Origin of the sequence: Streptomyces sp. NPDC059247, assembly GCF_042754005.1 — a bacterium.
Taxonomy (GTDB): Bacteria; Actinomycetota; Actinomycetes; order Streptomycetales; family Streptomycetaceae; genus Streptomyces.
Genome location: NZ_JBHYZW010000014.1, coordinates 74317 through 131216, shown reverse-complemented (window position 1 = coordinate 131216; position 56900 = coordinate 74317). Strand labels below are relative to the sequence as shown.

General features: G+C 72.7%; 49 protein-coding genes (1 of these 49 running past the window's edge). 30 read left to right on the top strand and 19 right to left on the bottom strand.

Annotation, left to right across the window (positions count from 1 at the left end; all coding sequences use genetic code 11):
• A protein-coding gene (gene mptB, locus ACFXGN_RS23765; RefSeq protein WP_384862600.1) for a polyprenol phosphomannose-dependent alpha 1,6 mannosyltransferase MptB crosses the window boundary here: on the top strand, nucleotides 1-1314 show its 3' portion. Its footprint begins 207 nt before the window's first position; the window shows 1314 of its 1521 coding nt (coding positions 208-1521); the start codon falls outside the window, past its left edge; it ends in the stop codon at nucleotides 1312-1314.
• Nucleotides 1315-1438: 124 nt separating this feature from the next.
• Here the strand turns inward: mptB and ACFXGN_RS23760 are convergent, their stop codons facing one another.
• The gene (locus ACFXGN_RS23760; protein ID WP_384862598.1) at nucleotides 1439-3037 is read right to left on the bottom strand and encodes an amidohydrolase family protein; all 1599 of its coding nucleotides are present in this window, start codon (nucleotides 3035-3037) and stop codon (nucleotides 1439-1441) included.
• 43 nt (nucleotides 3038-3080) lie between these two features.
• Entirely contained in the window at nucleotides 3081-4346 is a 1266-nt protein-coding gene (locus tag ACFXGN_RS23755; RefSeq protein ID WP_384862595.1) for an alanine racemase, read from the bottom strand.
• 1115 nt (nucleotides 4347-5461) lie between these two features.
• Between ACFXGN_RS23755 and ACFXGN_RS23750 the strand changes: the two genes are divergently transcribed.
• From ACFXGN_RS23750 to ACFXGN_RS23740, 3 genes are read left to right on the top strand one after another with little or no spacing between them, the layout of a single operon-like run.
• Nucleotides 5462-6454, top strand: coding sequence for a sugar kinase (locus ACFXGN_RS23750; RefSeq protein WP_384862728.1), 993 nt, complete (start codon nucleotides 5462-5464; stop codon nucleotides 6452-6454).
• Nucleotides 6451-7245 (top strand): IclR family transcriptional regulator, encoded by a 795-nt coding sequence (locus ACFXGN_RS23745; protein ID WP_384862592.1) that lies wholly within the window; start codon nucleotides 6451-6453, stop codon nucleotides 7243-7245. The genes ACFXGN_RS23750 and ACFXGN_RS23745 overlap by 4 nt, the downstream gene beginning before the upstream one ends.
• The gene (locus ACFXGN_RS23740; RefSeq protein WP_188270661.1) at nucleotides 7242-7652 is read left to right on the top strand and encodes a RidA family protein; all 411 of its coding nucleotides are present in this window, start codon (nucleotides 7242-7244) and stop codon (nucleotides 7650-7652) included. Before ACFXGN_RS23745 ends, ACFXGN_RS23740 begins: the two co-directional genes overlap by 4 nt.
• Before the next feature lie 69 nt (nucleotides 7653-7721).
• Here ACFXGN_RS23740 and ACFXGN_RS23735 read toward each other — a convergent pair whose 3' ends face one another.
• Nucleotides 7722-9080: a M14 family metallopeptidase gene (locus ACFXGN_RS23735; protein WP_384862589.1), complete on the bottom strand. Its 1359-nt coding sequence runs from the start codon at nucleotides 9078-9080 to the stop codon at nucleotides 7722-7724.
• Between the two features lie 440 nt (nucleotides 9081-9520).
• Nucleotides 9521-11239: a chitinase gene (locus tag ACFXGN_RS23730; RefSeq protein ID WP_384862586.1), complete on the bottom strand. Its 1719-nt coding sequence runs from the start codon at nucleotides 11237-11239 to the stop codon at nucleotides 9521-9523.
• A gap of 607 nt (nucleotides 11240-11846) precedes the next feature.
• On the opposite strand from ACFXGN_RS23730, the gene ACFXGN_RS23725 reads away from it, so the two are divergent.
• The 14 genes from ACFXGN_RS23725 (at nucleotide 11847) to ACFXGN_RS23660 (ending at nucleotide 23647) form a co-directional block, all read left to right on the top strand.
• A complete protein-coding gene (locus ACFXGN_RS23725; RefSeq protein WP_384862584.1) occupies nucleotides 11847-12707 on the top strand; it encodes a hypothetical protein in 861 nt (286 codons plus the stop codon).
• A 54-nt stretch (nucleotides 12708-12761) separates the two neighbouring features.
• On the top strand, nucleotides 12762-13469 hold the full coding sequence (locus ACFXGN_RS23720) for an RcpC/CpaB family pilus assembly protein (protein ID WP_384862582.1): 708 nt from the start codon (nucleotides 12762-12764) through the stop codon (nucleotides 13467-13469).
• Between the two features lie 7 nt (nucleotides 13470-13476).
• On the top strand, nucleotides 13477-14742 hold the full coding sequence (locus ACFXGN_RS23715; protein WP_384862579.1) for a CpaE family protein: 1266 nt from the start codon (nucleotides 13477-13479) through the stop codon (nucleotides 14740-14742).
• A 3-nt stretch (nucleotides 14743-14745) separates the two neighbouring features.
• Nucleotides 14746-15114 carry a TadE/TadG family type IV pilus assembly protein gene (locus ACFXGN_RS23710; protein ID WP_384862577.1) on the top strand — a complete coding sequence of 123 codons (369 nt, stop codon included), beginning with the start codon at nucleotides 14746-14748 and terminating at the stop codon, nucleotides 15112-15114.
• Between the two features lie 929 nt (nucleotides 15115-16043).
• Nucleotides 16044-16361, top strand: a complete 318-nt coding sequence (locus tag ACFXGN_RS23705; RefSeq protein ID WP_384862725.1) for a TadE/TadG family type IV pilus assembly protein — start codon at nucleotides 16044-16046, stop codon at nucleotides 16359-16361.
• Nucleotides 16358-17704: a CpaF family protein gene (locus tag ACFXGN_RS23700; protein ID WP_366440000.1), complete on the top strand. Its 1347-nt coding sequence runs from the start codon at nucleotides 16358-16360 to the stop codon at nucleotides 17702-17704. Before ACFXGN_RS23705 ends, ACFXGN_RS23700 begins: the two co-directional genes overlap by 4 nt.
• The gene (locus ACFXGN_RS23695; protein ID WP_384862574.1) at nucleotides 17701-18642 is read left to right on the top strand and encodes a type II secretion system F family protein; all 942 of its coding nucleotides are present in this window, start codon (nucleotides 17701-17703) and stop codon (nucleotides 18640-18642) included. The genes ACFXGN_RS23700 and ACFXGN_RS23695 overlap by 4 nt, the downstream gene beginning before the upstream one ends.
• Nucleotides 18643-18652: 10 nt before the next feature.
• On the top strand, nucleotides 18653-19540 hold the full coding sequence (locus ACFXGN_RS23690) for a DUF5936 domain-containing protein (protein WP_384862571.1): 888 nt from the start codon (nucleotides 18653-18655) through the stop codon (nucleotides 19538-19540).
• 263 nt (nucleotides 19541-19803) lie between these two features.
• A complete protein-coding gene (locus tag ACFXGN_RS23685) occupies nucleotides 19804-20004 on the top strand; it encodes a Flp family type IVb pilin (RefSeq protein ID WP_384862722.1) in 201 nt (66 codons plus the stop codon).
• Nucleotides 20001-20663, top strand: coding sequence for a pilus assembly protein TadG-related protein (locus tag ACFXGN_RS23680; protein WP_384862720.1), 663 nt, complete (start codon nucleotides 20001-20003; stop codon nucleotides 20661-20663). Before ACFXGN_RS23685 ends, ACFXGN_RS23680 begins: the two co-directional genes overlap by 4 nt.
• Before the next feature lie 227 nt (nucleotides 20664-20890).
• Entirely contained in the window at nucleotides 20891-21271 is a 381-nt protein-coding gene (locus ACFXGN_RS23675) for a hypothetical protein (protein ID WP_384862569.1), read from the top strand.
• Between the two features lie 9 nt (nucleotides 21272-21280).
• On the top strand, nucleotides 21281-21910 hold the full coding sequence (locus ACFXGN_RS23670) for an OmpA family protein (protein ID WP_384862567.1): 630 nt from the start codon (nucleotides 21281-21283) through the stop codon (nucleotides 21908-21910).
• 198 nt (nucleotides 21911-22108) lie between these two features.
• The gene (locus tag ACFXGN_RS23665) at nucleotides 22109-22483 is read left to right on the top strand and encodes a hypothetical protein (protein WP_384862565.1); all 375 of its coding nucleotides are present in this window, start codon (nucleotides 22109-22111) and stop codon (nucleotides 22481-22483) included.
• A 27-nt stretch (nucleotides 22484-22510) separates the two neighbouring features.
• Nucleotides 22511-23647 (top strand): hypothetical protein, encoded by a 1137-nt coding sequence (locus ACFXGN_RS23660; RefSeq protein ID WP_384862563.1) that lies wholly within the window; start codon nucleotides 22511-22513, stop codon nucleotides 23645-23647.
• A 335-nt stretch (nucleotides 23648-23982) separates the two neighbouring features.
• Here the strand turns inward: ACFXGN_RS23660 and ACFXGN_RS23655 are convergent, their stop codons facing one another.
• Nucleotides 23983-24357, bottom strand: coding sequence for a DUF192 domain-containing protein (locus tag ACFXGN_RS23655; RefSeq protein ID WP_384862561.1), 375 nt, complete (start codon nucleotides 24355-24357; stop codon nucleotides 23983-23985).
• A 278-nt stretch (nucleotides 24358-24635) separates the two neighbouring features.
• Here ACFXGN_RS23655 and ACFXGN_RS23650 point away from each other — a divergent pair, with 278 nt between their 5' ends.
• Nucleotides 24636-25373, top strand: a complete 738-nt coding sequence (locus ACFXGN_RS23650; protein WP_384862558.1) for a prepilin peptidase — start codon at nucleotides 24636-24638, stop codon at nucleotides 25371-25373.
• 354 nt (nucleotides 25374-25727) lie between these two features.
• Here ACFXGN_RS23650 and mgrA read toward each other — a convergent pair whose 3' ends face one another.
• On the bottom strand, nucleotides 25728-26765 hold the full coding sequence (mgrA, locus tag ACFXGN_RS23645) for an L-glyceraldehyde 3-phosphate reductase (protein WP_384862555.1): 1038 nt from the start codon (nucleotides 26763-26765) through the stop codon (nucleotides 25728-25730).
• 128 nt (nucleotides 26766-26893) lie between these two features.
• On the opposite strand from mgrA, the gene ACFXGN_RS23640 reads away from it, so the two are divergent.
• The 5 genes from ACFXGN_RS23640 (at nucleotide 26894) to ACFXGN_RS23620 (ending at nucleotide 32571) form a co-directional block, all read left to right on the top strand.
• A complete protein-coding gene (locus ACFXGN_RS23640; protein ID WP_384862552.1) occupies nucleotides 26894-27655 on the top strand; it encodes an isoprenyl transferase in 762 nt (253 codons plus the stop codon).
• 293 nt (nucleotides 27656-27948) lie between these two features.
• Nucleotides 27949-29274 carry a PhoH family protein gene (locus ACFXGN_RS23635; RefSeq protein WP_384862550.1) on the top strand — a complete coding sequence of 442 codons (1326 nt, stop codon included), beginning with the start codon at nucleotides 27949-27951 and terminating at the stop codon, nucleotides 29272-29274.
• A 379-nt stretch (nucleotides 29275-29653) separates the two neighbouring features.
• Entirely contained in the window at nucleotides 29654-30355 is a 702-nt protein-coding gene (locus tag ACFXGN_RS23630) for a transglycosylase SLT domain-containing protein (protein ID WP_384862548.1), read from the top strand.
• Between the two features lie 129 nt (nucleotides 30356-30484).
• Nucleotides 30485-31897: an AI-2E family transporter gene (locus tag ACFXGN_RS23625; protein ID WP_384862545.1), complete on the top strand. Its 1413-nt coding sequence runs from the start codon at nucleotides 30485-30487 to the stop codon at nucleotides 31895-31897.
• Complete coding sequence (locus ACFXGN_RS23620; protein WP_384862542.1) at nucleotides 31894-32571, top strand: hypothetical protein; 678 nt, start codon at nucleotides 31894-31896, stop codon at nucleotides 32569-32571. Before ACFXGN_RS23625 ends, ACFXGN_RS23620 begins: the two co-directional genes overlap by 4 nt.
• A 114-nt stretch (nucleotides 32572-32685) precedes the next feature.
• Here ACFXGN_RS23620 and ACFXGN_RS23615 read toward each other — a convergent pair whose 3' ends face one another.
• Nucleotides 32686-33222, bottom strand: coding sequence for an alkyl hydroperoxide reductase (locus tag ACFXGN_RS23615; RefSeq protein WP_384862539.1), 537 nt, complete (start codon nucleotides 33220-33222; stop codon nucleotides 32686-32688).
• 6 nt (nucleotides 33223-33228) lie between these two features.
• The gene (locus tag ACFXGN_RS23610; RefSeq protein ID WP_351791181.1) at nucleotides 33229-33783 is read right to left on the bottom strand and encodes a peroxiredoxin; all 555 of its coding nucleotides are present in this window, start codon (nucleotides 33781-33783) and stop codon (nucleotides 33229-33231) included.
• 132 nt (nucleotides 33784-33915) lie between these two features.
• Between ACFXGN_RS23610 and ACFXGN_RS23605 the strand changes: the two genes are divergently transcribed.
• Nucleotides 33916-34890 (top strand): hydrogen peroxide-inducible genes activator, encoded by a 975-nt coding sequence (locus tag ACFXGN_RS23605; RefSeq protein WP_384862536.1) that lies wholly within the window; start codon nucleotides 33916-33918, stop codon nucleotides 34888-34890.
• A gap of 296 nt (nucleotides 34891-35186) precedes the next feature.
• Here ACFXGN_RS23605 and ACFXGN_RS23600 read toward each other — a convergent pair whose 3' ends face one another.
• From ACFXGN_RS23600 to ACFXGN_RS23590, 3 genes are read right to left on the bottom strand one after another with little or no spacing between them, the layout of a single operon-like run.
• The gene (locus ACFXGN_RS23600) at nucleotides 35187-37559 is read right to left on the bottom strand and encodes an FtsX-like permease family protein (protein WP_384862533.1); all 2373 of its coding nucleotides are present in this window, start codon (nucleotides 37557-37559) and stop codon (nucleotides 35187-35189) included.
• Nucleotides 37556-38239 carry an ABC transporter ATP-binding protein gene (locus ACFXGN_RS23595; RefSeq protein ID WP_384862531.1) on the bottom strand — a complete coding sequence of 228 codons (684 nt, stop codon included), beginning with the start codon at nucleotides 38237-38239 and terminating at the stop codon, nucleotides 37556-37558. Before ACFXGN_RS23595 ends, ACFXGN_RS23600 begins: the two co-directional genes overlap by 4 nt.
• Nucleotides 38236-38760 (bottom strand): PadR family transcriptional regulator, encoded by a 525-nt coding sequence (locus ACFXGN_RS23590; RefSeq protein ID WP_384862528.1) that lies wholly within the window; start codon nucleotides 38758-38760, stop codon nucleotides 38236-38238. The genes ACFXGN_RS23595 and ACFXGN_RS23590 overlap by 4 nt, the downstream gene beginning before the upstream one ends.
• Nucleotides 38761-39018: 258 nt before the next feature.
• On the opposite strand from ACFXGN_RS23590, the gene ACFXGN_RS23585 reads away from it, so the two are divergent.
• Nucleotides 39019-41229 (top strand): transglycosylase domain-containing protein, encoded by a 2211-nt coding sequence (locus tag ACFXGN_RS23585; RefSeq protein ID WP_384862526.1) that lies wholly within the window; start codon nucleotides 39019-39021, stop codon nucleotides 41227-41229.
• Nucleotides 41230-41294: 65 nt separating this feature from the next.
• Here the strand turns inward: ACFXGN_RS23585 and ACFXGN_RS23580 are convergent, their stop codons facing one another.
• The 4 genes from ACFXGN_RS23580 to ACFXGN_RS23565 form a co-directional block, all read right to left on the bottom strand.
• The gene (locus ACFXGN_RS23580; RefSeq protein ID WP_384862523.1) at nucleotides 41295-42737 is read right to left on the bottom strand and encodes a catalase; all 1443 of its coding nucleotides are present in this window, start codon (nucleotides 42735-42737) and stop codon (nucleotides 41295-41297) included.
• A gap of 245 nt (nucleotides 42738-42982) precedes the next feature.
• Nucleotides 42983-44911, bottom strand: a complete 1929-nt coding sequence (locus ACFXGN_RS23575; protein WP_384862520.1) for a SpoIIE family protein phosphatase — start codon at nucleotides 44909-44911, stop codon at nucleotides 42983-42985.
• Between the two features lie 332 nt (nucleotides 44912-45243).
• Complete coding sequence (locus ACFXGN_RS23570) at nucleotides 45244-45909, bottom strand: DUF402 domain-containing protein (RefSeq protein WP_384862517.1); 666 nt, start codon at nucleotides 45907-45909, stop codon at nucleotides 45244-45246.
• Between the two features lie 122 nt (nucleotides 45910-46031).
• Nucleotides 46032-47441, bottom strand: a complete 1410-nt coding sequence (locus ACFXGN_RS23565) for a class II fumarate hydratase (protein ID WP_384862515.1) — start codon at nucleotides 47439-47441, stop codon at nucleotides 46032-46034.
• Nucleotides 47442-47547: 106 nt separating this feature from the next.
• Here ACFXGN_RS23565 and ACFXGN_RS23560 point away from each other — a divergent pair, with 106 nt between their 5' ends.
• Nucleotides 47548-49074 carry a ricin-type beta-trefoil lectin domain protein gene (locus ACFXGN_RS23560; protein ID WP_384862512.1) on the top strand — a complete coding sequence of 509 codons (1527 nt, stop codon included), beginning with the start codon at nucleotides 47548-47550 and terminating at the stop codon, nucleotides 49072-49074.
• A 120-nt stretch (nucleotides 49075-49194) separates the two neighbouring features.
• On the opposite strand, the gene ACFXGN_RS23555 is transcribed toward ACFXGN_RS23560, so the two are convergent.
• Nucleotides 49195-49845, bottom strand: a complete 651-nt coding sequence (locus tag ACFXGN_RS23555) for a lipoprotein (RefSeq protein ID WP_384862509.1) — start codon at nucleotides 49843-49845, stop codon at nucleotides 49195-49197.
• Nucleotides 49846-50214: 369 nt separating this feature from the next.
• Nucleotides 50215-51885, bottom strand: coding sequence for a fumarate hydratase (locus ACFXGN_RS23550; RefSeq protein ID WP_384862508.1), 1671 nt, complete (start codon nucleotides 51883-51885; stop codon nucleotides 50215-50217).
• A gap of 432 nt (nucleotides 51886-52317) precedes the next feature.
• Here ACFXGN_RS23550 and ACFXGN_RS23545 point away from each other — a divergent pair, with 432 nt between their 5' ends.
• Nucleotides 52318-53034, top strand: a complete 717-nt coding sequence (locus ACFXGN_RS23545) for a DUF1707 domain-containing protein (RefSeq protein WP_384862506.1) — start codon at nucleotides 52318-52320, stop codon at nucleotides 53032-53034.
• A gap of 148 nt (nucleotides 53035-53182) precedes the next feature.
• A complete protein-coding gene (locus ACFXGN_RS23540; RefSeq protein ID WP_384862504.1) occupies nucleotides 53183-53554 on the top strand; it encodes a WhiB family transcriptional regulator in 372 nt (123 codons plus the stop codon).
• 145 nt (nucleotides 53555-53699) lie between these two features.
• Here ACFXGN_RS23540 and glpX read toward each other — a convergent pair whose 3' ends face one another.
• The gene (glpX, locus tag ACFXGN_RS23535; RefSeq protein WP_384862501.1) at nucleotides 53700-54734 is read right to left on the bottom strand and encodes a class II fructose-bisphosphatase; all 1035 of its coding nucleotides are present in this window, start codon (nucleotides 54732-54734) and stop codon (nucleotides 53700-53702) included.
• Between the two features lie 128 nt (nucleotides 54735-54862).
• Here glpX and ACFXGN_RS23530 point away from each other — a divergent pair, with 128 nt between their 5' ends.
• A complete protein-coding gene (locus ACFXGN_RS23530; protein ID WP_384862498.1) occupies nucleotides 54863-55387 on the top strand; it encodes a DUF4245 domain-containing protein in 525 nt (174 codons plus the stop codon).
• A gap of 99 nt (nucleotides 55388-55486) precedes the next feature.
• Here the strand turns inward: ACFXGN_RS23530 and ACFXGN_RS23525 are convergent, their stop codons facing one another.
• Nucleotides 55487-56077 carry a malonic semialdehyde reductase gene (locus ACFXGN_RS23525; protein ID WP_384862496.1) on the bottom strand — a complete coding sequence of 197 codons (591 nt, stop codon included), beginning with the start codon at nucleotides 56075-56077 and terminating at the stop codon, nucleotides 55487-55489.
• Nucleotides 56078-56900: the final 823 nt, after the last annotated feature.

Here is a 56900-nt window from a genome sequence, read left to right as displayed (position 1 = left end):
GTCCTGCTCGCCAGGGGGCCGCGCCACGGCGTCCTCGGCACCCTCGTCGGCTGGACCGTGCCGCTGCTGTTCGCCCCGCCGCTGCACAGCGCCGACGTCTACAGCTACATCGCGCAGGGCGCCATGGTCGTCGAGGGGTACGACGTGTACGGCGGCGGGCCCGCCGTCCTCGGCCCCGGCGAGCTGGGCGCCGACGCCGCCGCGTCCGTCGGCGGCCACTGGACCGACACCCCGGCACCGTACGGGCCCGCCTTCCTCGTCCTGGCCCGGCTGGTCGTCGAACTGACCGGCGGCTCGGTCGTCCCCGCCGTGCTCGGCATGAGGCTCCTCGCGGTCGGCGCGCTCGCGCTGATCGTCTGGGCCGTCCGGGCGCTCGGCGGCGGACCCGGCGGACGGGACGGCGCGGTGTGGCTCGCCGCGCTCAACCCGCTGCTGCTGGTCCATGTCGTCGGCGGCGCCCACAACGACGGCCTGACGGCCGGTCTGATGCTGGCGGGCGTGGTGCTCGCGGTGCGCGGGCGCTGGGTGCTCGGCTGCGTCCTCGTCGGACTCGCCATGATGGTCAAGTCGCCCGCGGCGGTGGCGCTGCTGTTCATCGGCGTGACGGTCGCCCGGCGCGACGGCGGCGTCCGGGGCGTCCTCAAGGGGCTCGTCCTGCCGGGGCTCGTCGCCGCGACGGTGGCCGCCGCCGCGACGGTCGCCGCCGGGACCGGCTTCGGCTGGCTGCGGACGCAGAGCGTCGCCGGGACCATCCACACCGCGCTCTCGGTCACCAGCGACCTCGGGCTCGGCCTCGGGCTGCTCCTCGGCGACGACCCCGACCCCGTGAAGAACGTCGTGCAGAAGCTCGGGCTGCTGCTCGCGGCCGTGATCGTCCTGGAGCTGGCCCGGCGGGCCTGGCGGGGCCGGATCGACCCGGTCCTGGGCCTCGGCCTCGCCCTGGTCGCCCTGGTGGCGCTCTCCCCGATGGTCCAGCCCTGGTACCTGCTGTGGGGGACGACCGTGGTCGCGGCGACGGCGTGGCGGAGCCGGGCCGGACAGCTCCTCGCGGTGCTCTCGGCGGCGCTCGTCTGGGAGACGGCCCCGTCCGGACGCACCCCCTGGTACGGCTTCGTGCTGGCCGGGGCGGTCCTCGCGGCCGGTCTGCTGTGGGCGCGGCGCGACCCGTGGCCCCGGGCGGGGGGGCCCGCGCCCGGCCCGTTCGTCGGCGCTTCGGTCGGCGCTTCCGTCGGCGCGCAGGCGGGCCCGCCGGACGGGCCGCCCGCCGATCCCTCCGCCGACCCGTCTCCCGGAGCGGTGGCGGCCGGGCGGTAGGGGCGCGCCGCTCCCGCCCGGCCGGTGGGGCCGGAGTCGTACGGGGCAGGCCGGTCCGGTCCGGCGGCCGGGGCGGCGGATCCGGTCCGGTGCCGGTCGGCGGGGCCGCCCGGTCCCGGTCCCCTCAGCGGACGCGGGTCCGGCGGACCGACCTTCCCGCGAGGGCGTCCGTGCGCCGCCCGTCCTCCATCACGAAACGGCCGTCGACCAGGACGTGCGGGATGCCCGTCGGCAGCGTCCGGGGCTCGGCGTACGTCGAGCCCGCGCCGACCGTCTCCGGATCGAAGAGGACCAGGTCCGCCACGTACCCCTCGCGGACCAGACCCCGGTCCGGCAGCCGCAGCCGGGCCGCCGGGCGCCCGGTCAGATGGGCCACGCACTCCTCCAGGGAGAGGACGCCCAGCTCGCGCACGTACCGGCCCAGGTACCGGGGGAACGTGCCGTACGCCCGGGGGTGCGGCTTGGTGCCCTGGAGGATGCCGTCCGAGCCGCCGGTGTGCGCCCGGTGCCGCATGATCGTCCGGACGTTCTCCTCGTGGCCCACGTGCTGGAGGATCGTGGAGCCGAGCCGGTCCGCCAGGAGCAGGCGGCGGGCCGTCGGCCAGCCGTCCACCCGGCGGCCCACGTACTCCGCGAGCCCCGGCTCCGAGACCCCCGAGATCTCGATCGTGTCCCAGTCGACCGGCACCCCGTGGCAGCCGTCCGAGCCGACGACCTCCAGATGGTGCCGGACGCGCTCGGCCGTCGCGTCGTCACGGAGCCGGGCGAGGACCGCCTCGGGACCGCCCTCGCCCGCCCAGCTCGGCAGCAGCGCGACCAGGGTCGTACAGCCGGGCGTGTAGGGGTAGGTGTCGAGGCTGATGTCCGCGCCCCCGTCGATGGCCGCGTCGAGCAGCGCGAGCAGCTCCGGGGCCCGGCCCTCGTTCACCCCGAAGTTCATCGTGGCGTGGGCCAGGTGCAGCGCGCAGCCCGCGTCCCGGGTCAGCCGCACCATCTCCTCGTACGCCCGCAGCGCCCCCGCCCCGTACGAACGGTGGTGCGGGCAGTAGTAGCCGCCGTACCGGGCCACGACCCGGCACAGCTCGGTCAGCTCGGCGTCCGGCGCGTACATCCCCGGGGTGTACGTGAGGCCGGACGACATGCCGACGGCGCCCTGCTCCAGGCCCTCCGCGACCAGCCGCCGCATCCGGTCCAGCTCCGCCCCCGTGGCCGCCCGGTCGTCCCAGCCCACGGCCAGCATCCGGACCGTGCCCTGGGGGACGAGATAGGCCGCGTTGACGGCGATGCCCCGGCCGTCGTGGCCCCGGTCGAGACGGTCGAGGTACTCGCCGACCGTGCGCCAGTCGAAGTCGATGTCGTCGCCGGAGCCGTTCCAGCCGGTGATGGCCCTGCGGACCTCCGCGAGCGTGCGGTCGTCGGCGGGCGCGTACGAGAGGCCGTCCTGGCCCAGCACTTCGAGGGTCACCCCCTGCGCGGCCTTGGCCAGGTGCTCCGGGTCGCGGAGCAGCGCGAGGTCGCTGTGGGCGTGCATGTCGATGAAGCCGGGGGCCAGTACGAGCCCCTCGGCGTCCACGGAGCGCCGGGCGGTGGGGCGCTGGCACCCCGCCGCCGAGGCCTCCTGGACGATCGCGGCGATCCGGCCGCCCTCGATCGCCACGTCGGCGCGGTAGGAGGGGCCGCCGGTGCCGTCGACGACCTCCGCGTCACGGAAGACGAGATCCATGGGTGTCCTGCTCTCCGTCCTGCTCCCTGTTCGCTTCCCGCTCCTAGAAGAAGGTCCGGACGTAGTCGACCACCGTGCCGTCCGCCTCCACCAGCGGGATCAGCTGCCACTTGTCGAAGGCCGTGCACGGGTGCGAGAGCCCCATGCCGAGCCAGTCGCCGACCTCCAGGGCGGCGCCCTCCCCGGTCCGTACCCAGGCGTGCTGGTCGGAGAGGCCGGTCACGGTGATGCCGTCGGCGGGCCGGATCTCGCCGGTGTGCCCGTCGCGGACCACCTGGGCCTCGGGCAGGTGCAGGTCGTGGGCGGCGTCGCGCTTGCCCGCGTTGGTGAACGCCTGCTCGGGCGTCGGGCGGGACACCACCTGCGACCAGAGCCGGAAGGCGGGCTCCAGGGCGCCCTCCCCGGGGACCCGGTTGAACGGGGTCAGCTTCCGGTAGTGGCCGTCGTCGTGGGAGACGTACGCGCCGGAGCGCAGCAGCCGCAGGACCGGCAGGGACAGCGCGGGGAGCTCCGCGAAGACCTCGGCGACCGCGTCGAACCAGGCGCTGCCGCCCGCGCTGACGACGATCTCGCCGATCGCCGGGTCGAAGCGGCCCGCCGCGTCGAAGCGGGCGGCGAGCGCGGTCAGCCGCCGGAGCCAGGTCCTGACCCGCTCGCCGTCGGCGTCCGGCACCTCGCCCTCGTACCCGGCGACGCCGACGAGCCGGAGCGTGCCGGTCGCGGCGACCGCGTCGGCGACCGCCGCGCAGTCGGCCTCGGTGCGCGCTCCGGTACGGGCCCCCTCGCCCGCGCCCAGTTCGACGACGACGTCCACCGGGCGGGTCGCCCCGGCGGCGCTCAGGGCCTCGTCCATGAGCTCCACGCCCCGGACGGAGTCGACGTAGCAGACGAACCGGAAACCGGGGTCGGCGTCCAGCTCGGCGGCGAGCCAGCGCAGCGCGACGGCGTCCACCAGTTCGTTGGCGAGGAAGATCCGGGCGATGCCGTGGGCCCGGTAGACACGGGCCTGGTGGGGCACGGCGGCGGTGATGCCCCAGGCGCCGTGCGCGAGCTGCCGGTCGAACAGCTGGGGGGCCATGGAGGTCTTGCCGTGCGGGGCGAAGGCGAGGCCGTGGCGCTCGGCGTACGTCTCCAGGAGGCGCAGGTTGTGCTCGACGGACTCGGCGGACAGGGCGAGGACGGGGGTGGTGAAACCGCCGGTGAAGAGGTTGCGCCGCTGGGCCGCGAGCTCGCCGACGGTCAGGCCCTCGGCGTCCGGGGGCAGGGCCTTGAATCGGTGGTCGACGCGCTCGTTCGCCAGGTCGGGCATGAGGCCTCCTCATCGAGGGTGTTGCAGGATGTGCAACACTCATTGCGCATATTGCTCATCGCTGTCTAACATCCGGGCCGAGGCCGGGTCAATGGAATCCGGAGAGTCGAGCCACGGGGAGCCCGAGAGTGAGCGGACACGCGCCCGCGGACCCGAGCGGGGCCGCGGTTCCCGGCGGGGCGCCGGGGAACGCGGGATCGGGCGGGGCGCCCGGGAACGTGACGGGGCCGGGGGGCGCCGAGGCGTCCGGCGCGGTGCCGTCCGGCGCCTCGGCGGCCCGTGCGGCCACGCCACCGGCTCCGGCGGCCCGCGAGGCGGCCCCGGCGGGGGCCGTGAGGCCCGTGCGCGCCCGGGAGGCCGGTCGGCCTCCGGGCTCGGAGGCCGCGCCGTGTCCGGCCCCCGCGCCGGACGCGACGACTGCGGCCCCCGCGCCGAACACGACCACCGCGCCGGACGTGACGACTGCGGCCCCCGTGCCGGACGCGGCCCCCGTGCCGGACGCGGCCCCCGTGCCGGACGCGGCCCCCGTGCCGGACGCGGCCCCCGTGCCGGACGCGGCGACCGCGTCCGGACCGGGGCGGGGGAGTGTTCCGGCGCTGACACCGGCCCCGGCCCCGGCTCCGGCTCGTGTACCGGCTCCGGCTCACGCACCGGCACCGGCTCCGGCTCCGGCGTGCGTGCCAGCTCCGGCACTGGCTCACGCGCCAGCACCGGTTTACGCACCGGCTTCGGCTTACGCACCAGCACCGGCTTGTGCACCGGCTTCGGTTCCGGCTTACGCACCGGCACCGGCTTACGGACCGGCACCGGCACCGGCTTACGTGCCAGCTCCGGCACTGGCTCACGCACCGGCACCGGCACCAGCTTCGGCTCTCTCGCCCGCTCCGGTTCGGGCGGTGGTTCCGGGGGGCGTACGGGTGCGAGTCGGTGCCCCGCTCCCGGGGGCCGGAGCCGCCCCGGCGGAGGTCCCGGTTCCCGGGGTCGACGTGGCGCCCGTACCGGTGTCGACGGGTGCTCCCGGTGAGGGGGAGCGGCCCGCGCCCGTCCCGGCCGTGGCGCCCGGGCCGGTGGACGGGGGGGCGTCCGGGCCCGATGTCGTCTGTCTCGGCGAGTCCATGGTGACCTTCCTGCCCACCCGGCCGGGGCGGCTCGCCGACGTGCCCGCGTTCACCCGGGCCATCGGCGGCGCCGAGTCCAACGTCGCCTGCGCCCTCGCCGCCGCCGGACACCGGGTCCGCTGGGTCGGCCGGGTCGGCCGCGACGGCTTCGGCGACCACCTCGTCGAGACCATCGCCGCCCACGGCGTCGACGTCCGGGACGTCGGCCGCGACCCGCGCCGCCCGACCGGCGTCTACTTCCGCACCGCCGCCGACCGCTCCACCGACGCCCACGAGGTCGCCTACTACCGGGCCGGTTCCGCCGCCTCCGCGATGTCTCCCGCGACCGTGCCGTACGACACCGTCGCCGACGGGCGCGTCCTGCACCTCTCCGGCATCACCGCCGCCCTCTCCGCCGACTGCCTGGCCCTGATGCGCGAACTCACCGCCGTCCGGCCGGGCCGCCCGCTCGTCTCCTTCGACCTCAACTACCGGCCCGCGCTCTGGCCCGGCGGCCCGGCCGCCGCCGGACCCGTCCTCCTCGACCTCGCCCGCCGCGCCGACCTCCTCTTCGTCGGCGCCGACGAGGCCGCCCAGGTGTGGGGCCTGGCGGACATCGACGCCGTCGTGGCGGCGCTCCCCGAGCCCGCCCTGCTGATCGTCAAGCTCGGCGAGCACGGCGCCGTCGCCTTCGACCGCCGCGACCGCACGGCCGCCCCCGCCGTCACCCGGGTCCCCGCCCCCCGGGTGGACGTCGTCGCCCCGGTCGGCGCCGGGGACGCCTTCGCCGCCGGGTTCCTCTCCGCGACCCTGCGCGGGCTCGACGTCCGGGCCCGGCTCCGGCACGGACACCTGGCCGCCGCCGCCGCGCTCACCGTCCCCGGCGACCTCGCGCCCCCGCCCCGCCGGGCCCACGCCGACCGGCTGGCCGCGCTCGACGACGCCGCCTGGGGCACACTTCACCTCGGCCCCGGCTGGACCGGGGACGACCAGGAGGTACGCACCCCATGAGCCAGACCGTCGACCGGGCGCTCAGCATCCTGCCGCTGCTCGCCCAGGGCCCCGCCGACCTCGGGCAGGTCGCCGACCGGCTCGGCGTCCACAAGTCCACGGCCCTGCGCCTGCTGCGCACCCTCCACGAACACGGCCTGGTGCACCGGCAGCAGGACCAGCGGTACCGGCTCGGCGCCCGGCTCTTCGCCCTCGCCCAGGAGGCGGTGGAGAACCTCGACATCCGCGAGATCGCCCACCCGTACCTGACCGCGCTCAACGAGCGGATCGGGCACACGATCCACCTCGCGGTCCGTGAGGAGGGCGAGGTCCTCTACATCGACAAGGTCGAGAGCCGCTACCCGGTCCGGATGTACTCGCGCATCGGCAAGCCCGTCGCGATCACCGTCGCCGCCGTCGCCAAACTGCTGCTCGCCGATCTCCCCGAGCAGGAGCGGCGCGCCATCGCCGCGAAGCTCGACTACCCTCCGTACACGTCCCGTTCGACCCCGAACGCCGCCGCCTTCCTCAAGGAGCTGGCGACCGTACGCGAACAGGGCTGGGCCACCGACCTCGGCGGCCACGAGGAGTCCATCAACTGCGTGGGCGCCCCCGTCCGCGGCGCCGACGGGCGCGTCGTCGCCGCGATGTCGGTCTCGGCGCCCAACGTGGTCGTCACGGCCGAGGAACTCCTCACCCTCCTCCCGCAGGTGCGCCGCACCGCGGACGCCATCAGCCGGGAGTACTCCGGCACCGCCCCGGGCGCCGACCGCGAGTACCCCGGCACCGCCCCGACCAAGGACACCGCATGAGCGAGAAGACCGCGATCACCCCCGCCACGCACACCGCCCCGCCCGCGAAGTTCTCGCACGGCGTGCGGAAGGGCAACATCCTCCAGGTCGCCGGTCAGGTCGGCTTCCTGCCCGCCGTCGAGGGCCAGGCCCCGACCGTCGCCGGGCCGACCCTGCGCGAGCAGACCCTGCAGACCTTCGCCAACGTCAAGGCGATCCTGGAGGAGGGCGGTGCGAGCTGGGACGACGTGATGATGACGCGCGTCTACCTGACGGACGTGGACCACTTCGCCGAGATGAACGAGATCTACAACCAGTACTTCGAGGAGCAGGGCCTCAAGGCCCCCGCCTCGGCCCGTACGACCGTCTACGTCGGCCTCCCGGCCGGTCTGCTCATCGAGATCGACGCGCTCGCCGTCCTGGGCTGAGCCCCGGCGGAACACGAGGGGGCGCCCCGGCCGCGCGGCCGGGGCGCCCTCACGCGTGCGTACGGACCGTCAGGCCGCGCAGTACTGCGCCTGCTTGCCGATCGAGCGGTACATGCAGTCCGCGTTCTCCAGGAGCTGGAGGACGGCGTCCCGGTTGCGGCTGGTCTCGCGCTCGATGACCTCGTCGGGCGGGTAGAAACCGCCCCCGCCGGCCGAGGACGGGTACATCTCGAAGGTGTACCCGAAGATCCGCTGGGAGCCCCACAGCCAGTCGTCGATCGACCCGTCCGTGATGTACAGGTCGCTGGACTGCTCCGGCGTGTAGCCGTTGCTCGCGGCCATGCTCGTGCCGACCTTCGCGAAGGCGTCCCGGTCGTCCTGGGTCATGCCGGGGGCGGTGTTCGCGGTGGTCCAGCCGAAGGGCCAGAGCACCAGTTCGCTGTAGGTGTGGAAGTCGATGGCCGCGGTGATCTGCTGCTTGCCGCCGACGATCCGGGTGCGCACGAAGTCGGCGACGACCTTCACCTCGGGGGCGGACTCGGGGGCCGCGCCCCGGTAGGTCTCGGAGCTCTTGGAGCTGGAGGAGCCGCCGCAGCAGCCCCACTTGTAGTCCCAGTTCCGGTTCATGTCCGTGCCGATGTACGAGGAGCCGGTGTTGGGCTGCCGGTTCTTGCGCCAGCTCCGGTAGGAGCCGGTGGCGATGTCGTACTCGCCGCCGTCCGGGTTGAGGTCGGGGACGATCCAGATCTCGCGGCTGTTCACCATGCTGGTGATCCGGCTGTCGGTGCCGTACCCGGCGCCCAGCTCGCGCAGCAGGTACAGCGCCATCTCGACGGTGAGGTGCTCGCGGGCGTGCTGGTGGTGGGTGAAGAGGACCTCGGGCTCGTTCTCGTCGGTGGCGACGTTGTCGCTGATCTTGATGGCGACGATGTCCCGGCCCTCGTACGACTTCCCGATCACCCGCCTGCTCATGATCGACGGGTACTGGGCGAGCCGCTGGGCGATCTCCGTGTTCGCCTCCGCGTAGTTGTGGTACCTCGCGTCGGCGGAGGGGAAGTCGAGCGGGCCGAGGGCGGACCGGGCGGACTCGCCCCGGTCCGGGGGCGCGGGCAGCGCGGTGACCGGGTGGCCGAGCGCCCTGAGCCGCTTCAGCTGCTCGGTGTTGGCGCTGACGACGACCGAGCGGGCGTCGACCTCGTCGATGGAGACGCCGGTGGCGGCGGCGAGCGCGGTGCGGTCGGCGGCGGTGGCGGGTCCGGCGACCTCGTACTGCCGGATCACCTCCTCGACGCCGGAGGCGATGCGGGCGGCGGTCGGCGCCGGGTCGGCCCCGGCGGGGGTGGTGAGGGCGGAGAGGGGCGCCGCGAGGGCGAGCGCCACGAGGGCCGCGAGGGTGGCGGTCCTTCTGCCGCGGGTGGGACGTCGCATGGTGTCTCCTGGGTGGGAGTGTGGGGGAGTGCGACAAAAACGTGCGGGTGTCCGGCCACATGGTGAAGCCATGTCATGGACTGGTCAAGGTGGGGGGTTCGGCCACGGTGCCCCGCGGCGAGGCTCTCGGGGGACGCACGGTGGGGCACGAGCCGGGCGAAAGCGGTACGAGGGGCCGCCCGGTGGGGTCCGCCGTGGCCGGAAGGTGCGGGGAGGGCGTGCCGGAGCCGGAGCCGGTGCCGGTGCCGGAGCCGGAGGCGGGAAGCGGAGGCGCGGCCGGGAGACCTGGAGGCGGTGGGGCGGCCGGGTCCGGACGCGCCGCAGCGCCGCCGGGGGAGCGGCGGCGCTGCGGGTGGGGTGCCGTACGGCCGGACCGGAGCGGACGGCCGTACGGCGGGGTGTCGCGGGGGACGGAGCCCGCGACGGGGTGTCGCGCCGGGTTACGGCAGGCCGTGGACGTGCGGGCCGACCGCGTTCGACCAGGCGTTGCCCGCCGTCGCGTCCCAGTTGGTCGACCAGGTCATCGCGCCGCGCAGGGTCGGCCACGCCTGGGCCGGCTTGTAGGTGCCGCAGCCGGTGAGCTTGGTCAGGCAGTCGAGCGCGTTCTTCACGATCTGCGGGTCGACGTAACCGCTGCCCGCGCCCCGGGTGGAGGCGGGGACGCCCAGGCCGACCTGCGAGGGGTCGAGACCGCCCTGGATCTGGATGCAGGCGAGCGCGGTGAGGAAGTCCACCGAGCCCTGGCTGTAGACCTTGCCGTCGCAGCCCAGCATCGCACCGCTGTTGTAGTACTGGGTGTTGACGACCGTGAGGATGTCCTTCACCGCGAGCGCCGTCTTGAAGTACTCGGTGCCCGTGCTCTGCATGTCGATGGTCTGCGGGGCCATCGTCAGGACCATGGAGGAGCCCGCCTTGGCGGAGAGCTGGCGCAGCGCCTTGGTCAGGTAGGTCGAGTTGATGCCGTGCTCGAGGTCGATGTCGATCCCGTTGAAGCCGTACTCCTGGAACAGGGCGTACGCGCTGTTCGCGAAGGCGGTGGCGCTGGCGTCACTGTTGATCGTGACGTTGCCCTTCTCGCCGCCGACGGAGATGATCACCGACTTGCCCGCGGCCTTCTTCGCGGCGACGTCCGCCTTGAAGTCGGCGACCGAGGCGTAGCCGACGGCCGGGTCCAGGTTGAAGGTGATCTGGCCGGGCGTGGTCGTCGAGTCCGCGAAGGAGACGGCGATGATGTCGTACTGGGCCTGTACGTCACGGAGCTTCTGGACCGTGGCGCCGTTGTTGAAGTTCTGCCAGTAGCCGGTGACCGCGTGCTTGGGCACGGCCGGGCCGGGGCCCGTGTTGTCCTTGGCGGTCCTGGCCGCGACGGCCGTGGACTTGGCGGACTCGCCCGCGGTGTTCGTCGCGGAGACCTGGAACTGGTACGCGGTGTCGGCGGCGAGACCGGAGACGGTGGCCGAGGTGCCGGTGACCGTCTGCGGGTTGGCCCCGTCCCGGTAGACCTTGTAGGCGGTGGCTCCGGCGACGGCGTTCCAGCTCAGGGCCACCGACGAGTTGGTGACCGTGCCCGTGGCGAGACCGGCCGGGGTGGCCGGGATCACCGGGTCGGGGTCCGGGACGCCGCCGCCGTCGGGGCCGAAGACGCTGACGTCGTCGACGACGTAGGCGGAGGTGCCGTACCAGCCGTGGGTGTAGATCTGCACCGAGGTGGTGCTCGCGCCGGTGGTGAAGGTGGTGGTGAGCTGCTTCCAGGTGGGGCTGTCGGGCGTCCAGGTGGAGACGGTGCCGGTGCCGGTCCCGGTGTTGGCGGCGCCGAGGTACGCGTAACCGCCCTGGACCCACGCACTCAGCGTGTAGGTCGAGTTGGGCTTCACGGTCACGTTCTGCGTGCACTTGGCGTTGTCGAGCCCGCCCGGGGCGGCCCTGAGGGCGCCGACACCGGTGCGGACCGGGGTGGCGACGACGGCGCCGCTCCCGGCGGAACAGGCCCAGTTGGTCAGGCCGTTCTCGAATCCGGCGTTCTTGGCGACGTTGACGTCGGCCGCCTGGGCGGTGCCGGCTCCGCCGACGAGGACGAGCCCGGTGCCGACGGCGAGCGCGAGGGCTCCGCCGAGCCAGCGGCGTCCGTGCGGGCGGATGGTGGTGCGGTCCACGTGCATCCTCCGGTGGGGGAGTTGTGGGGATCTGGAGGTGCCGTACGTCGTCGTACGGGGGCCCCGTACGGGTACGGGGCTGTGCGGGGGGTACGGAAAACGTGCGGTGTGCGGGGGGTGCGGACGGCGGCCACCGTTGTCGGAACAAGCTGGTCCAGACCAATCCCGTTGTCAAGACCTCTGACAGCAAGGGCTGTTCGGGCGGGGTGGCGGCCGGGGCGGAGTACGGGGTGGAGTACGGGGCGAAAGCCCGAGGTGGGGCGCGGGGCGAAGTGGGGTGGAGCGCGGGACGGAAGCCGGGGCGGGGTGCGGGGTGAAGTCGGGGCGGGGCGTGGGGCGAAGTCGGTGTGGGGCGAGGGTGGGAGGGGCCCGGTCCAGGGCCCCTGACCCGAAAGGAACCCGGCCCCCGACCTGAAGAACCCGGACCCCCGACCCGGAGGAACCCCGGCCCCCGGCCCGAAGAAAAGGGAGCAGCTTGGTGGATTGTGTGTTCACCACCCAGGGTGGCGTGGATAAGGTGCAGAGGCGGCGGCGCCTGCGGTGACGCCCCGAACGCGGTAAGTGATCCGCGGCCCCCGGGACGCGGGAGGCCGACGGGGACGGGGGGTCCGACGTGCCGACAGCGATCGCGGTCACCAGCGCCGATCTGGTGCTGCCCCCCACCGACCCCGGAACCCCCCAGGCGGCCGTCCTCCCGGCCCCCGGGACCCAGCCGCTCGACGCCTCCGTCGCCGACATGCAGCAGCTCCTCGCCCGCTACGGACACGTGGTCGTGGTCTGCCCCGCCTCCGACCCGGCGCCCGTCGAGCACCGGCTGCGCGCCGTCCGGGGCCTGCTGGAGAGCGACCGGATCGCCCTGGTCCGCACGGATCTGCCGCCCCTCGGCGCCGCCGTCCTCGTCCGCCAGCTCCGCCAGCTCGCGGGCTGCGACCTCAGCCCCGGAGTCCTCGCCTCCGCCGCCCGGCTGCTCGCCCACTACATCTACGCCGGAGCCGTCCTCGGCAGCGTCTCCCGCCTCGACCGCGTCCCCGTCGGCCTCGGCTCCCACCTCAAGGGCTGGTTCCCCGGCGCCCACTTCGCGGTCCTCGCCGGACCGACCCCCCAGATGATCCGCCTGGGCAAGAGCGAGGAATCCCTCGCCGGGCCCGAGTTCGCCACCGAACTCCTCCTCGCCCGAGGCCAGCTCCAGACCGACTGGCCCGCCAGCACCCTCGCCCCCGGCTGGGGCATCGGGGGCCGGCCCCAGGAGACCCCGCTGCCCGGGGCCTCGCCCGGCTGGTGGGGCACCGGGAAGCTCGTCGAGTTCGCCGCGTACCTCCCCGACCTGCCGGTCCTCTACCAACTGGTCTCCTCCGTACGGCGCGAGACCTGCCACTGGTGCGCCATGGACCTCATCGGCGACCGCTGCGGATTCTGCGCCGCGCCGGTCGCCGGGCACCCCGTACCGACGCCCGCGCGGGACGCCGCACCGTGACCGGCACCGCCCCCCGCCCGCTCCGACCCACGCCCCGATCGAGGTAGTCCGGCCATGAACTCCCGCCAGCGCCGCGGCGTCATCCTGCTGCTGCTGTCCGTCCTGTGCGCCCTCGGCGCCTTCGCCGGTGTCCTCGCCGTCATCAGCGACGTGAACTCGAAGGTCGGACCGGAGACCACCGCGTACCGCATCAAGGACGACGTGGCCCCCTACACCGCCCTGCGCCCGAACCAGTTCGAGAAGTTCAGCGTTCCCGAGCGCTGGCTCTCCGGCACCGCCGTCACCGACCTGCGCCAGATCGAGGGCAAGATCGCCGTCACCCGGCTGAAGGCGGGCTCCCTCCTCCAGTCCGACATGATCGTCAAACGGCCCGAACTCCAGCCGGGACAGCAGGAGATCGCCATCATGATCGACGCGGGCACCGGCGTCGCCGGAAAGATCACCGCCGGGGCCACGGTCAACATCTACGCCACCTTCGCGGGCGAGAAGAAGGGCGAGGCCGCCCAGTCCCGCATGATCGTCGCCGGGGCCCGGGTCATGGACGTCGGCCGCCTCACCCCCATCGGCGACCGCTCCGACCGCACCGACCGGGCCACCTCCGCCGTCCCCATCACCTTCGCCCTCTCCACCCTCGACACCCAGCGCGTCGCGTACGCCGAGTCCTTCGCCGAGCACGTGCGCCTCGCCCTCGTCGCCCCCAGCACCGGCGGCGCCCCCGCGGACAAGGGCGACCGCACCTACACGCTCGAAAAGGACAAGTGAGGCCGGTATGACCATCAGGATCCTGCCGGCCGTCGGCGACCCCGACGCGGCCCGGTCCGTGACCACGCTGATCGGCCAGCTCCCCGACGCCGAACCCGCCCCGCCGGTCACCGACTCCACCCAGCTCGTCGACACCCTCGCCCGGCTCGCCGCCGCCTCCCTCGACGAACTCCCCGAAGTCGTCCTCGTCCACGAGCGGATCGGACCGGTCCCCGCCCTCGAACTCGTCCGCGAGGTGGCCCTCCGCTTCCCCGCCGTCGGCGTGGTCCTCATCACCGCCGACGCCAGCCCCGTGCTCTTCTCCGCCGCCATGGACTCCGGCGCGCGCGGTCTGGTCACCCTCCCCCTGGGCTACGAGGAACTCGCCAGCCGCGTCCAGGCCGCTGCCCAGTGGTCCCTGGGCGTCCGCCGCCACCTCGGCGGCGGCGCCGAGCAGAGCACCGGGCCCGGCGGCACGGTCGTCACCGTCAGCGGCGCCAAGGGCGGTGTCGGCACCACCGTCACCGCCGTCCAGCTCGCCCTCGCCGCCCGCGCCTCGGGACGGACCGTCGCCCTCGTCGACATGGACCTCCAGAGCGGCGACCTCGCCTCCTACCTCGACGTCCAGTTCCGCCGCTCCGTCGCCGACCTGGCCACCATCACCGACATCTCGCCGCGGGTCCTCCAGGACGCCGTGTACGTCCACGAGACCGGGCTGTCCCTGCTCCTCGCGCCCGCCGAGGGCGAACGCGGCGAGGAGGTCACCGACCGCGCCGCCCGCCAGATCGTCAGCGCCCTGCGCGGACGCCACGAGGTCGTCGTCGTCGACTGCGGCTCCCAGCTGAGCGGCGCGGGCGCCGCCGCCGTCGAGATGGCCGACACCGCCCTCCTCGTCGTCACCCCCGACGTCGTCGCGGTCCGCGCCGCCCGGCGGACCGTCCGCATGTGGGAACGGCTCCAGGTCCGCAAGGCGGAGGAGACCGTCACGGTCGTCAACCGGCACGGCCGTTCCACCGAGATCCAGCCGCCCCTCGTCCAGAAGATCACCGGCACCCGGGTGGCGGGGGTCTCCGTCCCCGCGCAGTTCAAGGAGCTCCAGGCGGTCGTCGACGCGGGCAAACTGCACGAGCTCGACGCCAGGTCCACGGTCAAGCAGGCCCTGTGGGCCCTCGCGGGAGAGCTGGGCCTCGTCGGGACGCCCGCCGCCGGTGCCGCCGACCGGCCGGGCAAGCAGCTCGTGCGCGCGGGCGACCGAGGCTCGCTCGGCCTGCGCCGCCGCACCGGAGGACGCTGAGCCGTGACCGCGATCCGGGACGACGACAGGGGACAGGTGGCGGTGGAGTTCACCGGCATGGTGCCGGTGATCCTGCTGACCCTCGCCCTGCTCTGGCAGATCGTCCTGGTCGGCTACACGTTCACCCTGGCGGGGAACGCGGCGGACGAGGCGGCCCGCGCGGCGGCGGTCGGCGACGACTGCGGCGAGGCCGCCCTGCGCCACCTCGACGGAGCCTGGGCCTCCGGCGCCTCGCCGCGCTGCTCGAAGGGCGGCGGCATGGTGACGGCGGTCGTGAAGATCGACGTCCCGCTCCTGATCCCGGGCCTCGGCAGCCTCTACCCGGTCACGGCCGAGGCCGCGGCGGTGGACGAGACGGACCTCGCCCGATGACCCCCGAGAACCGGCCCCACGAAGCCCCCTCCCGCTCCCGTACCCCCACGCCCCCGAACGCCCCGGGGACGCCCCTGGACGGCACTCGTACGATGCCGGACCCGGCCACGAGGAAGGCCCCCGGCGCCGGTGCCCGCCCGTCTCCGGACGGCCGCGCTCGTACGGAGCCGGAGGCGGCCCGCGCCGTTGTTCGTACGATGCCGGGCCCGGCCGCAGGGAAGCCGCCCGGCACCAGTGGCCGTACGTCTCCGGACGGCCACGCTCGTACGCAGCCGCAGACGGCCCGCGCCGCCGCTCGTAAGGCGGCGGGCCCGCGTACGGGAACGGCCCCCGGCACCGATGCCTCCCCGGGCTCCCGCGCCCGTGCGGCGACCGCCCCCCGTGCGGGAGCGGCGCCCCGCGCCCGTACGGCCCCGGGCCCCCGGGCCTGCCCGACGCCAGGCGCGTCGGACACGGCCCCGAGCCGCGCCCGTACCCCGAGGGGCTCGTGGGCGGGGGAGTCGGCCCCGGCCCGCGCCGCCGCCCGTACGGCGGCGGATCCGCATACGGGAAAGGCCCCCGGCACCGATGCCTCCCCGGGCTCCCGCGCCCGTGCGGCGACCGCCCCCCGTGCGGGAGCGGCGGCCCGTGCCCGTACGGCCCCGGGCCCCCGGGCCTGCCCGACGCCAGGCGCGTCGGACACGGCCCCGAGCCGCGCCCGTACGGCGGCGGATCCGCATACGGGTAAGGCCCCCGGCACCGATGCCACCCCGGACCCCCGCCCCCGCGCGGCGACCGCCCCCCGTACAGGAGCGCCGCCCCGCCCCCGTACGGCCCCGGGACCGCGCCCCGTCCCCCCGGCGGCGACCGCGGCCCCGTCCCCCCGGGCGGACCGCCCGCCCGCCCGGCACCGGGACCGGGGTCAGGCCGCCGTCGAGTACCTCGGGTTCCTGCCCGTCCTGCTGATCGTCGGACTCGCCGGGCTCCAGCTCGGCGTCGCCGCGTACGCCGCCCAGCAGGCGGGCACCGCCGCCCGCGCCGCCGCGCGGGCGCAGGCGGTGCTGAGCGACGACCCGCACGGCCCCGCCCCCGGCGCCGTCGGCCGCGCTGCCGCCCCCTGGGCCACCGCCGTCGACGCGCGCTCGGAGGGCGACGCCGCCGTCGCCACCGTCACCGTCCGCGTCCCCTCCGTCGTGCCCTTCTGGGACTTCGACCCCGTCGAGAAGACCGCCACCATGCCCCTGAGCGACGAGGAGGCCCGGCCATGAGCCTGCGCTCCCGGATCAACGCCCCCGAGGAACGCGGCGGCCCCGCCGCGGCCCGGGAGGACGGCCACCTCGTCGCCGCCTTCCGCGCCAAGCTCCTGGAGGAGATCGACCTCACCGAGATGTCGGCGCTGGCCGCCGCCGAGCGCCGGGCCCGGCTGGAACGCGTCCTCGGCCACATCATCAGCCGCGAGGGCCCGGTCCTCTCCACCGCCGAACGCTCCCAGCTGATCCGCCGGGTCGTCGACGAGGCCCTCGGACTCGGCGTCCTCGAACCGCTCCTCGAAGACGCCTCCATCACCGAGATCATGGTCAACGGCCCCGACCAGATCTTCATCGAACGCGCGGGCCGCGTCGAACTCCTGCCGCTCCGCTTCGCCTCCCACGACCAGCTGATGCAGACCATCGAGCGGATCGTCTCCACCGTCAACCGGCGCGTCGACGAGTCCAACCCGATGGTCGACGCCCGGCTCCCGTCCGGCGAACGCGTCAACGTCATCATCCCGCCGCTCTCCCTCACCGGGGCCACCCTCACCATCCGCCGCTTCCCCCGCGCGTACACCCTCCACGAGATGGTCGGCCTCGGCTCCCTCGACGAGCAGATGCTGCTGCTGCTCTCCGGGCTCGTCCAGGCCAAGTTCAACCTGATCGTCTCCGGCGCCACCGGCACCGGGAAGACCACCCTCCTCAACGCCCTCTCCGGCCTCGTCCCCGACGGCGAACGCATCATCACCATCGAGGACTCCGCCGAACTCCAGCTCCAGCAGTCCCACGTCATCCGGCTCGAAGCCCGCCCGCCGAACATCGAGGGCCGGGGCGCCATCACCATCCGCGACCTCGTCCGCAACTCCCTGCGGATGCGCCCCGACCGGATCATCGTCGGAGAGGTCCGCGGCGGTGAGACCCTCGACATGCTCCAGGCCATGTCCACCGGCCACGACGGCTCCCTGGCCACCGTCCACGCCAACTCCGCCGAGGACGCCCTGATGCGTCTCCAGACCCTCGCCTCCATGTCCGAGGTCAAGGTTCCCTTCGAGGCGCTCCGCGACCAGATCAACAGCGCCGTCGACGTCCTCGTCCAGCTCACCCGGCACCCCGACGGCACCCGCAGGATCACCGAGATCTCCGTCCTCGCCTCGCACGGCAGGGAACGGTTCCTGCTCGCCACCGTCTGCCGCTTCCACGCCCAGCCGCTCGCCGCCGACGGCCGGGTGTACGGGCAGTTCACCTACCACCCGCTGCCCCGGCGCGTCGCCGAACGCCTGTACCTGGCGGGCCAGCCCCTCCCGCAGGCCTTCGGCGTGGCCCCGACCGACGCCCACCTCACCACCCGCGAGGCGGAATGATGACCGACCCCTTCTGGCTCACGGTGGCCGTGACGCTCCTCGCCTGCGCGCTCGGCATCACCGGCGTTCAGCTGTACGCGAGCGGGGCCCGCCGCCACGCGGCCCTCGTCGCCCGCCTCGACGACACCGCCGCACCCGGCACCGGAGGCCGCCGCCGCGCCTTCCGCGGCATCGACCGGCGGGTCCGGCGCACCGCCCTCGGCCGGAGACTGGAACTGCGGATCGCGGCCACCGGACGGGACATCACCCCGGGCGAGTTCACCGTCGCCCTCGCCGCGACCGTCGTCGTCCTCTGGACGGCGGGACAGGCCGCGCTGTCCCCGTTCTTCGGCCCGATCTGCGGACTCCTCGGCATCTGGGCCGCCCTCGGCTACCTCAACTGGCAGCGCCAGAAACGCATCGAGAAGTTCATCAACCAGCTCCCCGAACTCTCCCGCATCCTGGCCAACGCCACCCAGGCCGGACTCGCCCTCCGGATGGCCCTCAGCCTCGCCGCCGACGAACTCGAAGCCCCCGCGGGCGACGAACTGGAGAAGGTCGCCCAGCAGTTGGCCGTCGGCACCTCCCTCGACGACGCCCTCGGCGAACTCGCCGAACGCCTGCCCTCCCGCGAACTCGTCGTCCTCGTCACCACCCTGGTCCTCGCCAACCGGGCGGGCGGCACCGTCGTCTCCTCCCTGCGCAACCTCACCGAGACCCTGGAGGAACGCAAGGAGACCCGGCGCGAGGTCCGCACCCAGCTCTCCCAGGTGAGCATGACCGCGTACTCCGTCCCCGTCATCGGCATCGGCTCCCTCTTCCTCATCGACAACATGCAGCCCGGCGCCCTCGACCGCATGACCGGCTCCGGCATCGGACAGGCGGCCGTCGTCGCCGCCTTCGCCCTGTACGCGGTCGGCTTCGTCGTCATCCGCCGCTTCTCCAAGATCGACGTGTAGGGGCCGCGCCATGGGACTCCTCCTCTCCCTCCTCGCCGGGCTCTCCGTCGCGGGCATCGGCTACGGTCTGCGCCTCTACCGCGCCGACGCCAAGCTCCCCGACGACCTCAGGCTCGCCCTGGAGGTCGGCGCCACCCGCACCGGCGCCGTCGACTCCGCCGTCGACCGGCTCGGTATGCGCTGGTCCCCGGCGGTGCTCCGGCTCATGGGCCCGGCGCGCGTCAACGCCGTACGCCGCCGCATCGACCTCGCGGGGAACCCCGGCGGCCTCACCATCGACCGGTACGGGGCCCGCCGGGCCGTCTACGGCTTCCTGGGCCTCCTCGGCGCCCTCCTGATGCTCGGCAGGGGCTCGTACCTGACCGCCCTGCTGCTGCTCGCCTTCGGCGCCTTCTGGACCGAGGTCGGCATCTGGTCCGCCGTCCGCATCCGCAAGGACCAGATCGAACGCACCCTGCCGGACTTCCTCGACGTCCTCGCCGTCGTCGTCTCCGCCGGACTCGGCTTCCGCCAGGCCCTCGAACGCGTCGCCGAGAAGTACGAGGGCCCCTGGGCCGACGAACTCCGCATCACCCTGCGCCAGATGGACATGGGCGTCAGCCGCAGACAGGCCTTCGACGAACTGCGCCGCCGCAACGACTCCGAACAGGTCGCCCAGTTCGTCACCGCCCTCCAGCAGGGCGAGGAACTCGGCGCGCCGATCGTCGACACCCTCATCCAGATCGCCGACGACATGCGCCGCACCGACGCCCAGAACGCGCGCCGCAAGGCCGCCAGGGCGGTCCCCAAGGCGACCATGGTCATCACCACCCTCATGGTCCCCGCCACGATCATCCTCCTCGGCGCGGGCCTCTTCCTCGGCACCGGCACGGACTTCGGCTCGGTCGCCGGTGAGTGAGGAGGGCGGGACGGGAGACGGCGGACGGGCCCCGGAGCGGCCCGGCGCGCCTCCCCGGGGAGAACACGGCCGAGCATCACATCTTCGTCAAACCGCCCACCCGCACCGGGACGGAGGCCATAGCCTCCAGGCTGGGCACCGGGCCCCGCCCGCGACCGGACCTGACGAATGGGCCCCGGGGCCCTGGGTAGTGAGGAACGCACGGCCGTACAGTGCCGGTGCGCAGGCGTCTGGACGCGGAGGGGACCACGATGAACGACGCGATGCTGAAGGCCATGACCAGGGCCAGAGTCCACATCACCACCGCCCTGCTCCGCAGGGACCGGGGCCAGACGGCCGTGGAGTACCTGGGGATCATCGTGGTGGTGGTGGCGATCGTGATCGCGATCACGGGCACGGACATCGGGAAGTCGATCAAGGATGCGATCAGTCAGAAGATCGCCGATGTGACGGGTGGCAAATAGCGGCGGCCGTCTCGAAGCGTGACGCGGGGCAGGCGTTTCCCGCGTATGTGGCCGTCGTGGCGGGGCTCTTGTTCCTCGCCTTTGTGTACTTCGCGTTCGGTCAGGCCGCCATCACGCGCGGTGGTGCCCAGACCGCCGCGGACGCGGCTGCTCTCGCAGCCGCGCAAGACGCCCGGAGCCAGTTGCGCGACCGCTGGCTCGGAGTGCTGGCGGACCCCGCAGAGTGGGAGCGCTATCTCCGGGGCGACGGATACGACGAGGTCTCCGCGTGCCGGAGCGCCGCCTCCTTCGCGGCGAGGAATGAGGCGGAGATCCCCTCGGGAGGGTGCGCGAGCTTCTCCGCCAGACCTGACGAAGGGTTCAAGGTGACGGTTCGTACGACCGGTACGGTCGGCCGGTCCATCATTCCGGGAACGGAGTCACGGCACGCCACCGCCTCAGCAGAGGCGGTCCTGAAGCCGCGGTGTACCTTCGACCCGCCCGAACCGACCCAGGAACCGACACCTCCCGAACCCACGGAGGAGCCGACGCCTCCGGAGCCGGACGAGGAGGAGCCGATCCTCGGCCTGGTGTGCGGTGGCGAACCCTGGGAGATCGACCCCGGGAATCCGGTGCTTCCCGGTGCGTCCGATCTTTTCGCAGTGCAACTTTCCGACTGACCAGAAAACGAGCAAAGGAAGCACGCTTCATGAACGTGCGGTACGCGAGAAAGGCCCACGGCCCGGCGGCTGCGGCAGTCGTTGCTTCCGTGGTGCTCCTTGTGGCCGGTTGTGGTGCGGAGGAGAAGCCGCAGAACAAGCCGGCGTCGACAGCGGCGGCTCCTCGCGCGAGCGACTCGGCCCAGGCTTCCCCGGCACCCGAGGAGCCCGCCGAGAAGCTTGCCGTCATGCGAGGACAGAGAGGGCTGGAGCTCACCGTCACCTCCGTGGACCGTGACGCTGGTGGGTTCGTCACGATCAAGGGTCAGCTGGTGAACGCCTCCGACTCCGCGGCCATCATCTCGTCGCAGACGAGCGGTGACGAGACGGAGGTCATGAAGCACGGTAGTTCGTTCGGCGGTGCCACACTGGTGGATTCCGTGGGCAAGAAGCGCTACTACGTCCTGCGGGACACGGACGGTCGTCCCTTGACTACCACGGGGCTCGGGTCCCTGCCGTCCAAGGGCAAGGCCGCCGTCTTCCTCCAGTTCCCCGCCCCACCCCCCACCACCACCGACGTCTCCTTCCAGCTGCCCACCTTCGAACCCGCCACCCTCAAGCTCTCCTGAGGCGACGCCATGACGACGACATACCGCCGCCTCGCCGCTCTCGTGGTCGTTTCCGTGGTCCTGGGGACCCTCACCGGTCCCGTCGCCCACGCCGACGATCCGCCGGGTTCCGCCGGGACCTCCTCCCCGCCGCCCGCCATCGACTCCGCCGCCCCGGGCCTGATGCTGCCCGACGGCGCCACCCTCGCGCCCGCCAAGGTCCTCGACATCAAGCAGATCGTCGAGGACGAGGGCGGTGAGGAGCGCCGTCAGGACACCAATGTGGACGTGACCTTCGCGCTCCAGGCCGAGGTCCTCTTCCCGAAGGACAGCGCCAAGCTGAGCCCCGCCGCCCACGGCCGTATCGCCGCCGTCGCCGCCGAGATCACCAGGCTCGGTTCCGGACGGGTCCGGATCTTCGGCTTCACCGACGACCTCGGGACGTACGAGCACGGTCTGAAGCTCTCCAAGGAGCGTGCCGTCGCCGTGCAGCAGGTGCTGTCGCGGACCCTCCCGCCGGGCACCGCCTTCGACATCCGTGGCTACAGCGAGGACTTCCCGATCGCCGACAACGGCTCCGAGGAGGGCCGGAAGAAGAACCGCCGGGTCGAGATCTCCTTCCCCCGCACCTCGGCGCCCTCCGCGCCGTCGGCTCCCTAGGCCGTCCTCCTGTCCGGATCGCGCCTCCCGCGCCGGTCCGGACAGGGGCGCCTCCCGGCACCGGTGAACCGCATGAATTTACCGAAGCACTCGGAAGGAGGACGTTCCGTATGGTCCTGGGAAAACCCGGCGAAAGGTGTCGTCAGGAAAGCGCAAAAGTGGGGGGACACCCCCGCCGGGCGGGAGCATTCTGGACAGATGACGACGACGCCGGGTGAATCCCCGGGTGTACAGCTGGTCAGTGACCTCGTCACCCGGCTGCCCGAGTTCCGGGGCAGGTACGAGAGCCACGTCTTCCATCAGGGCGCGGTGCAGCCGCACGTGTTCTTCTGGGACGTCGTCCAGGACACGGTCCGTTCCTTCCTCGGTGAGGACAAGGGCACGGCCGACTGGCGCCGGACGCTCGCCTTCCTGGAGGAGCAGTCCCGCCGGGGTGTCCTGGGCGTCGACGAGGTGATCGTCACCTCGTTCCTGGGAGACCTGCCCTCCCCGAAGGAGCCGGGCCACGCCATCGTGGACCAGTTGGGTCCGCTGATGGCCGCGAGGTACGGCCGTATAAGGCCGCGCGGCTGAGACGGCGGGGGCACCATAATCGGGCGCATGTCCCCGCCCCGCCCCACCGGCACCGCCCGCCCCGTCAGCACCTTGCGCCCCGACCGCCACACCCTCCTCGCGGTCGGCGGCTACGCGGCCACCCGGGTCGTCGGTCTCGCGGTCCTCGCCCTCGTCGCCGCCCTGACCGGCAAGGACGGGCTGCACCGGCTCAACGGCCGCTGGGACTCGGTCTGGTACCGGCGCATCGCCGAGCACGGCTACGGGTACGAGGTCACCCTCCCGAACGGCGACCTCCACGCGGACCTGGCCTTCTTCCCGCTCTTCCCGGCCCTGGAACGCGGCCTGTCCACGGTCCTCCCGATCGACGCGGCCACCGCCGGTCTCGTGGTCTCGTGGACCGCCGGGCTCGTCGCCGCCTGGGGCATCCACCGGTGCGGCACCCTCGCCTTCGGCCCGCGCGCGGGGGTCCTGCTCGCGGTGCTCTGGGGGGTGTACCCGACCGCGTTCGTGCAGTCGATGGCGTACACGGAGACCCTGTTCACGGCCCTCGCCGCCTGGTCGCTGTACGCGGTCCTGCGCGGGCGCTGGCTGCTGGCCGGAGCGCTGTGCGCGGCGGCGGGACTGACCCGGCCGACGGCCGTCGCGCTGATCGCCGCCCTCGGGATCACGGCCCTCGTCACGCTGGCGCGGGACCGGCGGCTGCCCCTGAGGACGGTGGCGGGGGTGCTGCTCGCGCCGCTGGGCTGGCTCGCGTACATCGTGTACGTCGGTGTCCGGCAGGGATCGGCGACCGCCTACTTCGAGGTGCAGGCCGCCTGGGGCAACTCCATCGACGGCGGGGTCGCCCTCGCCCGGTTCATCGCCGGGCTGCCGTGGCCCGCCGCCCTCGGGCTCTGCGCCGCGCTCGCCCTGCTCGGCTGGCTGGTCGCGCTGTGCGTCCGGCAGCGGCAGCCGCTGCCGCTGCTCGTCTACACGGTCGGCGTGGTCCTCGTCTCGCTCGTCGGCGCCGCGTACTTCGGGTCCCGGCCCCGGCTGATGATGCCCGCCTTCGGGCTGCTGCTGCCGCCCGCCGTGGCCCTCGCGCGGCTGCGGACCCGCACGGTCGTCCCGGTCCTGGCCGTCCTGGCCCTCGCCTCCGCCGTGTACGGGGCGTTCACCCTCCTCGGCACGGGCCCGCCGTGACGCCCGGCGGGGACGCCCCGGCGCCCCCGCAGAGGCTCCCGGTCACGGGGCCTCCCGGCGCCCCGGCCCGCGACGGCGACCGGTCGCGGAGCGCCTGAGACGCCCGGGGCCCGCCGAGGCGACCGGTCGCGGGGTGTCCGCGGTGCGCCCCGGGCCCGCCGAGACGACCCGGCCGACGGACATCTCGGCGCCCGTCCCGGCGACCGGCCGAGCGGCACCCCGGCGACCAGCCGAGCGGCGCCCCGGTGACCCGTCGAGCGGCACCCCGCCGACCACCGGCCCCGCCGAGCCACCCCGCCAGGACTTCCCCGCGCTCCCCGGCCCCCAGCACGCCGTCAGTTTCCGGACGCTTCCCCCGTTTCCCCCTCCACGCGCACGCGTACCCCCCGCCGCAGGCCCCAGGCGGCCATCGTGCCCGCCTCCGCCTCCAGGACATGGCGCCCGAGTGGCCGGATCATGCCGAGTCTGCCCGGTCGCATGGTCACGACCGACCGGACCCTGAACGAGCCGTCCAGATGGGCCACGTCGATCGGGAACCGCATCCCGAAGGTGTGGACGCTGTTCGTCCGGACGATCAGCAGCGCCCCCGCGATCCCGTCCCGGCCGAGCAGCCCCCGCCGCCGCGCGCGGTACGAGGCCGCCACCTCCAGCGGCACCCCGGCCCCGCCGGGCACCGTCAGCGTCCCGGCCCCGTCCTTCCATTTCCCCATGCCCCAGACCGTAGCGCCGCCCCGGCCCGGGGACGTCCCGTCCACCGGCCCCCGATTCCCCGATCCGGCCCGACGGACGGCACCGGCCCCCTGGGGCCTGTCGTCACATTCCCGTCTGCCCCACGACGCCTGGCACGCGCTCTCGCCGCACCGGGCGAAAGCCCGAGTACGTCCAGTACGAGGACTTCCCCCCGGCACGCCGAGAGCACGCACCAGACGCCGCGGGGCCGCCCTCCGGGCGACGACGGGAAGGTGACGACAGGCCCTAGGGTCGGCCCGTGTACGTCACCCTGATCGCCCTCGCCGCCCTCTGGGGCGCCGCCGCCGGTCTGCTCGTGCCACGGGCCGCCTACCGGCTCGCCGTGGCCTCCGACGAGCCCCCACGGGACCGCTGCCCCGCCGGGCACCCGTTCGCCGGGCCCGCGCGCGGCTGGCTCGGCGGTCCCGGCCGGGGAGGGTGCGCGACGGCCACCGCCCCGCTCACCGCGCCGCTGCTCACCGCCGTGAGCTGCGCCGCGCTCGCCGCCGCCACCGGCGGGCCCCGGCCCGAACTGGCCGTATGGCTGCTCGGCGCGCCCTTCGCGGTGCTCCTCGCCGGGGTCGACGCGCGGGTCCGTCGACTCCCGAACGGCCTCACCCTGCCGCTGGCCCTCGCCGTCCCGCTGCTCCTGGGCGCCGCCGTGCTCCTCCCGTACGAAGCCGGTTCCTGGCGGCACTCCCTGCTCGGCGCGCTCGTCCTGGGCGGCGGCTACCTGCTGCTCTCCCTGGTCAACCCGAGCCAGCTCGGCCTCGGTGACGTGAAGCTGGCGGTGCCGCTCGGCGCGGCCCTCGGCTGGTACGGCTGGGGCGTCCTGTTCGTCGGGGCGTTCGCCGGGTTCCTGTTCGGCGCGGTGTACGGCCTCGGGCTCGTCCTGCTGCGGCGGGCGGAGCTCTCCTCCATGATCCCGTTCGGCCCGTTCATGCTGGGGGGCGGACTGTCCGGTCTGCTCCTCGGCGCGTTCACGGCCGTCCCCTGAGGCACTTCGACCCCGCTGGGGCTTCCGGGCCCCGGTCACCCGCACCGCGTCAACGGACGCCCCCGGCCGGTCCCTCCTGGGAGGGACGGAACCCCGCCGCCACGCCGGGGCGCAAACCCGCCACAGGCCCCCAGAGCCCTTGTCCCCCAAGGGATCCGCCCCATTCCGGCGACTTCCTCCGGCGCGCGTGGCGCGCGCCACGACTATCGAAGGGTTATGGTGGAAACCCCCCCTCGGGCCGGTCCGTATCCCCCCCACGGACCGGCCCGTTTTTTCTCTCCCGGCGATTCGCCCGGTGATCCGCCTGCTGATCCGCCGGCGGTCCGCCGACGGATTCCGGGCCCGGGGCGGGGATCAGCCCCGGCCGGCCCAGATGTTCGCGCCCTCGGTGTCGACGGCGAACGAGTCGATCTCCGTCAGCTCCCCGGCGGTCAGCGGCGCACCCACCAGGGCCGCCACGTTCTCCTCCAGCTGCGCGACGCTGGACGCGCCGATCAGCGCCGAGGTCATCCGCTCGTCCCGCAGCACCCACGACAGCGCGAGCTGCGCCAGGGACTGCCCGCGCCGCTCCGCGATGTCCGCGAGACCGCGAAGGCGCCGCAGCACCTCGTCGGAGAGCAGGTTCGGGTCGAGGGACTTGCCCTGGGTCGCCCGGGAACCCTCGGGGATGCCCTTCAGGTACTTGTTGGTGAGCAGGCCCTGCGCCAGCGGCACGAAGGAGATGCAGCCCATCCCGGCCGCCTCCAGGGTGTCGAGCAGGCCGTCCTCCTCGGTCCAGCGGTTGATCATGGAGTACGAGGGCTGGTGGATCAGGGCGGGCACGCCCATCTCGCGCAGCAGCCGCGCGGCCTCGGCGGTCTGCTCACCGGTGTACGAGGAGACGCCCACGTACAGCGCCTTGCCCTGCTGGACGGCGGAGGCCAGGGCCCCCATCGTCTCCTCCAGCGGGGTGTCCGGGTCGAAGCGGTGCGAGTAGAAGATGTCGACGTGGTCGAGGCCCATCCGCTTCAGGGAGGCGTCGAGCGAGGACAGCAGGTACTTGCGGGAGCCCCACTCGCCGTACGGGCCGGGGTGCATCTCGTACCCCGCCTTCGTCGAGACGATCAGCTCGTCCCGGTACGGCGCGAAGTCCTGGGCGAAGAGCTTGCCGAAGTTCAGCTCGGCGGAGCCGGGCGGCGGCCCGTAGTTGTTCGCCAGGTCGAAGTGGGTGACGCCGAGGTCGAAGGCGCGCCGGAGGATCGCACGCTGGGTGTCGAGCGCCCGGTCGTCGCCGAAGTTGTGCCAGAGGCCGAGGGAGATCGCGGGGAGCTTGAGGCCGCTGCGGCCCGAGCGGCGGTACTCCATGGAGTCGTAGCGGTCCGCGGAGGCGCGGTACAGGGGGGAATCAGTCACGTATCTCTGCTTATCACGGACTTGTGACAGTCCCGGGCTGGGAGGGCGTCGCCCGTGCGCAGTAGTGTGGCGGCTTGCGGACCGCCGCGGTGGGGCGGACCCGCCGCTGCACGGAGGGGTAAAGAACGGTGAACCTGCGCGACCTGGTGTACGGGCTCTACGCACGCCGGGTGGAAGGCCGCCTCGACCACACCCAGGTGCCCAAGCACATCGGGGTCATCCTCGACGGGAACCGCCGCTGGGCCAAGGCGTCCGGCGGGACCCCGGAGCAGGGACACCGGGCGGGCGCGGACAAGATCCAGGAGCTGCTCGGCTGGTGCGCCGAGACCGACGTCGAGGTCGTCACGCTCTGGATGCTCTCCACGGACAACCTGAACCGGCCCGAGGAACAGCTCGGGCCGCTGCTCGGGATCATCGAGAGCGCCGTGCGCGCGCTCGCCTCCGACGGCCGCTGGCGGGTCCACCACGTCGGCACGATGGACCTGCTCCCGGCGCGGACGCAGACCGTCCTGAAGGAAGCCGAGCAGAACACCCACGACAACACGGGGATACTCGTCAACGTGGCGGTGGGCTACGGGGGCCGGCAGGAGATCGCGGACGCGGTCCGCTCGCTGCTCCTGGAGCACGCGGAGCGCGGCACCAGCTTCGAGGAGCTGGCCGAGACCATCGACGTCGAGCACATCTCGGAGCACCTCTACACGCGCGGCCAGCCCGACCCGGACCTGGTGATCCGCACCAGCGGCGAACAGCGGCTCTCCGGGTTCATGCTGTGGCAGAGCGCCCATTCCGAGTACTACTTCTGCGAAGTGCACTGGCCCGCCTTCCGCAAGGTCGACTTCCTGCGGGCGCTGCGCGACTACGCGGCCCGCCACCGGCGCTACGGGACCTGATCCCGGCCCGGAACCTCCTCGGAACCGATCACCCGGTGTTCACGAACACGTCGTCATGGGTGCCTGCATGGCGGCCCCCGTTCGAGGGCATATTCACGGTGAAGTGAGCGGCACGGAGACCGCCACCCGGGAGGCCCCTTGCACCAGGACGACCGTGCGGGACACGCACGGGAGAAGCGGAGGGCCGAGGTCCGGCCCGCGCACGGCGGCCCGCACCCGGTCCCATTCCGCAGCGACACCGGTTCCGTCGCACCCTGACCTCACAGGGGTCTTCCGAGGGGGTCTGTCCTTCCGTGATGACCAGCACGAAGCGCCGCCTTTCCGACCGGCGCACCTATGTTCTCGACACCAGCGTCCTGCTGGCCGACCCCAACGCGGTCTCCCGCTTCGAGGAGCACGAGGTCGTGCTCCCGATCGTGGTGGTGACGGAACTGGAGGCCAAGCGGCACCATCCGGAGCTCGGCTACTTCGCCCGGCAGGCCCTGCGCCTCCTGGACGACTTCCGGGTCCGGTACGGACGTCTGGACGCCCCGCTCCCCATAGGGGATCTGGGCGGCACCCTGCGGGTCGAACTCAACCATTCGGACCCCTCCGTCCTGCCCGCCGGATACCGGCTGGGGGACAACGACTCACGGATCCTCGCGGTCGCGCGCAACCTCCAGGCGGAGGGGTACGACGTGACGGTCGTCTCCAAGGACCTGCCGCTGCGCATCAAGGCCTCCTCGGTCGGGCTGCTCGCCGAGGAGTACCGGGCCGAGCTGGCCATCACGGACGCCAACGGCTGGACCGGGATGACCGAGCTGGGGCTCTCCGCCGACCAGGTGGACCTGCTCTACGACCAGGACTCGCTGTACGTGCCGGAGGCCGCCGAGCTGCCGGTCCACACGGGTCTGGTGCTCCAGTCCGAGCGCGGGAAGGCGCTGGGCCGGGTCACCCCCGACGGGAACGTGCGGCTGGTCCGGGGCGACCGGGAGGCCTTCGGGCTCCGGGGCCGCAGCGCCGAGCAGCGGATCGCCCTCGACCTGCTGCTCGACCCGGAGGTCGGCATCATCTCGATGGGCGGCCGGGCGGGCACGGGCAAGTCCGCGCTCGCGCTCTGCGCGGGCCTGGAGGCGGTCCTGGAGCGCCGCCAGCACCAGAAGGTGATGGTGTTCCGTCCGCTGTACGCGGTCGGCGGCCAGGAGCTCGGCTATCTGCCGGGCAGCGAGGCCGAGAAGATGAGCCCGTGGGCGCAGGCCGTCTTCGACACGCTGTCCTCGGTCGCGGGCCGGGAGGTCATCGAGGAGGTGCTCGGCCGGGGAATGCTGGAGGTCCTGCCGCTGACCCACATCCGGGGCCGCTCGCTGCACGACGCGTTCGTCATCGTCGACGAGGCCCAGTCCCTGGAACGGAACGTCCTGTTGACCGTTCTGTCCAGGATCGGGTCGAATTCGCGGGTGGTGCTCACCCATGACGTGGCCCAGCGGGACAACCTCCGGGTCGGCCGGTACGACGGAGTCGTCGCCGTGGTCGAGAAACTGAAGGGCCATCCGCTCTTCGCGCACGTCACGCTCACCCGCTCCGAGCGCTCCCCGATCGCGGCGCTCGTCACGGAGATGCTGGAGGACGGTCAGATCTGACCGTTTCGTACGTATCCGTACGCGTACGGAAGTTGGCGCCGTCCGGCCGGGCGCAGGAGCTTAGCCGGGCGGCGCCGCCGTGTCCGCCGTATCCTCCGAAACACGTGCGCCCGGTCGGGTGTGAGCTTTCACACGCAGACGGGAATTGCCTTGCGGTGGCGCCGTCCGGCAAAGTCTTGCTTCCGTCAGGCCCCGCATACGGCACACGTGCACCCTCAGGGGTGTCACAGCGTCACCACAACTCAACAGCCGTCAGCCGTATGCCGCCCACAGCACCACGGGCCCGCGTCTCCTGTGACCCCGTACGTCGGAGACCAGCGCCAGGGGCACGATTTCGCTCGCGTGGTCACCTGTGCGGGCGATGCTGGAAGGAAACCGTGTGAGCCGGATCTCGGTCCGGGGATTCGCGGTGGCTTCGGCCACCGCGGTCACCACCGTCGGCGCCGTCGTGGGCGTTGCTTCGGGTAACGCCGCTCAGCCCTCGGACGACAACTTCGAGGCCGCCGCGGCCGACACCACGCTGCTCGCGGACATCCCCGCGGGCGAGCAGGCCCAGGTACAGGTCTCCTCCCTCGCGGAGCAGGCCGACGTCCAGGCCGCCGCCGCGGACTCCGTCGCGAGGAAGTCCGCCGAGGAGACCGCTCGTCTCCGCGCGGCCCAGGACGCCGAGGCCAAGAAGGAGGCCGCCGACAAGGCGGCCAAGGCCGAGAAGGAGCGCAAGGAGAAGGAGGAGCGCGCCAGCCGTGACGCGGCCCGCGACGCCTCGTCCTTCGCGCCCCAGAGCTCGTACTCCGTCGCCGAGGTCAAGGCCATCGCCCGCCAGATGGTCCCGGCCTCGCAGTTCCAGTGCTTCAGCAACATCGTGAGCCACGAGTCCACCTGGAACTACCTCGCGGTCAACCGCTCTTCGGGCGCCTACGGTCTCGTCCAGGCCCTCCCGGGCAGCAAGATGGTCTCGGCCGGTGCCGACTGGCAGACCAACCCCGCCACCCAGATCAAGTGGGGCCTCAGCTACATGAACGGCAAGTACGGCAACCCGTGCGGTGCCTGGTCGTTCTGGCTGGCCAACCGCTGGTACTAGTTCCGGGGCGCTCAACCTCCGGAAGCCCCTCGCCGTCCTACGGTGAGGGGCTTCGTGCGTGTAGGTTCGAAGGTCCATCGCCTCCGGGGAGCCGGTGGGAACGGAGACGTCGGGGGGAAGAGGAAAGAGATGGCGAGAGTGCCAGGGTGGCTGGGACGGCTGGGCGCGGACCTGAGCCGCATGGGTGAACGTCTCGAGGAGCGCAGGGCCGAGGCGGAACGCGACGAACCGGTCGGACCCCACGGGACCGCCGGGGATCCGGCCGGGGCCGCCGGGCGGACGCCCGACCTGGACCCGGACACCGCCGCGCCCCTCCCGGGCACGACCGGGTCCGCGTCCGGCCGTTCCGTCCCCGCGCCCCCCGCCTACGCCCCGGCGGTCGCCGCCCGGCCCGATCCGGTCGACGCGATCCCCTGGGGCATGAGGGTGGCCGCCGAGGCGAGCTGGCGCCTCCTCGTCTTCGCGGGGACCCTCTGGGTCCTGATGAAGGTGATCAGCTCCGTCCAGCTGGTCGTCCTCGCCTTCGTCGCCGCGCTCCTCGTCACCGCCCTGCTCCAGCCCACGGTGACCATGCTCCGGCGCAAGGGCCTGCCGCGCGGGCTCGCCACCGCCGTCACCGCCGTCTCCGGCTTCGTGGTGATGGGCCTGGTCGGCTGGTTCGTGGTCTGGCAGGTCGTGGACAACATCGACAACCTGTCCAACCAGATCAAGGGCGGGATCGAGGAGCTGAAGCGCTGGCTGCTCGACAGCCCCTTCCATGTGACCGAGCAGCAGATCAACGGCATCGCGAAGAACCTCAGCGACTCCGTCGGCGCCAACGCCGAGCAGATCACCCAGGTCGGACTCCAGGGCGTCACGGTCGTCGTCGAGACGATGACCGGCATCCTGCTCGCCATGTTCTCCACGCTCTTCCTGCTGTACGACGGGAAGAAGGTCTGGGAGTGGACGCTCAAGCTGGTGCCCGCCCAGGCACGGCCGGGCGTCGCCGGAGCCGGGCCGCGCGCCTGGCGCACCCTCACCGCCTATGTGCGGGGAACGGTGCTCGTCGCCCTCATCGACGCCGTCTTCATCGGTCTCGGACTCTGGTTCCTGGAAGTGCCGATGGCGGTGCCGCTCGCCGTCTTCATCTTCCTCTTCGCCTTCATCCCGCTGGTCGGCGCGGTCTTCTCCGGGGCGCTCGCCTGTGTCGTCGCCCTCGTCACCAACGGGCCGTTCACCGCCCTGATGGTGCTCGTCGTGGTCCTCGCGGTCCAGCAGATCGAGGGCCATGTCCTCCAGCCGTTCATCCTCGGGCGCGCGGTGCGGGTCCACCCGCTGGCCGTCGTCCTCGCGGTCGCCGCGGGCGGTCTGACCGCGGGCATCGGCGGCGCCGTCGTCGCGGTGCCGCTGGTCGCCGTCGCCAACACCGTGGTCGGCTACCTCCGTGCGTACAGTACGGAGCAGGCGCTCCGCAGCACGCCGGAGCCGCGCGGGGCGACCGCGTACGAAGTGGCGCCGACGCCTGCCCCCGGCACGCTCGCCGCCAAGGGGGAGGACACGTGATATCCGAGCCGGAGCTCGACGGCGGCACGGGGTTCGACGCGGCCGAGGTGCTGACGGAGGTCCGTCCGCCGCGCGCCCCCCGGGCCCGGCGCCCGTGGCTGTGGGCGCTCGGCGGCGCGGTGCTCGCCTCGGCGGTCTGGGGCGCTGGGCTCTACGCGTCCGAGCAGCGGGGGGAGCGGGGGCCCGACCTGCGGGGGTACAAGGAGTCGGGGGGCAACCTCTGCGGGAAGACGGAGTTCAAGGCGCTCAGCGGCATCCTGGGCAAGCCCGGTGGAGCCGGGGACGGCGGTCTGCTGAACGAGCCGGCCCTCCACACGTCCTCGTGCAACATGGCCTTCGGCTCGACCGAATCCGGCTATCAGCTCTCCCTGACCTACACCCTGCACAAGGTGACGGATCCGGGGCCGGAGTTCGAGGCGCGCGCGAAGTACTACGAGCTGAGAACCCCGATCGACGGCATCGGCGACCAGGCGTTCTTCGACGACCGCGGTGGTGAGGGCGGTGAGCTGCGGGTCCTCGACGGGCCGGCCGAGATCGAGCTGGCCCTGTACCGGCAGTACAGCACCGAAGCCGACGGCACCGTGATCCAGGAGACCGATCCGGTCGACCTCTCCGGCATCGAGGTCCCGATGTCCCAGGACGTGCTGGCGCTGCTGGAGGCGCTCAAGAAGTGACCCCGCCCGGTGCGCCGGGCAGGACGGAAGGGCCCCGGGGCGTGCTGCCCCGGGGCCCTTCTCGTACGGTTCGGACCGCGCCCGGCCTCGCTCGGCCGGGACCGGACCGTCGGCCTACTCGGCGGCGAGCACCGCTTCCGCGTCGAGGGTGACGCCGACCGCCTGGATCACCGCGGCGATCTTGACGGCCTCCTGGATGGTGGTGCGCTCGACACCGGCCTGGCGCAGGACCTGCTCGTGCGAGTCCAGGCACTGGCCGCAGCCGTTGATCGCGGAGACGGCCAGCGACCACAGCTCGAAGTCGACCTTGTCGACGCCCGGGTTGCCGATGACGTTCATCCGCAGACCGGCGCGCAGCGTCCCGTACTCGGGGTCCGACAGCAGGTGCCGGGTCCGGTAGAAGACGTTGTTCATCGCCATGATCGCGGCGGCGGACTTGGCGGCCTGGTACGCCTCGGGCTTGAGGTTGGCCTGGGCCTCGGGCTCCAGCTCGCGCAGGACCTTCGGCGAGCGCGAGGCGATCGCGCAGGCCAGGACGGTGCCCCAGAGCTGCTGCTGCGGCAGCTCGCTGTTGCCGATGACCGAACCCAGGTTCAGCTTCAGGTCCTTGGCGAAGTCCGGCAGGGCGGACTTGAGTGCGTCGAGAGCCACGTCAGCTCACTCGCCCGAGAGGAGCGAGGCGGCGTCGAGGGTGCCCTCGCCCTTGTTCCAGTTGCAGGGGCACAGCTCGTCGGTCTGCAGGGCGTCGAGCACCCGCAGGACCTCCTTGGGGTTACGGCCGACGGAACCGGCGGTCACCATGGTGAACTGGATCTCGTTGTTCGGGTCCACGATGAAGACGGCACGCTGGGCGAAGCCGTCCTCGCCCTCGACGCCGCAGTCCCGCATCAGCTCGTGCTTGGAGTCGGCCAGCATCGGGAAGGGCAGGTCACGCAGGTCGGCGTGGTCCTTGCGCCAGGCGTGGTGGACGAACTCGGAGTCGCCGGAGACACCGAGGATCTGGGCGTCGCGGTCGGCGAACTCGTCGTTCAGCTTGCCGAAGGCGGCGATCTCGGTGGGGCAGACGAAGGTGAAGTCCTTCGGCCAGAAGAACACCACGCGCCACTTGCCCTCGTAGGACTTGTGGTCGATCTGCTCGAACTCCTTGCCGCTCTCCAGCGACACGCAGGCGGTCAGGTCGTAGGCGGGGAACTTGTCACCGACAGTGAGCACGCGCTCTCCTTGCAGGCAGGAAGGGTCCCTTTTGGGGTCTTCCGTGGGGGTTGGACAAGTCACAGCATGGCACGGGGTGCATTGATCAGGGAAATAGCTAGAGTGGTTCGTGTTGATCGAAGGTGGTTATCAGTGGCATCCCCGTACAGTCCCCCGCACCCCCAGAACCGGGCCAAGCAGCCGAGCCTCTCCCAGCTCAGGGCGTTCGCCGCGGTCGCCGAGCACCTGCACTTCCGCGACGCCGCCGCCGCCATCGGGATGAGCCAGCCCGCGCTCTCGGGCGCGGTGTCGGCACTCGAGGAGACCCTCGGTGTCCAGCTCCTCGAACGGACGACCCGCAAGGTCCTGCTCTCGCCCGCCGGGGAACGGCTCGCGGTCCGCACCCGGGCGGTCCTCGACGCGGTGTCCGAGCTGATGGAGGAGGCGGAGGCGGCACAGGCGCCCTTCACCGGGGTGCTGCGGCTCGGGGTGATCCCCACCGTCGCCCCGTACCTGCTGCCGACCGTGCTGCGCCTGGTCCACCGGCGCTATCCGGACCTCGACCTCCAGGTCCACGAGGAACAGACCTCCTCGCTCCTGGAGGGACTCGCCGCCGGACGCCTCGACCTGCTGCTGCTCGCGGTGCCCCTCGGTGTGCCCGGCGTCACCGAACTCCCGCTCTTCGACGAGGACTTTGTCCTGGTCGCCCCACGGGACCATCCGCTGGCGGGCCGGGACGACATCCCCCGCGAGGCGCTGAGGGAACTCCGGCTGCTGCTCCTCGACGAGGGGCACTGCCTGCGCGACCAGGCGCTCGACATCTGCCGGGAGGCCGGGCGCGCCGACGGCGCCGAGGTCACCACCACGGCGGCGGGGCTCTCCACCCTGGTCCAGCTGGTGGCCGGGGGCCTCGGGGTGACCCTGCTGCCGCGCACCGCCGTCACGGTCGAGACCGCCCGCAACAGCGCCCTGCGCACGGGCCTGTTCGCCGGACCCGCGCCCGCGCGGCGGGTCGCCCTGGCGATGCGGACCGGGGCCGCCCGGCACGCCGAGTTCGGCGAGCTGGCGCAGGCCCTGCGGGAGGAGATGCGGGGGCTGCCGGTCCGGGTGGCGGACGGCGGCTCCTGAGGGCCCCGCCCCACCCGTCGGTGCCGGTCCGCCGGTCCGCCGGTCCGCCGCTCCCGGTCCGCCGGTCCGCCGCTCCCGCGCCGCCGGGTCCCGGCGCTCGGTCGGCAGGCGCGCGGGCTGCGGGAAGGGACCGCCCCGCGCCCCGGCCACGTGTGCCGGTCCGCGCGCGGGCGGGAAGCCGGGTCCGCTCCCGGCCCTCGCGCGCCTTCTCCGCCGGTACGCGAGGAAGGGCGGCGGTTCCTGGAACCCCCCGGTGCCAGGAACCGCCGCCCTTCCTCGTACATCTGCCCGGAGGGTCACTCCGTGCGCAGGCCGTCCGCGCGCATCAGGCGCCACAGCGCGGGGATGCTCAGCAGCGTCACGGCCGCGATCAGGCCGAAGCCGATGCCCACCACCGGCAGGAAGACCCACCAGTCCTGGACCCGCTGCCCGCTCATGCGCAGCAGGGCGAGGCCGAGACTGAGACCGCCCGCCACGGAGAGGAGCAGTCCGAGGACGATCGGCACGGCCGTCTGCCACAGCACCGACCAGCACAGCGTGGAGCGCCGGGTGCCGAAGGCGACGAGCGAGGACAGCAGCCGCCCGCGGTCCCTGAGCTGCTCCAGGGTGGTCACCAGGAGCGAGGCGGCCACCAGCAGCATCGTCAGGGTCGAGCCGACGATGATGCCGGTGCGGACGCTGCTGAACCGGGCGTCCCGTTCGGTGTCGGCGAGGGTGCGGACCCAGGACGTCGGGTCGATGGCCGCCGCGGTGTTCCGTACGTGTTCGGCGGCGTCGGGCACGGCCGGGTCGAGCCGCACCATGGCGAGCGCCTCGGGCTCGTCGAGCCGGGTGGCGTCGATCGCGGACGGGGTGGCGAGGACGCCGTACTGGTAGGTGCCCGTCGGGTCGGGGCGGGAGTCCACGGTCCGCGCGTCGGCGGGGACGCGCCACTGGGGCGGCCGGGTGCCCGCGGGCCGCTTCGGCGCGTCCGGCAGCGGATGCGGGTCCCGCAGGGCGACGGTGGCCCCGGCGTGCGCGGTCCGGGTGACCCAGGAGTCCGGCGGGGCGCCCTGGGCGCCGCGCGCGAGGAGGATGAAGACGTCCCCGTCCTCGCAGGAGGGCAGTTTCGCGAACTCCCGGAGCGAGGGGCAGTCACCGACCCGGATGGGGGTGATCGGGGCGAACTCCTCGCCCTCGCGCAGCGGTCCGGCCCGCCACACATGGGTCTCCATGACGCCGATGACCTTGGTGACGCCCTCGGTCCGGGCGACGCGGTCGATCGTCGCGCGGGCCTCGGCGGAGGTCCGGGCGTCGGTGGTGACCGCGATCCGGGCCCGGCCGGTGTCCTCGCCGGACGCCTGGGTGAAGTCGGTCTCCATCGCCTGGAACAGCATCTGGAGCGCGATCGCCCCGGTCGCGGCGACGACGATGCCGCTGACCGCGCGGGCGGCGGTGCCGCTGCTGAGCTGGAGCCTGCGGACCGCGAGCTGCCAGGCCACGGGTCCGGCGTGCAGCCGCTTCACCCCCGCCTCGACGAGCCAGGGCAGCAGGGTGGTGAGGCCGATCAGGGCCAGGGCGGTGCCGCCCACGACGCCCGCCGTGTCGATGCCGGTGTCGGTGATCTCGACCCCGCCCGTCATCCGGACCAGCAGGGCGACGCCCGCCGCGAGGAGCAGCAGCCGCCACCAGAGCCTGCGGCGGCGCGGGGTGGAGGTCCGGACGACGCCGAGCGGTTCGATCGCCACTCCGCGCAGCGCGAAGAGGGTGACGACGACCGAGGCCACCGGGACCGAGGCGAGGGCGAGCGCGGCGAGCGCGGGCATCGGGACGACGTCGGACGGGAAGGCGTTGACGTCCCAGACGGTGAAGGCGCCCGCGAACCGCCGGGCCACCGCGAAGAGCCCGACGCCGGCCAGCAGGCCGAGCAGGGCGCCCGCGAGGGACTCGCCCGCCGCGATGCGCCGGGTCATGGCGATGTCGGCGCCGACCAGGCGCAGGGCGGCGAGCCGCCGGTCGCGCTGTTCGCCGCCGAAGCGGACGGCGGTCGCGATGAAGACGAGCACGGGCAGGAGCAGGACGACACAGGCGACGACGACGAGGAGCAGGAGGAAGCCGTTGAAGGGTTCCTCGGGCACGGACCAGCCGTAGCTCACCCCGCGCCCGTCGGCGTTGTCGTCGGTGAGGAAGCCGACGTGGACGACGTACCGCAGATCGGACGGGCCGATGAGGCCGTCCTTCCCGAGGGTTCCGGCGATCTCGTAGGGGAGGCGTTCCTTGAGCAGGGCGCCCTCGGGGGAGCCGAGCAGCTCGCGGAGGGCGGGGGAGACCAGCATCGACCCGCGCGCGGGGAAGGCGTCCGCACCCGGGGGGACCGTGGGCGCGTCGCCGTCGGGCCGCAGCAGCAGCCCGGAGACGGAGGCGTCCCGGTAGACGGTGGCCCGGGTGAGGTGGAGGAAGGTGGTGGGCCCGGGGGACTCGACCCGCCCGCTGGCGTCGACGGCGCGGGCGGAGTCGCGCACCTCCCGCTGGAACATCATGTTCGGCAGGGAGGAGGCGAGCAGCAGCAGGGTCACGCCGAAGCCGACGCCGGTCGCGGTCAGCAGGGTGCGGAGCAGTCCCGGGCGGCCTCCGGTGACGGCGAAGCGGGCGCCGAGTCCCAGGTCGCGGGCCCAGGTGCGGAGCTTCACGCGGCCCACTCCGCGTCCCGTACGGCTCCGTCGCGCACGACGACCTCGCGGTCGGAGTAGGCGGCGACGCGGGCCTCGTGGGTGACGAGGACGACGGCGGCGCCGGTGTCCCGGGAGGCCTCGGTGAGCAGCCGCATGACCCGCTCGCCGTTGAGGGAGTCGAGGGCGCCGGTGGGCTCGTCGGCGAAGATCACCCGGGGGGCGGCGACGAGCGCGCGGGCGACCGCGACCCGCTGCCCCTGGCCCCCGGATATCTCGCCGGGGCGCTTGCCCGCGATGTCCTCGACCTCCAGCCGGGCCAGCCACTCGGCGGCCTTGGCCTCGGCGGGCTTCCGCTTCTCGCCGCCCAGCCGGAGCGGCAGGGCGACGTTCTCCACGCAGGTCAGCTCGGGGACGAGCTGGCCGAACTGGAAGACGAAGCCGAAGTCGGTGCGGCGCAGGGAGCTGCGGGCGGTGTCGGAGAGGGCGGTGAGCTCGCGTCCGCCGTAGGTGATGGTGCCCGCGTCGGGGCGGACGATTCCGGCCAGGCAGTGCAACAGGGTCGACTTGCCGGAGCCTGAGGGGCCCATGACGGCGACGACCTCGCCCGCCCGGAGGGCGAAGGAGGCGCCCGCGAGCGCGGGCGTGGGGCCGTAGGCCTTGTCGAGGCCGGTGGCGAGGAGCAGCGGTCCGGCGGTCATCGGCGGACCTCCTCGGCGAGCTGGTCGAGGCGGGCGGCGGTCAGTTCCAGCCAGCGCAGGTCCGCTTCCAGGTGGAACAGGGCGTGGTCGCAGATGAGCTGGTCGGCGAGGTCGCCGTCCCGCTTGCGCCGGGTGAGCTCACGCATCAGGCGCAGGTGCTCGGCGCGCTGGGTGTCGAGGAGCCCGGCGGCGCCGCGTCCGGTGAGCAGGGCGAGGACGACCTTGGTGTAGAGGACGGAGTGGAGGTACGGCTCCGGCTTCTCCGGGGTGGCGAGCCACTGGGCGACGTCGGTGATGCCCGCGTCGGTGATGGCGTACCGCTTCCGCTCCGGGCCGCCGCCCGCTTCGACCCCGTCGACGACGACGAGGCCGTTCTTGAGGAGCCTGGACATGGTCGAGTAGACCTGGCCGTAGTGCAGCGGCCGGTCGTGGCCGAACCTGTCGTCGAAGGCGCGCTTGAGGTCGTAGCCGTGGCGCGGGCCGGACTCCAGGAGCCCGAGGAGGGTGTGACCGATGGACATGGCGGTCACTGTACACCGGGTGTATACGCCGTATGTATAGAGCCTCCGGATAAACGGAATGAGGCCTTCAGGCAACCATCCGGTGTGCCCGCACGTCGGTTCCTCTGGACATGGGTGCTGATTCTCACGTCCTGAAAAGGCGTGATCGGTTGTTCTTTGTCCGCGTCCCCGGTGTTAGCTGGCTAGCTGAGCGCGCCCGGAGCGGGCGGGACGGGGACCGGGGTGCCGGTACACACGACGAGCGGAGCGACAGGACACATGGGCGGACCTGACAAGGGCAAGGCGAAGAAACGCGGACTGCGCCGCCTCTTCTCCTGGAAGAAGCTCCTGGGCACCTTCTTCGTCTTCTGCCTGCTCGCCATGGGCGCCCTGTACGTCGTCTACCTCATGGTCCCGGTGCCGAAGGCCAACGCCGAGGCGACCATGCAGAGCAACATATACAAGTACGCCGACGGCAAGATCTTCGCCCGCACCGGCAAGATAAACCGCGAGATCGTCGGTCTGGAGAAGATCCCCGACAAGGTCCAGAAGGCCTTCGTCGCCGCCGAGAACAAGAGCTTCTACCAGGACAACGGCGTCGACATCAAGGGCACCACCCGCGCCGCCTGGTCGACCATCACCGGCAAGGGCAAGCAGGGCGGCTCGACGATCACCCAGCAGTACGTCAAGAACTACTACCTGAGCCAGGACCAGACGGCGACCCGCAAGCTCAAGGAAATGGTCATCGCCCTCAAGGTCGACCAGGAGACCAGCAAGAGCGACATCCTCGCCGGGTACATGAACACCAGCTTCTACGGGCGCAGCGCCTACGGCATCCAGGCCGCCGCCCGCTCGTACTACGGCGTCGACGCGACCCAGCTCACCACCGCCCAGGGCGCCTACCTCGCCTCGCTGCTCCAGGCGCCCAACCAGTACGACTGGACCTCCGCCAGCACCACCGGCCGCAAGCTCGTCGAGCAGCGCTGGAACTACGTCCTCGACAACATGGTCGGCGAGGGCTGGCTCTCCGCCGACGAGCGCGCCGGGATGAAGTTCCCGGTCCCGCAGAAGCCCCGGCCCGCCCCCGGCATGGAGGGCCAGACCGGCTACATCGTCGAGGCCGCCAACCAGGAGCTGATGCGCCAGGGCGTCAGCGAGGAGGACATCAAGGCCGGCGGCTGGACGATCACCCTCACCATCGACGAGAAGAAGCAGAAGGCCCTCGTCAAGGCGGTGGACGACAAGCTGGAGGCCAAGCTCGACCGCGAGGGCGACAAGAAGGACGCCACCGTGCAGGCGGGCGCCACCTCCGTGGACCCGAAGACCGGTGCGGTCGTCGCGATGTACGGCGGTGTCGGCGCCACCGAGCACTGGCTCTCCAACGCCACCCGCCGCGACTACCAGCCCGCCTCGACGTTCAAGCCGATCGTCCTGGCCTCCGCGATCGACAACGGCGCCACCACCCAGGACGGCCGGAAGATCGGCCTCGGCACCGTCTACGACGGCACCAGCAAGCGCCCGGTCGTCGGCAGCACCATCCCCTTCTCCCCGGAGAACGAGGACGACCGCAGCTACGGCCCCGTCACCGTGCAGAAGGCCGCCAACAACTCGATCAACTCGGTCTTCGCCCAGATGATCGTGGACGTCGGCCCCTCGAAGACCAAGAAGACCGCCCTCGCCCTCGGCATGAAGGACGGCCAGGACTTCGGCCAGACGCCCGCCATGTCCCTCGGCACCATGGGCGCCTCCACCCTCGACATGGCCGGGGTCTACGCCACCCTCGACAACCACGGCGTGAAGGTCACCCCGACCCTGGTGAAGTCCGCCGCCCACCGGGACCGCACGGTCGCCCCCGCCCCCGCCATCGGCGAGCAGGTCATCAGCCGCGAGGCGGCCGACACCGTCACCAAGGGCCTGACCGGTGTGGTGCGGAACGGTTCCGGCCTCCGCGCCGCCGGTGACTACCAGGCCGCGGGCAAGACCGGCACCTCCGAGAACAACCGTTCCGCCTGGTTCGTCGGCTACACCCCCGAGCTGGTCACCGCCGTCGCCCTCTTCGGCGAGGACACCAAGGGCAACCAGGTCACCCTCACCGGCACCATCAACCCGGGCCGCGCCAACGGCGGCCGTACGCCCGCCCAGATCTGGGGCGCCTACACCACCGCCGCCCTCGGCGGCGGCTCCGACGCCGCCTTCGACCTGGAGACCGACGGCTCGGACCCGGTCGAGCCGGACCCGGACCCCTCCCGCACCACCGAGACGTCCGGGGAGCCCTCCCAGACGCCGACCACCACGTCGCCGCCCACGACGGCTCCGCCGACCACCGCGCCCACCACCGTCCCGCCGACCCGGCCGACGACCCCGGAGACCACGCCCCCGCCGACCACCGAGCCCCCGGCGACCGGGGAACCGACCTCCCCGCCGCCCACCACCGGCCCGCCGGACGGCGGAGGCGGCGGCGAGCAGAACGGCACCCGTCCAGGAGAGTGACGGCACACCGAGGGCCGGACCCCGACCAGGGGTCCGGCCCTCGGCCGTACGGCCGTGGTGCCGGGTCAGCCGACGCCGACCTCCTTGGCCACCCGGTCGCCGAGGGCCCGGTCCACGTTCCGCCAGTACTCCACCGCCCGTTCCAGGACCGGGGCGCTCACCCCCGCCTTCAGGTGCCCGGCGATGTTCGACACCAGCCGGTCGCGGGCCGCGTCGTCGAGGACCTCGCGGACCAGGGTGCCCGGCTGCCCCCAGTCGTCGTCCTCCGCGTGGAGCGTGTACGCCTCCCGCACCAGCTCGCCCGCCGCCGCCCAGCTCGCGGGCTCGCCGAAGCGCCCGTAGTCGGCCGAGGGACCGCCGTACGAGTTCGGCGCGTACGGCCGGGCGGTCGTCGAGGCCTCGTACCGCATGGCCCCGTCCTTCGCGTACGAGTGGACCGGCGCGTGCGGCCGGTTCGGCGGCAGCTGCGCGTAGTTCGGGCCGATCCGGTACCGGTGGGCGTCCGGGTACGAGAAGAGACGCCCGAGCAGCATCTTGTCCGGCGAGGGGCCGATCCCCGGCACCATGTTCGAGGGCTCGAAGGCCGCCTGCTCGATGTGGACGAAGAAGTCCTCGGGGTTCCTGTCCAGCGTCATCCGGCCGACCTCGATCAGCGGGAAGTCGCCGTGCGGCCACACCTTGGTCAGGTCGAACGGGTTGAAGCGGTAGTCCGCCGCCGCCTCGAACGGCATCACCTGCACCTTGAGCGTCCACGAGGGAGCGTTCCCGGACGCGATCGACTCGTGCAGGTCCCGGCGGTGCAGGTCCCCGTCCGTACCGGCCAGGGCGTCCGCCTCCGCCTGCGGCAGGAAGTCGACGCCCTGGTCCGTCAGGAAGTGGTACTTCACCCAGAAGCGTTCACCACCGGCGTTGATCCACAGATAGGTGTGCGAGCCGTAGCCGTTCATGTACCGGTACGACTTCGGGATGCCCCGGTCGCCCATCAGCCAGGTCACCTGGTGCGCGGTCTCCGGCGAGAGCGTCCAGAAGTCCCACTGCATGTCGTGGTCGCGCAGCCCCGTCACCGGATGCCGCTTCTGCGAGCGGATGAAGTCCTGGAACTTGGTGGCGTCCCGGACGAAGAAGACCGGTGTGTTGTTGCCGACCAGGTCGTACGTGCCCTGGTCGGTGTAGAACTTCAGGGCGAAACCGCGCGGGTCCCGCCAGGTGTCCGGGGAGCCCTGCTCGCCCGCCACCGTGGAGAACCGGGCCAGCATCTCCGTGCGCGCACCCGGCTGGAAGAGCACCGCCCGGGTGAACTGGCTGACGTCCTGCGTCACTTCGAAGAAGCCGTACGCGCCGGAGCCCTTGGCGTGCACCACGCGCTCCGGGACCCGTTCCCGGTTGAACTGGGCCATCTTCTCGATCAGGTAGTGGTCCTGGAGCAGGACCGGGCCGTCGGGTCCGACCGTCAGCGAATGCTCGTCGCTCTCGATCGGATTCCCGGCGTTGTTCGTCGTGTAGGTCACGAGCGTCCTCCCGTCGGTGGGGGATCAGGGGTCGGGGCGCTGCGTCCACCACCGAAGTCAACTCCGCCGACGGAAGATCGGCAACCGCTGACCCGCACGCGCGTACGGGAGGGTGACCCGGACGGATGGTCCGGACGGATGGGCCGGGGCCGTACGGGCGGGGCGGTCCCGGACCCCGGGCATACGGCGGCGCGCGCCCCCATCAGGGACGCGCGCCACCGTTTCCGTTCCGCTCTCCCGGGCCCCTAGGGGGTCGCCAGCTCGAACCAGACCACCTTGCCGCTCGACAGCCGGGTCGCGCCCCAGCGCCGGGCCAGCCGGTTCACCAGGAACAGACCGCGCCCGCCCTCGTCGGTGTCCCGGGCGCGCCGCTGCCGGGGGAGCTGCGGCGAGTCGTCGCCGACCTCGCAGCGCAGCACGTCCGTCCGCAGCAGCCGCAGGGTCACCGGCCGCTCCGCGTACCGCACCGCGTTCGTCACGACCTCGCTGATCAGCAGCTCGACCGAGTCCGTCAGCTCCTCCAGGCCCCAGCGGGTGAGCGCCCGCCGGGCGAGACGGCGGGCCCGGCCCGGCGCCGCGTCCTCCGGTTCCAGGAACCAGTACGCCACGTCGCTGGGCGCGATCCCGTCGAAACGGGCCGCGAGCAGCGCGATGTCGTCGTCCCGGTCACCCGGCCCCAGCATGTCCAGGATGTCGTCGCAGAGCGCTTCGAGCGGCGGCGAGTGGTCGGGACCCGTCAGCTGCGCGGTCGCCGCCAGCCGCTCCCGCAGCTGCTCGATCCCGGTCCACACGTCCCGCAGCCGGGACTCGACCAGACCGTCCGTGTACAGCAGCAGCGTGGCTCCCGCCGGGGCGTCCAGCTCGACCGCCTCGAAGTCCACCCCGCCGACCCCGATCGGGGCACCGGGCGGAACGCGCAGCACTTCGGCACGACCACCCAGATGGAGCAGTATCGGCGGCGGGTGACCCGCGTTCGCGACCGTGATCCGGTGCGAGACCGGGTCGTAGACCGCGTACATACAGGTGGCCATCCGGTTCTCGCCGAGCCGCTGCGCCTGCTCGTCCAGATGGTGCAGGACCTCCTGCGGCGGCAGGTCGAGCCCGGCGAGGGTCTGCGCGGTGGTGCGCAGCTGGCCCATGATCGCCGACGAGGTCATCGAGTGGCCCATGACGTCGCCGACGACCAGCGCCACCCGGCTGCCGGGCAGCGGGATCGCGTCGTACCAGTCGCCGCCCACCCGGGCCGTCTCGGCCGCCGGGAGGTAGCGCGAGGCGAGCTTGACGCCGGTCGGCTGCGGCAGCGAGTCCGGCAGCATCGTCCGCTGGAGCTCGTCCGCGATGTACGCCTCGCGCCCGTACAGCACCGCCTTGTCGATGCCGAGCGCGGTGTGCGTGGCCAGCTGCGCGGCGACCAGCAGGTCGTTCGGCTCGAAACCGGCCCGCTCGGCGCGGCGCATGAAGACGGCCGCGCCGATCACCCGGCGTCTGCCGCGCAGCGGCGCCAGGACCGCCCGCAGCCCGCCGGGCAGCGGGTGCTCGACCCCGAGCAGCTCCGTCAGGGCCGCCTTCGCGGCGGCGGAGTCGCCGAAGACCGGCCGCACTCCGCGCAGCACCTCGGCCAGCGCCCCACCGGCCCGTACCTCGCAGAGTTCGGCCGCGGGGGTCGGGTCGGGATCGGGTACGAGGGTCAGCTCCTCGCCCTCCAGGTCGCTCAGCCGCAGTCGGTCCGTGCGGCGCAGCCGCAGCACGAACGGTGCCACCGGGCGCTCGTCGCCCACCGGCAGCGGATCGCGGAGGTAGACGAGGATCTCGTCGGAGAAGGTCGGCACGGTCGCCCGGCAGAGGCCCAGGACGATCTCGTCCAGGTCGATGCCGCGCGCGATGCGCCGGGTCGCCGCCCCGACGAACCGCAGCCGCTCGCCCTCGCGCCGCATGGTGGTGGCACCGCCGGACTGCTGCGGCGACACGGCGACGGCGACCGCGCCGGGTGCCGGGGGAGGCGGCGGGGCGTCCGCCGGGGGGATGGGTGCGGGCGCCGGGACCGCCGGTCCGCCCGAGGGGGCGGGCGCGTCGGAGGGCAGGCCGACCGGCGCCTCCTGGCGGGGGCGCGCGTGTTCCTGCGGCCGGGCAGCCAGGGGCTGCCGGCCTTCGTGGGAGGTGGGATGCTCCGTCACGCGTGGGGTTCCGTCCGTCCGGGCCGGTGGTGCGATGCACTCGCTCTTCTCGCCGATGCCGCGCCTTCAGCGGGACTAAACCCCTGTTGGGCGGTGGATGTGGACGCTCCGAGAGCGGCGGCAACGGCAGGGGTGGGAACACCCGGGCACACGTCCGGCACTGCTCTCCCCCTCATGGGTGACTTCTGGTCAGGTCCTGCGCTGCGGTGGAACCTTGACGTGCCGTCGGTCCGGTCCGACGCGCCGTCAAGCCGGTCCGGAGTGCCGTCGGATCCGCCTCCGCCGTGCGGAGGACGATCCTACGTTTGAACCCCGGGGGCGCATCAAGGGTCTCACGGTGCCGTGTGCGCCGGTGTGCGGTCCCAGTCGGCCGGCAACTCCGGAACTTTCCACTCCGGATCGGGCCGCCAGTCCTCCCAGCCGTCGGCGAACGGCGCGCCCCAGGAGGTGATCCGGTCCACCGCGAGCCGCCCGGCCGCCCGGACCCGCCCGGCCTGCTCGGGGCCCATCAGTCCGGACCGCTGGGCCTGCGCGAACTCGTCCTCGTCCCGCCACAGCCAGCTGCGGTCCGGATAGACGGAGATGTCCAGGAAGTGGTCCTCGGAGTCGACCCCGCCGGCCCACCGGACCTGCGGTTCCTCCAGGTTCACGTACCAGCTGCGGAACCGCCAGCCGCGGTCCCAGAACAGCCACACCGACCACGGCTCGCCGGGCCGGACCAGTTTCAGCACCCCGCTGCCCGACCAGCGCGCGCGTTCCGTGGTGCGGGCGGCCGTGTAGCGGGTGGCGAGCGGCTCGTCGTGGACGGAGGTCCCGTCCACGAGCACCGGCCGGACGCACTCGGTGCCGGGTGCCATCCAGACCGCGAGCAGCTCGGGCGTGTCGCGCACGACCGTCACCGGTCGGCAGATGTGCACCGCTCCGGTGCCGTTGCCGCGGTAGCGCCAGAGGATGTGATCCCCCGGCGCCCAGTGCTGGGAGCCGTCCGATCCTGTCATGCGCAGATCTTAGGGGCGAGCTTCCGCGACCGCTGCGGTACAGATCACGAAAGGTCGGCTACCGGCCTGCCCCTACCCACTGGTCACTTGCGTTCGGTGGGCGGGGGCCCGCACGGCCGGGTTCACGGCCGGGTCATGCGCAGCACGTCCAGCGCCTCGTCGAGCTGCTCGACCGTGAGGTCGCCGCGCTCCACGTGGCCGGACTCGATCACCACCTGGCGGATGGTCTTCCGCTCGGCCAGGGACCTCTTCGCGATCCTGGCGGCCTCCTCGTAGCCGAGGTACTTGTTCAGCGGGGTGACCACGGACGGCGAGGACTCGGCGTACTCCCGGGCCCGTTCGACGTTGGCCGTGATCCCGTCCACCGTGCGGTCGGCGAGCAGCCGCGACGCCCGGGAGAGCAGGCGCACGGACTCCAGGAGGTTCTTCGCCATCACCGGCAGCATGACGTTGAGCTCGAAGTTCCCCGCCGCGCCCGCCACCGCCACCGTGGTGTCGTTTCCGGTCACCTGCGCGGCCACCATGAGGACGGCCTCGGGGATCACCGGGTTGACCTTGCCCGGCATGATCGAGGAGCCCGGCTGGAGGTCGGGGAGGTTGATCTCGGCGAGTCCGGTACGGGGTCCGCTGGCCATCCAGCGCAGATCGTTGGCGATCTTGGTGAGGGAGACCGCGACCGTGCGGAGCTGCCCGGACGTCTCCACCAGCGCGTCCCGCGCCCCTTGTGCCTCGAAGTGGTCGCGGGCCTCGGTCAGCGGCAGTCCGGTCGCGCGGGCGACCTCCGCGATGACGGCGGCGGAGAAGCCGGGCGGGGTGTTGATGCCGGTCCCCACCGCCGTACCGCCGAGCGGGAGTTCGGCGAGCCGGGGGAGCGCGGAGCGCAGCCGTTCGACGCCGTACCTGACCTGTGCCGCGTAACCGCCGAACTCCTGGCCGAGGGTGACCGGCGTGGCGTCCATCAGATGGGTGCGGCCGGACTTCACCACCGTCGCGAATTCGGCTGATTTTCGCTCCAGGGCGGTGGCCAGATGATCGAGGGCCGGGATCAGGTCGCCGGTGACGGCGCCGGTGGCCGCGATGTGGATGGAGGAGGGGAAGACGTCGTTGGACGACTGGGAGGCGTTCACGTGGTCGTTGGGGTGCACCTCGCGCCCCTCCGGCAGCCGCTCGGTGGCGAGGGTGGCGATGACCTCGTTGGCGTTCATGTTCGACGAGGTGCCCGAGCCGGTCTGGAAGACGTCCACGGGGAAGTGCTCGTCCCAGCGCCCCCCGGCGACCTCCGCCGCGGCCGAGGCGATGGCGTCCGCGCGGTCCCGGTCGATCACCCCGAGGTCGGCGTTGACCCGGGCGGCGGCGGCCTTGATCCGGGCCAGCGCCTCGATGTGGGCGCGTTCGAGCCGCTGGCCGGAGACGGGGAAGTTCTCCACCGCCCGCTGGGTCTGGGCCCGCCACTTCGCGTGCGCGGGGACCCGTACCTCTCCCATCGAGTCGTGCTCGGTCCGGTAGCCCTCGGCCTGGTCGTTCTCGTTCATGTCTCTCAACCTCCCAGAAAAGATGAGCACTTGTCTTGTTCCATGTATTCCCATCGGGCGTACCGGCCAGTAAAAACCGTGGGTAACCCCACTTCCAGGAGGCGCAATGAAGCGCACCAGGTACAGACTCCGCTGGCCCATCGCCGTCGTCGCCGCAGCCGCCGCGGCCCTCGGCTCGATGACCGCGGCGAGCCCCGCCGCGGCGACGGTCACCGGCACTTCCGCCGTCACCGTCGCACCCCTGCCGCCCGACCTCGAGGCGATCCGCGCCGCCGAGGCCACCAGGATCTACGGCGACCCGGCCGAGCGTCCGCTCGCGCAGCGCAAGACCGGCCTGATCTCCCTCGGCGACAGCGAGATCTCCGGCGAGGGCGTCGGCAGCTACGAGTCGCCCACGAACGGCCCGACCAACTGGTGTCACCGCTCGCCCGACGCGGCCATCCACCGCACCGGCATCCCCGCCGACCTCACGTTCAACGTGGCCTGCTCCGGCGCGTACACCGGCAACATCCGCATCGGCGGCTCCAAGCAGTACGCCGACGAACTGGTCCAGAGCGACAGCCTCGCGATCAAGGCGCGCAACACCCGGATCAAGATGGTCCTGCTCGTCGCCGGAGCCAACGACGACCTCCAGTTCGGTCCCGTCATGACCGACTGCGTCACCCGCTACCTGCTCAGCCAGGGCACCTGCGAACCCAAGTACGCCTCCGGCTGGCAGGCACGCGTCGACGCGCTCGTGCCCAAGGTCGAGCAGACCGTCCGCGACCTCAAGACCGTCATGCGCGACGCCGGGTACGCCGACGGCGACTACAAGCTCGTCGTCATGGGCTACCCCAGCCCCATCGGCCCCGACTTCAGGGACAACCCCGACTTCCCCGGCAAGCTGATCTGCGGCGGCCTCGGCTACGACTCCGACACCGTCTGGGGCCGCAACACCGCCGTGCCCGCCTTCGAGCGGGGGATGCGCGCGGTGGCCGCCTCCACCGGAGCCGTCTACCTCGACAACTCGCGCCTCTTCCACGGCCACGAGGTCTGCATGGAGGACACCTGGGCGCGCGGTCTCTACATCGACCTCTCCAAGCCGGGCCTGCCGGACGAGAACTCGGTCCGGCAGTCCTTCCACCCCAACGCGCGCGGCCACGCGGCCTTCGCGTCCTGCCTCACCCAGATCTACGGCTCGGGCGCCCGCGAGGCGAGCTGCGCCGACGTCAACTCCTCCGGGACGCCGACGCTCTTCCCGCTGGCCTGGGACGACGCCTACCAGCCGCTGAGGAACCAGGCGACGGGCAACTGCCTCGACGTCGACTCCTCCTCCTCGGCCAACGGCACCGCCGTCCTCGGCTGGGACTGCCACGGCGGACGCAACCAGGGCTGGTGGTACGACTCCGCCCGGGGCACCGTCCACACCCAGCTGACCCAGGACCGCTGCCTGGACGTGCCGGGAGCCGTCTACCAGACGGGCAAGGCGCTCATCGTCTGGAACTGCGGCGGCGCGGCCAACCAGAAGTTCGTCCGTGACGGCGCCACGATCCGTCCCGCCGCCGCGACCGGTCTCTGCCTCACCCAGAGCGCGGCGAAGCAGCCGGTCCGCCTCCAGAACTGCGACGGTTCCGCGAACCAGAAGTTCGTGTGACCCGAGCGGACACCGTGGACCAGGAGTCCGGGTGACCCGAGCGGACGCCGGGGCCCCCGCCCCCTCACCGGGGGGCGGGGGCCCCGGCCCGTCGAGGCCCTCCAGGGCCTCCCGTAGGGCTCAGGGGGCCGTCTTCAGGCTCGTACGGGCCAGTTCGTACGCCGGGAGCATCGCCTGGTGCTCCGCCGTGTCGAAGCCGCCGAGGTGCACGATCACCGTGCCGCCCGGCGCGGCGACGGCGAACGCCCGCTGCTTCTTCTGCTCCTGGGTGGGCTCGTCAAGGACGGTGTACCGCACCTCCGCGGCGAGCGCGGACCCCGCCCCCGTCCCGGCCGTGGTCTCCTGGATGGTGATTCCGTAAGGCTGCTCCCCGGCCTTCACGAAGGCTTCGATCGCGGTCCCGGGGTTCCCGTCGCGCACCGTCCAGACCCGCAGGAAGCCGATGTTCCCGGCGGGCTTCGCGTCGATCTCGCAGACCATCTCGGCGGGCCCCTGACGGAGCAGCTCGGCGAAGTCCGGGTCCTTCGGGGCCTCGACCGCCCGGGGCTTCCATCCGGCGGCTATCCCGAAGCTCACGGGCAGCGGGCAGGCGCTGCCGTCCGCCCCGACCCGCGCGACGGCGCTCGCGCCGGACGGCGTGGAGGCGGGCGCGGACGGGGGGCGGGGGCCCGGGGTGGCCCCGGCGAGGGGCTCGGGGCCGCCGCAGCCGGTGAGCAGCGCCCCCGCGAGGAGCACGGCGAGGACGGGGGCGGTCCGGGTGGGAAGTGTCATGCGCGCCAGGCTAGCCACGGCCCGGGACCGGCCCTCGGCCGCCCTCCAGGCCCAGGCCGGTGCCGTCGCCGCCGCCGCCGCCGGTGTACGGGATGTCCGGGATGATCGCGTACGCCTCGGCCCCGGTCTCCGCGCGCCGCTCCGTCCCGTACGCGCCGACCTGCCGGGCGGATCGCTCGCCGGACGGATCGGCCGACGAGCACGCGCACAGCCCGCCGACCAGCCGACTGGCCGACCGACTGACTGGCCGACCGGCCGACCCGCACCGCGAAGCCCTCGGTGTGGCGAGCGCCCCGCCACACGACGGACGCCCCTCCGTCCCGTAGGACCGAGGGGCGTCCGTCCCGCCTTCGCGGGAGGTGGTGACGGTCAGCCGAGACCCGGGCCCCGGACCGGGATGTGGGTGAACGTCGGCTCCGGGGCCGGGTTCTGGAAGAAGTCGTTGCCCTTGTCGTCCACCACGATGAACGCGGGGAAGTCCTCGACCTCGATCCGCCAGACCGCCTCCATGCCGAGCTCCTCGTACTCGACGACCTCGACCTTCTTGATGCAGTCCTGGGCGAGCCGGGCGGCGGGGCCGCCGATGGAGCCCAGGTAGAAGCCGCCGTGGCTGCCGCACGCGTCGGTGACCTGCTGCGAGCGGTTGCCCTTGGCCAGCATGACCTTCGAGCCGCCCGCCGCCTGGAACTGCTCCACGTAGGAGTCCATCCGGCCCGCCGTCGTCGGCCCGAACGAACCGGAGGCGTAGCCCTCGGGGGTCTTGGCCGGGCCCGCGTAGTACACCGGGTGGTCCTTCAGGTACTGCGGCATCTCCTCGCCCGCGTCGAGCCGCTCCTTGATCTTGGCGTGCGCGATGTCGCGCGCCACGACCAGCGGCCCGTTGAGGGAGAGGCGCGTCTTGACCGGGTACTTGGTCAGCTCGGCGAGGATGTCGTCCATCGGCTGGTTGAGGTCGATCGTGACGACGTCGCTCTCCTCGGAGAGGTGCTCGTCGGTGGTCTCCGGCAGGAAGCGCGCCGGGTCCGTCTCCAGCTGCTCCAGGAAGACGCCCTCGGCGGTGATCTTCGCGACGGCCTGGCGGTCGGCCGAGCAGGACACCGCGATGGCGACGGGCAGCGAGGCGCCGTGCCGGGGCAGGCGCACCACCCGGACGTCGTGGCAGAAGTACTTGCCGCCGAACTGCGCGCCGATGCCGATCCGCTGCGTCAGTTCGAAGACCTTCTCCTCCAGCTCCTTGTCGCGGAAGCCGTGGCCGGTCTCGGCCGAGCCCTCGGTGGGCAGCTCGTCCAGGTAGTGCGCGGAGGCGTACTTCGCGGTCTTCAGCGCGAACTCGGCGCTGGTGCCGCCGACGACGATCGCCAGGTGGTACGGCGGGCAGGCGGCCGTGCCCAGCGAACGGATCTTCTCCTCCAGGAACTTCATCATGCTCGCCTCGTTGAGGACGGCCTTCGTCTCCTGGTAGAGGAAGGACTTGTTGGCGGAGCCGCCGCCCTTGGCCATGAAGAGGAACTTGTACGCGCCGCCGTCGGTCGCGTACAGCTCGATCTGCGCGGGCAGGTTCGAGCCGGTGTTCTTCTCCTCCCACATGGTCACCGGGGCCATCTGCGAGTACCGCAGGTTCAGCTTGGTGTAGGCGTCGTAGACGCCCTTCGACAGGGCCTTCTCGTCGCGGCCCGAGGTCAGCACGTTCTGGCCGCGCTTGCCCATCACGATCGCGGTGCCGGTGTCCTGGCACATGGGCAGGACGCCCGCGGCGGCGATGTTCGCGTTCTTCAGGAGGTCGAGGGCGACGAACTTGTCGTTCGAGGACGCCTCGGGGTCGTCGACGATCCGGCGGAGCTGCGCCAGGTGCGCCGGGCGCAGGAAGTGCTGGATGTCGCGGATCGCCTCGGCGGCCAGCGTCCGCAGTGCCTCCGGCTCGACCTTGAGGAACGTACGGCCGTCGGCCTCGAAGGTGGAGACGCCTTCGGAGGTCACCAGCCGGTAGGGCGTGGTGTCCTCTCCCAGGGGGAGCAGATCGGAGTACGCAAACTCTGGCATGGGGGCCATTCCTCACTCGGCAAAGACGGCGCACCGCCTCCGTTGGCCGTGCGCCCTCCAGCGTAGAACGCGGGCCGCGGTGCGTTCCTGTGAGGTAAGGCTCACTTGGGCTCCACCGGCCCCACCGGCCTTTCCGGCCGGTGGGGGTCGGGTGGGGCTCCGGTCGGGGTGGGGTCGGGGTCGGCCGGGATCCGGTCGGGTCTGGTACGGCTCTGGGTGCGGTGGGTGCGGTGGGTGCGGTGGGTGCGGTGGGTGCGGTGGGTGTGGGAGGCGGAGGAGGTGCGAGGGGTGCGGGTGGCTCTCTACGGGGCCGGGCTCGCGGGCTGTCCGGCGGGACATCGTGCTTCGAACGGCGGTGCGCGCGGCGGGTTTTCCACAGGCGGCGGCCCCGCCCCCTGGTCGCGATCTATCGCGTTTCGCTAGGCTGGGTCCGTGGACCTCGAAAAGAAGCCCGAACCCGACATCCAGCCGCAGCCGCAGCGCCAGGTCTCGCCCGCCGAGACCGCCCCGGCCGAGACCGTCTTCGCCGATCCGCCGGGCTCGCTGCGGGCCTCGGACGCGGACCGGGACCGGATCGCGGACATCCTCAGGGACGCCCTGGCCGAGGGCCGCCTCGACGCCGAGGAGCACTCGGACCGGATCGACGCGGTGTACCGGGCGAAGACCGTCGGGGAGCTGGAGCCGATCGTCCGCGATCTGCCCGGCGCCCGTACCCACCAGGAGTCCGAGCCCGCGTTCGCGTACGGCCCGGACGACTCCGAGGGCCCGGCGGACAACCTCGTCGCGGTCTTCTCCAGCACCACCCGCAAGGGCCGCTGGCGGGTGGGCCGCCGGACGAACGCGTTCGCGCTCTTCGGGAACATCGAGATCGACCTGACCGAGGCGATCTTCGCCCAGCGCCTGACCACCATCAACGCCACGTCGATCTTCGGGAACGTGGAGGTGCGCGTCCCGGAGAACATCAGCCTGCGGGGCAACGGCAGCGGGGTCTTCGGAAACTTCGAGGTCGTGACCCTGGAGGGCGTCGATCCCCAGGCCCCCGTCGTCGTCATCAACGGCTACTCCGTCTTCGGGAACGTGGAGGCCAGACCCAAGCGCGGCAAGTGGATCACCAATCTCCAGGACCGGCTGCGCAAGCACCTCGACTGACTCCGGGGAACCCCCTTCGGGGTGACCGGAATTCGTCGTCGGGTCTCCGCAGTGCGGAACGGCTCGGTACGCGGTGCATAGGCACGCGTACAGCGGGTAGGGCTGCTGCATCGCCGCTCGCTCGCGAAGCCGTCGTCAGGAGTAGACCGTGCTGCAACTGCCGCATCAGCCCCTCCAGGTCGCCGCCGTCCCCCCACAGCGCGCCCCTGCCCGGGAGGACGAGGCCGGGCCCTGGCACGGTGAGGCCGCCTGCCGCCGGGACGAGGCGGGACTCTTCTTCGCCCCCTCCAAGGAGCCCACCGCCGCGCGGCTGGCGCGCGAGGCGGCGGCCAAGAGGGTCTGCGGACGCTGTCCCGTGATGATCGAGTGCCGCGAGCACGCGCTGATCCAGCCCGAGCCGTACGGGGTGTGGGGCGGGCTGACGGCCGCCGAGCGCCGGGTCGCCCTCGCCCGGCGCAGGCGCCGCGAGGTGGAGATGCGGAAGGCCACGGCGGGCGAGCGGATCGCGCAGGCGGGCTGACGACGGGACCGGCGCCCGGACCGAGGGCGTCCGACCCGTACGGGAAGGGGCGCCCCCACCGCACATGGGGGCGCCCCTCTTCGTACCGTCCAGTCGTCCTCCCGGCCGGTCCACCGGATCCGTTCGTCCGGCCGGACCGTCCCGGTCAGTTCGCCCGGTCGAAGTCGATCTTGCTGTACGCGCGCAGCTTCGAGAGCCGGTGCGTGGAGTCGATCTGGCGGATCGTGCCGGACTTCGAGCGCATGACGAGGGACTGCGTGGTCGCGGTCTCCGCGCGGTAGCGGACCCCGCGCAGCAGCTCGCCGTCGGTGATGCCGGTCGCGACGAAGAACACGTTCTCGCCGCTGACCAGGTCGTCGGTGGAGAGCACCCGGTCCAGGTCGTGGCCCGCGTCGAGCGCCTTACGCCGCTCGGCCTCGTCCTTCGGCCACAGCTTGCCCTGGATCACACCGCCGAGGCACTTGATGGCGCAGGCGGAGATGATGCCCTCGGGGGTGCCGCCGACGCCCATGAGCATGTCGACGCCGGTGCCCTCGCGGACGGCCATGATCGAACCGGCCACGTCGCCGTCCGAGATGAACTTGATCCGGGCGCCGGTCTCGCGGATCTCCTTGACGATGCCCTCGTGGCGGGGGCGGTCGAGGATGACGACCGTGATGTCCTCGGGCGAGGAGTTCTTCGCCTTGGCGACCCGGCGGATGTTGACCGAGACGGGGGCGTCGATGTCGACGAACTCGGCGGCTTCGGGGCCGGTGACCAGCTTGTCCATGTAGAAGACCGCGGACGGGTCGAACATGGTGCCGCGGTCGGCGGCGGCCAGGACGGCGATCGCGTTCGGCATCCCCTTGGCGTTGAGCGTGGTCCCGTCGATCGGGTCGACGGCGATGTCGACCTCGGCGCCGGTGCCGTCGCCGACCCGCTCGCCGTTGAAGAGCATGGGGGCTTCGTCCTTCTCGCCCTCGCCGATGACGACGACGCCGTTCATCGAGACGGTGGAGATCAGGGTCCGCATGGCGTTGACCGCCGCGCCGTCCGCGCCGATCTTGTCGCCGCGGCCGACCCAGCGGCCCGCGGCCATGGCGGCGGCCTCGGTGACACGGACCAGTTCGAGGGCGAGGTTGCGGTCGGGGGCCTCCGGGGAGACCAGGAGCTCGGGCGGCAGGTTTTGCTGCTCGGTCATCGGAACGCACCTTTCTGTACGGCGACGGCCGGAAAAAAAAGAGGGTGCTGTGACTCTATCGCTAGGCCGATAAAATGAGCAGAGGGGCCCACGTATGAGCGCGAGACCCTGATGCGACCATGGTGTGCGTGGCAGCTAAGCGAGGCAGGCAGACGGTACGCGGGATGATCCAGTCCCTCGGGGTGATCTTGGTCGCCGCGGGTGTGATGTATTACTTCATCCCGCACGACGAGGGCGCCGACCCGGTCCCGGCGAAGGACTACCGGGTCGAACTCCTGACGGCCCAGCGGGCGGCGCCGTATCCGGTGCTGGCCCCCGAGGGCCTCGGTGAGGGGTGGAAGGCGACGGTCGTCTCGTACAAGCGCGGGGACGGCGACGCCTGGCAGCTCGGTTTCCTCTCCCCGGACACCCAGTACGTGGCGATCCACCAGTCGACGACCTCACCGGGGACGTTCGTGCCGAAGGTCACCCAGCAGGCGAAGAACACCGGGAAGACCCAGACGGTGGCCGGTGAGGTCTGGCAGCGCTGGGAGGGCCCGAAGTACGACGCGCTCGTCCGGACGGACGGCGGCGCGACGACGGTCGTCACCGGCACCGCCTCGTTCGAGCGCTTCGCCGAGATGGCCGGCTCGCTCCAGGCGAAGAAGGCGTAGGGACCGCTGGAGGGACTCCGGTCCTCAGGTACGGAAAAGGCCCCGCACTCCGAGGAGTGCGGGGCCTTCCGCGCGCCGTCGTGGCGCCGTCGTCCGTGCTCAGACGGTGGTGATGACCTCGTCGTACGAGAGGCGCGGGGAGCGCGGGAACCAGGCGTCCTCGCCCGGCTTGCCGATGTTGACGACCATCAGCGGGGTGTGGTCCGCGTCCAGGAACTCCTTCTGGAGGCCGGCGAAGTCCAGGCCGGTCATCGGGCCCGCGGCCAGACCGGCGGCGCGGACGCCCACGATGAAGTACGCGGCCTGGAGGGCGGCGTTCATGACGGCGGACTGCTCGCGGACCGGGCGCTCGCCGAAGAAGAGGTCCTTGGCCTGCGGGAAGTGCGGGAGCAGCGCCGGGAGCTCCTCGTGGAACTCGTTGTCGGCGGAGAGGATCGCGACGAGCGGGGCGGCGGCGGTCTTGGCCTGGTTGCCCTCGGACATGTGCTTGACCAGGCGCTCGCGGGCCTCGGGGGAGCGGACCAGGGTGACGCGCAGCGGGTTCTGGTTGAAGGCGGTGGGGCCGAACTTGACCAGGTCGTAGATCGCCTGGACCTGCTCGTCGGTCACCGGCTCGTCGGTGAACGTGTTGGCGGTGCGGGCCTCGCGGAAGAGGAGGTCCTGGGCGGCGGGGTCAAGAACGAGAGACATGCGGCGTACCTTCCGGACTGCACAACGGGGCGCTCGTGGGGTTCAAGCGATGTCATGGACAGTACGCCCTTGATTGGTGAAACTTCAACTAACCCATCCGGATAGTGATCCGTTTCACGTTCGAGTCTACGACAGGGGGCGGGGGGTGAGGAGGGGAGGGGGCTCGATCGGGTGCGGGTGCGGGTGCGGGTGCGGCGCGGGGCAGGGCTCCTTGTGCCCGGCGGGCTGGGGGCCGATCGCTTCCCGTGCCCGATGGGGCGGCACGGCCACTCTCCGCGCCGGGGCGGACGGGGGCCGTCGCTTCTCACGCCCGGGGGCGGCCCCTTCTCATGCCCGGGGGTGCGGGGCCACTGCCCTTCGCGCGATGCCGGGGCTCGGACTCCCGTCGCGGCGGCCGACGCGGGGGACCACTGCTCACGCCGATGGGGCGATGCTGCCCCCTGTCGTGCTCGGAGGGCCAAGGCGACCGTTCCTGGTGCCATGCCGGGTGCTGCTGACGCTCCTCGTGGCGGGTGGTGCGGGGCGACCGTCCCCTGCGTCATGCCGGGCACGGCTGGCTCTTCGGGTTGGACGGCGAGGGGCATTGCTTCTCGTGCCTGGTGGGGTGGCGCGGTCGCTTTTCAGACCGGGGCGAGAGGTCGCCGTCCTTCTGGGTCGTGCCGGGCACGGCTGACTCCGGGTTGAGCGGCGGCGGGGTGCTGCTTCTTGTGCCGGGTGGCGCGGTCGCTTTTTACGGCTGGGTGTGTGGCCGCCGTCCTACGTGCCGTGTCGAGCACCGCTGATTCTTCGCGTCGGGCGGCGGGGTGCTGCTTCTCGTGCCTGG

Excerpts from the sequence above, each read along its gene's own strand:
- ACFXGN_RS23760 (WP_384862598.1), bottom strand. The coding sequence starts at position 3,037 with ATGGATCTCGTCTTCCGTGACGCGGAGGTCGTCGACGGCACCGGCGGC.
- ACFXGN_RS23755 (WP_384862595.1), bottom strand. The coding sequence starts at position 4,346 with ATGCCCGACCTGGCGAACGAGCGCGTCGACCACCGATTCAAGGCCCTG.
- ACFXGN_RS23750 (WP_384862728.1), top strand. The coding sequence starts at position 5,462 with ATGGTGACCTTCCTGCCCACCCGGCCGGGGCGGCTCGCCGACGTGCCC.
- ACFXGN_RS23745 (WP_384862592.1), top strand. The coding sequence starts at position 6,451 with ATGAGCCAGACCGTCGACCGGGCGCTCAGCATCCTGCCGCTGCTCGCC.
- ACFXGN_RS23740 (WP_188270661.1), top strand. The coding sequence starts at position 7,242 with ATGAGCGAGAAGACCGCGATCACCCCCGCCACGCACACCGCCCCGCCC.
- ACFXGN_RS23735 (WP_384862589.1), bottom strand. The coding sequence starts at position 9,080 with ATGCGACGTCCCACCCGCGGCAGAAGGACCGCCACCCTCGCGGCCCTC.
- ACFXGN_RS23730 (WP_384862586.1), bottom strand. The coding sequence starts at position 11,239 with ATGCACGTGGACCGCACCACCATCCGCCCGCACGGACGCCGCTGGCTC.
- ACFXGN_RS23720 (WP_384862582.1), top strand. The coding sequence starts at position 12,762 with ATGAACTCCCGCCAGCGCCGCGGCGTCATCCTGCTGCTGCTGTCCGTC.
- ACFXGN_RS23715 (WP_384862579.1), top strand. The coding sequence starts at position 13,477 with ATGACCATCAGGATCCTGCCGGCCGTCGGCGACCCCGACGCGGCCCGG.
- ACFXGN_RS23700 (WP_366440000.1), top strand. The coding sequence starts at position 16,358 with ATGAGCCTGCGCTCCCGGATCAACGCCCCCGAGGAACGCGGCGGCCCC.
- ACFXGN_RS23695 (WP_384862574.1), top strand. The coding sequence starts at position 17,701 with ATGATGACCGACCCCTTCTGGCTCACGGTGGCCGTGACGCTCCTCGCC.
- ACFXGN_RS23690 (WP_384862571.1), top strand. The coding sequence starts at position 18,653 with ATGGGACTCCTCCTCTCCCTCCTCGCCGGGCTCTCCGTCGCGGGCATC.
- ACFXGN_RS23685 (WP_384862722.1), top strand. The coding sequence starts at position 19,804 with ATGCTGAAGGCCATGACCAGGGCCAGAGTCCACATCACCACCGCCCTG.
- ACFXGN_RS23675 (WP_384862569.1), top strand. The coding sequence starts at position 20,891 with ATGCGAGGACAGAGAGGGCTGGAGCTCACCGTCACCTCCGTGGACCGT.
- ACFXGN_RS23670 (WP_384862567.1), top strand. The coding sequence starts at position 21,281 with ATGACGACGACATACCGCCGCCTCGCCGCTCTCGTGGTCGTTTCCGTG.
- ACFXGN_RS23665 (WP_384862565.1), top strand. The coding sequence starts at position 22,109 with ATGACGACGACGCCGGGTGAATCCCCGGGTGTACAGCTGGTCAGTGAC.
- ACFXGN_RS23660 (WP_384862563.1), top strand. The coding sequence starts at position 22,511 with ATGTCCCCGCCCCGCCCCACCGGCACCGCCCGCCCCGTCAGCACCTTG.
- ACFXGN_RS23655 (WP_384862561.1), bottom strand. The coding sequence starts at position 24,357 with ATGGGGAAATGGAAGGACGGGGCCGGGACGCTGACGGTGCCCGGCGGG.
- ACFXGN_RS23625 (WP_384862545.1), top strand. The coding sequence starts at position 30,485 with ATGGCGAGAGTGCCAGGGTGGCTGGGACGGCTGGGCGCGGACCTGAGC.
- ACFXGN_RS23595 (WP_384862531.1), bottom strand. The coding sequence starts at position 38,239 with ATGACCGCCGGACCGCTGCTCCTCGCCACCGGCCTCGACAAGGCCTAC.
- ACFXGN_RS23590 (WP_384862528.1), bottom strand. The coding sequence starts at position 38,760 with ATGTCCATCGGTCACACCCTCCTCGGGCTCCTGGAGTCCGGCCCGCGC.
- ACFXGN_RS23585 (WP_384862526.1), top strand. The coding sequence starts at position 39,019 with ATGGGCGGACCTGACAAGGGCAAGGCGAAGAAACGCGGACTGCGCCGC.
- ACFXGN_RS23570 (WP_384862517.1), bottom strand. The coding sequence starts at position 45,909 with ATGACAGGATCGGACGGCTCCCAGCACTGGGCGCCGGGGGATCACATC.
- ACFXGN_RS23565 (WP_384862515.1), bottom strand. The coding sequence starts at position 47,441 with ATGAACGAGAACGACCAGGCCGAGGGCTACCGGACCGAGCACGACTCG.
- ACFXGN_RS23560 (WP_384862512.1), top strand. The coding sequence starts at position 47,548 with ATGAAGCGCACCAGGTACAGACTCCGCTGGCCCATCGCCGTCGTCGCC.
- ACFXGN_RS23555 (WP_384862509.1), bottom strand. The coding sequence starts at position 49,845 with ATGACACTTCCCACCCGGACCGCCCCCGTCCTCGCCGTGCTCCTCGCG.
- ACFXGN_RS23550 (WP_384862508.1), bottom strand. The coding sequence starts at position 51,885 with ATGCCAGAGTTTGCGTACTCCGATCTGCTCCCCCTGGGAGAGGACACC.
- glpX (WP_384862501.1), bottom strand. The coding sequence starts at position 54,734 with ATGACCGAGCAGCAAAACCTGCCGCCCGAGCTCCTGGTCTCCCCGGAG.
- ACFXGN_RS23525 (WP_384862496.1), bottom strand. The coding sequence starts at position 56,077 with ATGTCTCTCGTTCTTGACCCCGCCGCCCAGGACCTCCTCTTCCGCGAG.